The organism is Actinomycetospora sp. CA-053990 (assembly GCF_050948445.1).
Classification (GTDB): domain Bacteria; phylum Actinomycetota; class Actinomycetes; order Mycobacteriales; family Pseudonocardiaceae; genus Actinomycetospora; species Actinomycetospora callitridis.
Genome location: NZ_CP192043.1, coordinates 2,238,597 through 2,295,243 on the forward strand (window position 1 = coordinate 2,238,597; position 56,647 = coordinate 2,295,243).

Below are 56,647 nucleotides of genomic sequence, written 5' to 3' on the forward strand. Positions count from 1 at the left end.
ACTCGCTGTCCTCGAGCTTCGTCCAGGACTCGATGTCCGTGGAGAGGTCGATGGTGGTCTCGTCCCACTGCAGTGAGTCCGCGAGCTGGACGAAGTGGCCGTACCCGGTGATCATTGATCAGCATCCTCACATCCCCGGGAGGTGCTCTCCCGGTTCCAGCATGCGGAAGTCCGACTTCTCGGCTCCACAGATCGGGCACATCCAGTCGTCAGGGATGTCTTCGAAGGGCGTCCCGGGCGGGATGCCGCTGTCGGGGTCGCCCTCCTCGGGATCATAGATGAATCCACACAGTTCGCAGAGCCATCGTGGGGCCTCGGGAGGCGCCAGCGTCTCCTCGACGGTCATACCCTCTCTCCACGGTTCTCCTGCTCGGGCTGACCCGAAACACCGGAGAGGGGCGCCGGACCTGCGAGGTCCGGCGCCCCTCCCGGTGTCAGTCGATCAGTCGTCCATCTGGGCGACGTACATCGTCACCTCGGGAGCGACCCCGATCTCCTCGAACTGCGGGGCCTCCCACACGTGGAGCTCCATCTCGTGACCTCCTCTCACATGCTTCGCGATCCGCCGGAGCGGAAACTAGTTCTCGGGCAGGGCGAAGACGAACAGGGCGTCGCCCGCCGCCGCGCCGAGCAGCCCGGGCAGGAAGCCCTCGATCCAGCCGCCCCAACCGGTCGGCACGGCGATGTACTGCCGGCCGTCGATGCTGTACGAGCACGGGCTGCTGTGGTGCCCGCTGCCGCACTGGAACGACCAGAGCTTCTCGCCGGTGTTCTCGTCGAGGGCGACGAACTCACCGGTCGGCGTGCCCTGGAACACGAGACCACCCGCGGTGCTCAGGGTCGAGGCACACATCGGGTACTCGTTGCGCCAGCGCCACTTCTCCTCGCCCGTGAGCGGGTCGATGGCGGCCACGAATCCGTAGTGGTCGTCGAGGTCGACGGCCACACCGGCACCCCAGTAAGGGATGCTCTCCTTGAATTCGCGACGACGGCGGGTGGCCGTGGCGCCGACTTCCTGCACCGGCACGTAGATCAGCCCCGTGTTGGGGCTGTACGCCATGTGCGTCCATTCCTTGCCGCCGGCCGGGCCCGGCCAGAAGTGCACCGGAACACCTTCCTCGTCCGGGTACACCTTCGGCGTGACCTTGCCGTCGGGGCTGATGTCGCCCCAGGTGATGCGGTCGACGAACGGGAACACGCGGACGAGCTCGCCGTTCGTGCGGTCGAGGACGAAGAAGTAGCCGTTCTTGTCCGCGTGGGCGAGCAGCTTGCGCCCGTCCGGAGCGTCGAAGAGGACGTTCTCCATCGTCGAGTCGTAGTCCCACAGGTCGTGGGGCGTGAACTGGTAGTGCCAGCGGATCTCGCCGGTGTTCACGTCGATCGCGACCGTCGAGTCGGTGTAGAGGTTGTCGCCCTCGCGCACACCGCCGTCGAAGTCGGGCGCCGGGTTGCCCGTGCCCTGGAACAGGAGCTCGAGCTCCGGGTCGTAGGACGGGGTGATCCAGCAGTTGGCCCCGCCGCGCTGCCAGGCCTCACCGTCGTCCGGCCAGGTCTCCGAGCCGGGCTCACCGGGCTTCGGGACCGTGTAGCAGCGCCACTGGCGCTCGCCGGACATGGCGTCGAAGGCGTCCAGGTGGCCGCGGGTGCCGAACTCCCCGCCGGCGCTCCCGACGATGACCTTGTCCTTGACGATCAGAGGCGCGACGGACCCGCTCGCGCCGGCCCGCACGTCGTCGTTGGTGACGTCGAAGATCAGGTCACCGGTGGTCGCGTCGAGCGCGATCAGGTGGGCGTTGAGGGTGTACATGTACACCCGGCCGTGGCCCACGGCGACGCCACGGTTGACGTTGCCGCAGCACAGCGAGACGTCGTACGGGGAGGCGTGCTTGTAGCGCCACAGCTCCTCGCCGGTCTTGCCGTCGATGGCCCAGACCTTGCCGTCCGGGCCGGAGACGTACATGACGCCTTCCACGACCAGCGGCGATGCCTCGAAGGAGTACGTCGACGATCCCGAGTGCAGGCCCGCCATGCCGGCCTGGAACACCCAGGCGGGGCTCAGGCGCTTGACGTTCTCCTTGTTGATCTGGTCCAGACGGCTGTGACGCTGGGCGTCATAGGTGCCGTAGTAGGTGAGCCAGTTCTCAGGCTCCGAGGTGGCGTTCTGGATGCGCTCGTAGTTCACGTCGCCCGTCGGCGGCGCGTACCCCTTGGTGGCGCTGAGGGTCTTGTGGGGGACGGCCTCGCCGGCGTCCACATAGTCGGTCATGAAGGAGCTCCTCTGCGGATCTACGGGCGCGGCTGCGGGGGACGGTCGAGCTTGGCCGAATCCGGAACCTCGCCACCGAAGACGAGGGCACCGGTCAGGCCGCGACCCTCGTCGTTGCCGGTCGTGGAGCCGTAGTAGTAGGTGCCGGGCCCACCCAGGTTCAGCCTCGCGGTGCCCTTCGAGTGGTTGACCAGCCAAATGATCTTGGGGTCACCGTTGTTGGGCAGCACCGCGCAGTGGGTGTTCTTGTCGTCGTTGATGAGCGTGAGCTCGACGTCACCGCCCTCGGGGAACACGAGGATCGAGGGCTCCCAGACCAGCTCGTCCTCGGGGATGCGGACCGTGGCCCGCATGATCCCGTCGGAGCCCTTCTCGGCGTGCCCGATGGTTCCGGTGCCGAGCAGCCGGCCCAGGGCCGTCCTGTTCTGCCCGTCGAGACCGGCTGCGTGCAGCTCGCTCTCTCGATCTGTGGACGTCATCCGACGTACCTCCTCGTCACTAGCGGACTCCTTGCGCGCGGTGGCATGGCCACCACGTGAACCTGCCCGTCCCTTCCGTCGTCGACGGTCACGCCGGCTCGGCGCGGCCGGGAGCTGTGCGCTCTCCCGGCCGGACGAGCCGCATGAGATCGACGCGGCGGACGGCGGGATCGACGCGCGGGGAGGCGGAGTGCCTGGTGCCGGGGCTGTTGCCTCCCGGCGCGAGCGCGTCCACAGACGCGTGCTCGGGCACTCCCATGTGCTCCTCCTGGCTGTCGCCGTCCCGGGGACACCTCGGAGACGGCGTACAGCAGGTGCCGCCACGATCCAGGAGGACCGTCTGGCCGAGGGTGTCGACCGCTGGGCGGCAGGACACGACCTTGTCGGCGACGAGCGGAGCAAGTCAGCCGGTCGACGGTGTGTGCTGAGCCACAGGTGACCATAGGGATGCGGTCCGTGATCGGCAAGGGCCTGCTTGGTCCGTCCGCCATCTCGATCATGAGGATCGGGGACGTCGCGGCCCGGCTCGCCAGGGGAAACGGCGGCGTGCGGCGAATCTCCGAGGAATCTTCGAGGGACCTCCGAGCCGTTCCGATTTCCGGAAGCACACCGCAGGGACACGGCTCGCCGCGCACGCTCGCGGGGCACCTGGCCAACCCGCCAGGATCCGTGTCCCGAGGTGTCCCGGGTCACCGCACGGAGCTATGGTCGCGGCAGGGCGATGCCGGCGACGGGGACCGACATGAGGTCCGGCAGGAGGTCGATCGGTGGGTAGTTTTGCGGCGGCCGAGGCCCTCGCCCAGCTGCACGGCCCCGGGGACGACAGCGCGAGCGTCGAGATGAAGTCGCTGCTGACGCCCCCGGCAGGCGCGGCGGCCGAGGCGCTGACGGGACGTCCGTCCCCGACGTGGAGCGTGCGCGAGTCCTACCTCGTCGACACCCCGTCGCTGGACCTGATCCGGGCCGGCGTCGAGGTCCGCCTGCGCCGCCGGGCGCGCGGGCGCTTCGACCTCTGCGTGTCCACGCGCCGCAGCGGCACCACGCGACCCACCGCGATCCCCCGGGGTGCGCGCGTGGAGTACGACGTCGTGCCCGGGGGCGTGTGGCAGGACATCGAGGTGCGCCGCGAGATCGATCGCGCCGCGGCCGCCGCGGTGATCGCCGGCTCGGCCGAGTCGCGGCAGCTGCTCTCGCCCGCCCAGAAGGCGTGGGCGTGCGGCGGCGGGCGCGACGCCGTCGACGACGACCTGCTCAAGGAGCTCCTGGTCCACGGCCCCCTGGTGGTCCGGCGGGTCAAGGTCGCGGCGGCCGAGGGGCTGAGCCGGGCCGACCTCGAGCACTTCCGCTTCCCCAGCGGCCGGGAGCTCCTCGAGCTCTCCACCCGGTGCTGCCCGCCGGAGGTGGTCACGACCGCGGCGGCGTTCGAGCGGCTGATCTCCGAGCGCGACGTCACCTGCGCGGGGGAGTACGTGCAGAAGACCTCGGTGTGGGCCGACGAGGTCGGCTACCACGCCGGTCGCTGATTCCCCGGGCTGCTGATCCTCCGGCCCTCGAACGGGGACCGGCCGGGCCGTGGCGCGTGTGGCTACCGGGGCTCGTGGTGCCCCCGGGATACCGTGACGGCATGGCCGGGCGGACCGAGACACCAGACAAGCGCGCGTCCCGTAGCCGCCCGTTGACCGGCGGCCGGACGCCGCGCCGCAACGGGGCCGGCCCGGAGACCCCCACCCGGTCGCCGCAGCCGCGCCCGCCGTCGAAGGGCGGGCGGCGCCCCGCCGGCGGTGCGAAGGGCCGGACGACGAAGGGCGCGCGCCCGCACGCCGCGGCGGACCCGGGCCGATCGTGCGCACGCTGCGCGGCGGCTGGGTGCTCACCGCGCGGGGTCTCGGGTCCCTCGTCCGCACGCTGGGCCGCGCCCGGGACGTCGACGCCGCCCACCGCCGCGACGGTGTGGCCCTCGGGCTCGTGGTGCTCGCCGTCCTCACCGCCGCCGGCGTGTGGTGGGAGGCCGGCGGCCCGGTCGGCGCGGGCCTCGACATCGGCCTGCGCACGATCATCGGCGCGGCCGCCCTCGTCCTGCCCGTCGTCCTGCTGGGCGTCGCGGTCATCCTCCTGCGCACCGACCCGTCGCCCGAGACCCGCCCGCGCAGCGTGGTGGGCGCGCTCCTGCTGGGTGTCGCCGTGCTCGCGGTCTGGCACCTGGTCGCTGGCGCACCCCGCGACCTCGCCGGCCGGCGCGCCGCGGGGGCGTGATCGGTGCCGTGGTCGCCGACCCGCTGGCCCGCGGCGTCACCACCTGGATCGCCGGCATCGTGCTCGTGCTCGTCGGCCTCTACGGCCTGCTCGTGCTCACGGGCACCCCGGTGCGCGAGGTCGGCGAGCGCCTGCGCGCCCTCGTCACCGGCGAGTACCCCGACGACGAGTGGGGCGGCCCCGAGGACGTCGACGTCGACGGTCTCGCAGCCGACGACGACGGCACCCAGCCGACGACGCGCATCCGTCGTCGCAAGCGCGGGGAGGACGACACCTCGGGGGACGATCCGGACGCCGCGGCGCACCCGGCCCGCCACCGCGAGCGCACCCCGGGCGCCGTGCCCGACCTCACGACGCCCCCGAGGGCGCCGCGGCCGTCGTCGCCGAGCCCACGGCCGCCCCGCGCCGCCCGCGAAGAAGCGCAAGCCGGCCGCGGCGGCACCCGCCGTGGTGCCCGACGTGACCGCGCCGCCGGAGACCGAGCCCGACCCGCAGGCCGCGGCGTCGTTCAGCTCCCAGCGCGAGCCCGGCGAGGACGACGACTACCGCCTGCCTCCGCCCGACCTGCTGATCCCGGGCGACCCGCCCAAGGCCCGCAGCGCCGCGAACGACGCGATGATCGAGGCGATCACCGGGGTCCTCGAGCAGTTCAAGGTCGACGCGGAGGTCACCGGCTTCACCCGGGGTCCCACCGTCACCCGCTACGAGGTCGAGCTCGGGCACGGCGTGAAGGTCGAGAAGATCACCGCGCTGCACCGCAACCTGGCCTACGCCGCCGCGACCGACCGGATCCTGCTGCTCGCCCCCATCCCGGGGAAGTCCGCGGTGGGCATCGAGGTGCCCAACGCCGACCGCGAGATGGTGCGCCTGGCCGACGTCCTGAACTCGCCGACCGCCCGCGCCGAGACCCACCCGATGGTCATCGGGCTCGGCAAGGACATCGAGGGCCGGATGGTCACGGCCAACCTGGCGAAGATGCCCCACCTGCTGGTCGCCGGCTCCACCGGCTCCGGTAAGTCGAGCTTCGTCAACTCGATGCTGGTCTCGCTGCTCACGCGGTCGACGCCGGACGAGGTCCGGATGATCCTCATCGACCCGAAGATGGTCGAGCTGACGCCCTACGAGGGCATCCCGCACCTGATCACGCCGATCATCACCTCGCCGAAGAAGGCCGCGACCGCGCTGGCGTGGCTGGTCGAGGAGATGGAACAGCGCTACACGGACATGCAGGCCAACCGTGTGCGGCACATCGACGACTTCAACCGCAAGGTGCGCTCCGGGGAGATCACCGCGCCGCTCGGCTCCGAGCGCGTCTACCGGCCCTACCCGTACATCATGTGCATCGTCGACGAGCTCGCCGACCTCATGATGACCGCCCCGCGCGACGTCGAGGACGCGATCGTCCGGATCACGCAGAAGGCCCGCGCCGCCGGCATCCACCTGGTGCTCGCGACGCAGCGCCCGTCCGTCGACGTCGTCACCGGTCTGATCAAGACCAACGTGCCGTCGCGGCTGGCGTTCGCGACGTCGTCGCTGACGGACTCGCGGGTCATCCTCGACCAGCCCGGCGCCGAGAAGCTCATCGGCATGGGCGACGCCCTGTTCCTGCCCATGGGTGCGGGCAAGACCAACCGCCTGCAGGGCGCGTTCATCGCCGACGACGAGATCAGCGCCGTCGTCGAGCACTGCAAGGAACAGGCCGACCCGGACTACACCGAAGGCGTCACCACCGAGGCCGCAGGCGAGAAGAAGGAGATCGACGCCGACATCGGCGACGACCTCGAGCTGCTCGTGGCCGCGGCGGAGCTCATCGTCACCAGCCAGTTCGGGTCGACCTCGATGCTCCAGCGCAAGCTGCGCGTCGGCTTCGCGAAGGCCGGGCGGCTCATGGACCTGCTCGAGACCCGCGCCGTCGTCGGGCCGTCCGAGGGCTCGAAGGCACGCGACGTGCTGTTCAAGCCCGACGAGCTGCCCGACCTGCTCGCGTCGCTGCGGGGCGAGCCTGCGCCGTCGGCGGGTGGGGGCGAGGGCGAGGACCCGGACGACACCCGCGTGCCGGACGACGACATCTGAGCGCTCGCCCCACAGGTGTGCTGAGGGGCTTCCCGGTCCGGCCGGATGCTTCGGAAACCGAAGCGTCTGCAGGAGGACTCACCGCGAGCGGCCGTCCTGATGCTGGTCGAGCCGGGCGCTCACGACCCCCGTCTCGTAGGCCAGCACGACGGCCTGGACGCGGTCGCGGAGGTCGAGCTTGGTGAGGATGCGCCCGACGTGGGTCTTCACCGTCTGCTCGGCGAGGACGAGCTGCGCGGCGATCTCGCCGTTCGACAGGCCCCGCGCGACGAGGACGAGGACCTCGCGCTCGCGGGCGGTCAGCACGTCGATCCGCGCGGACACGGCGCGGGCGGGCACGGCGCGGCTGGCGAACTCCGCGATGAGCCGGCGGGTGACCGACGGCGCCAGCAGCGCCTCGCCGCCCGCGACCACCCGCACCGCGCGAACCAGCTCCTCGGCCGGCGCGTCCTTGAGGAGGAAGCCGCTGGCCCCGGCGCGCAGGGCCTCGTAGACGTAGTCGTCGACGTCGAACGTGGTGAGCATGAGGACCCGCACCGCGCCGTGACGGGCGACGATGCGCCGGGTGGCGGCGAGACCGTCGAGGCGCGGCATGCGGACATCCATCAGGACGACGTCGGGGGAGAGGCGGTCGACCGCCTCGACGGCCTCCTCGCCGTCCGCGGCGTGCCCGACGACCTCGAGGCCCTCCTGCGCGGCCAGGAGCGCGCCGAAGCCCTCGCGGACCATCGCCTGGTCGTCGACGACGAGCACGCGGGTCACGGGGCGACCCCGACGGCGCTGCCGACCGGCAGGCGAGCGTCCACCGCGAAGCCCCCGTCGTCGGTGGGGCCGGCGGTCAGCTCGCCGCCCACCGCCGCGGCCCGCTCGCGCATCCCGGGCAGCCCCAGGCCGGAGCCGGGACCCGTCGCGTCGCGGCCCGGGCCGTTGACGACGCGCACGCGGACGGCCTCGGGTCCGTGGTCGAGGGTGACGGCGACCGGGGCGCCCGCGGCGTGGCGGGACGCGTTGGCCAGGGCCTCGGCGAGGATCCGGTACGTCGACAGGGCGGCGGCGGGGCCCGTGGACGTGGGGTCGCCGGTGGTGGTCACCGCGAGGTCGACGCCGGCCTCGGAGGTCGCGGCGAGCAGGGTGTCGACGTCGGCGACCGTCGGCTGCGGGGCGAACCGGCGGCTCTCGTCGTCGGTGCGCAGGACCTCGAGGACACCGCGGAGCTCGGTGAGGGCCTGGCGCGCGACGTCGGCGACCGCGGAGAACTCGTCGGCGGACGCCTCGTCGACGGCGGGGAGGCGGTAGCGGGCGGTCTCGGCGCGCACCACCACCATCGACATCGAGTGCGCGACGACGTCGTGCAGGTCGCGGGCCACGCGGGCGCGCTCCTGGAGCACGGCGCGGCGGGACTCCTCGTCGGCGCGGAGCTCCTCGACCACGGCGATCTCGCGGCGCTGGGTGAGCACGCGGCGCAGGAGCAGCCCGACGGCGAGGACGACCGCCGTCCAGAAGACGGCGAGCCCGAACCCCTCGGGCGCCGCGCCGGTCGCCAGGACGAACACCCCGGCGAGACCGACCGCGGCGACGGCGGCGGCCCACGGCGCGCACCGGCCGACGACGAGCGCGGTCAGGCCGCAGAGGACCACCAGGTGCACCGCCTGGACCCCGCCGGCGTGTCCGGGAGCGGGACCCACGAGCAGCGCGATGAGCAGGGCGCCGAGCGCCGACGCCCCCCAGGCGCGCCACGGGTGCTCCGGCGCGGCGAGCACGGGGAGGGCCACGACGAGGGCGACGGGCAGGGCGGTCGCGGGCGTGACGGCGAGCTCGTTCAGCGACGTCGGCCAGGCGATCGCCAGCAGGACCAGCGCGAGGACGACACGCCCGGCCCACGACCAGCGACGCCGTCGCGCGACCCGGGTGCCGTCCATGGCCGGAGAGTAGGAGGACCGAACGGGCCGTGTCGTCACTCCCGGGTAGCGCCCGCGGCCTCACCCCTGGGTATGACCAGCACCCCTCCACGGACCCGGGGTGGCCCCGCGAGGACGGCTCCGTGGCACGACGCCCGGCGACGGCACCGACGATGATCGTTCCGGGTCATGACCAGCACCGATGCGGCCCGCGTCCGGCCGTCGGGGACCGCCGTCGTGCTCGCCGTCCTCGTCGCGCTCGGGGTGCTCCTGCTCTCCACCGGCACCGGGCGCGCCACGGTGACCCAGCACGGCCCCGAGGACGCCGCGTCGGCCCGCGCGGTCGCGGATCTCACCGGCCCCGACCGGGCCGCCGCCCGGTTGCCGGCGTCGTTCCTGGCCGCGGCGGACCGCCCGCCCGTCGTGACCGGCGGGATGCTCGTCGACCCGGACGGGTCGTGCTCCTCGCCGGTCGCGCTGCCGCTCGCGTTCGACGACGCCTGCCGGGCCCACGACCTCGGGTACGGCCTGCTGCGCCACGCCGCCGCCGTGGGCGGGGCGCTCGGGCCGTGGGCCCGCGAGGCGCTGGACGCGCAGCTCGCCCGGGACCTCGGCCGTGCCTGCGACACCAGCGGGGTCGATCCCGCCCGCTGCCACCTCCTCGCGGGCCTCGCCGACGTCGTCGTCACGGCGAACTCCTGGCGCCAGGGCTGGAGCGTCCCGGTCGTCGAGCACGGCCCGTTCGTCCGGGACACGACGTGATCGGCGCGCTCCTCCTGGCGGTGTCGACCTACCCGCCGCTGCTGCCGCGCGGGGTGCTCGTACAGGTCGTGGAGTCGGGGGTGCTGTGGTCGCTGGGCGCCTGGCTCGGTCGGGGGCGCGCACCGCTGGGTCCCGTCGGTGTCGTCGTGACCGCGGCCTGGGTGGCCGTCACCCTCGGGCTCCAGGACGTCCAGAGCGTGGACCTGGGCCTCGACCCGGTCGGCTGGGCGCCCGCGGTGGTGCTCGGGACGGTCGTGCTGCTCGCCGCCCGGGGCGGCATCGCGCGGGTGGCGGTCGTGCCCGCGGTCCTCCTGGTCGCCGTGGCCGTCGTCCCGCTCGCGCACACCCCGCGAGCGGTGGCGTCGCCGACGTCCGCCGTCGCACCCGCGCCCGGGACGAGGCCGGTGCACGTGGACCTCGCCCTCGGGCCGGGCGCTCCCGCGGACCGGGCGGAGACGGCGGTCCACCGGCTCGCCGCCGAGGGCGGCCTGGCGCGCCGGACGCTGGTGGTCGTGGTCCCGACGGGGTCGGGCTGGGTCGACGCCGCTGCCCTGGACACCCTCGCCGACGCCACGGACGGCGACGTCGCCTCGGTGACCGTCGCCTACGACGACGCCCCGAGCTGGCTCTCGTACCTGACCGCCCGCGACGAGGCCATCGCCACCACCGATGCCCTGCTGGCGGCCGTCGCCCGGCACCGGCCGGCGGGCACCCGCGTCCTGCTCTACGGCCAGAGCCTCGGGGCCCTGGCCGGGGCGCAGGCGTGGGCGCGCCACCCCGAGCGGGCCGAGAGGGCGTTCTGGGTCGGGCCACCGGCCGACACGCCGCCGTCTCCGGGCGCGGTCACGCTCGCGCACCCGACCGACCCCGCCGTCGTGTGGTCGCCGTGGCTCCTCGTGAGGCCGCCGGAGCGGCCCGTCGCCCGGCCCTGGCTGCCGGTCGTCTCGTTCGTGCAGACCTCCGTCGACCTCCTCGGGGCCGTCGGCGCGCCGGCCGGGTCGGGGCACCACTACGGCGCCGAGCAGCGCGCGGGCTGGGAGCGTGTGCTGGCACGATGATCGCCGTGGGGATCCGGGTGCTGCTCGTCGACGACCAGCCGATCGTCCGGACCGGCTTCCGCACGGTGCTCACGGCGTCGGGCGGGATCGACGTGGTCGGGGAGGCCGGGGACGGGCCCGCGGCCGTCCTGGCCGTCGCGTCCCTGCGCCCCGAGGTCGTCCTGATGGACGTGCAGATGCCCGGCGGGGACGGCCTGTCCGCCACCGAGGAGATCACCGCGGCGCACCCCGAGGTGCGGGTGCTCGTCGTGACCACCTTCGACGTCGACGACTACGTCCGGCGGGCCCTGCGGGGCGGGGCGAGCGGGTTCGTGCTCAAGGACTCCGACCCCGAGGACCTGGTCCGCGCGGTGCGCACCGTGCACGCGGGCGAGTCGCTGCTCGCGCCGTCGGTGACCACGCGCCTGGTGCGCGACTGGGTGTCCCAGGAGCCGGTCGCCCCCACTCCGTCCGGGCCGCCCGAGGGCCTCACCGCCCGCGAGCACGACGTGCTGGTGCTCGTGGCCCGCGGGCTGTCCAACGCCGAGATCGCCGCCGAGATGGTGGTGGCCGAGTCGACGGTGAAGACCCACGTCGCGCACCTGCTGCGCAAGCTGGAACGCCGCGACCGGGTGCAGCTCGTCGTCCACGCCTTCGAACAGGGCCTGGTGCCGGCCCGGCCGTCGTGAGCCGCCGGCTCCAGGCGTTCCTGCCCGAGCTGCGGCCGGTCGACGCGGTGGTGGCGGGTGTCCTGCTCGTCATGGTGGCGATCGCGGCGCTGTCGCTCGCGGCCCAGGACCCGGGCGAGGTCCCGATCGTCGCCGCCCTGGTGACCGGGGCGGTGCAGACGCTGCCGGTGCTGTGGCGCCGGGAGCGGCCGATCGCGGCCCTGCTCGTCTACGCGGCGAGCGTCGTCCCGGCGGCGTGGATCGTGGGCTCGGCGCTGACCCTCTACACCTGGGCGGTCCTCCTCTTCGCCGTGGTCCGCCGCTCCCGCCCGCTGCCCGGCGCCGTGGCGGTCGTGGGCACCTCCCTGGTCGTCCCGGTGCTCGTCGGCGTCGTCCTGCAGCCGGGGGAGGTCGACACGGCGCTCGGCGTCGCGGTCGGGCTCGCGGCGTCCCTGCTCCCGGTGCTCGCCGTCGCCGGGGCCCTCGGGATCGTGGCGCGCCTGCGGGCGGAGCGGCTCGGGGCCCAGCGGCGGCGCGACGAGCGCGACCGGCTCGCCGACGCCCTCGCCGAGCAGCGCGACCGGCTCGCCGGGGACCTGCGCGGCCTGGTCGCCGTCCGCGTCGAGCACGTCGTGGCACGGACCGGGGCGCTGGCCGCCGACCCCGCAGGCCCCGACCTCGCTGACCGGCTGACCGCCACCGCCGGCGAGGCGCGCGCGGCCCTCGCCGGGATGCGGCGGGCCCTGGGCCTGCTGCGCGACGAGCCGGCCGAGGCCGTGCCGGTGCCGGTCGCGACGCCCGCCGACGAGCACGGGACGTCGTGGCTCCCGAGCCGCGGCGGCCTCGTGCTCGCCGGGGTCCTCGGCGCCGTGGTGGCGCTGCTCGCGGTGCTGGCCGACGCCGCGGCGCCCCACCTCGAGCCCGGGGCCGCGGCCGACCTCGTCGGGATGCTCGACGTCGACCCCGGGCGGCCGCTCGCGCTGCTGCCGCTCGTGGTGCAGGTGCTGTCGGTGGCCTGGTGGCGCCGGGCCCCGCTGCCGGCGCTCGTGGTGGCGACGGCAGGGTCGTGCGCGGCGTCGGCGCTCGGCAGCACGCACCTGGTGACCGAGGGCGCGTGGAGCATCCTCGTCTACGGCGCGGGGCTCGGGGCGGGGCTCGTGCCGTCGGCGGTCACGGTGGCCGGCTGCACCGCCGTGGTCCTCGCGACGACCGTGACGATCGCCGACCTCCCGGCGTCGCTGACCGCCAGCCGCGCGAGCTGGGCCCTGTCCTACGTGCTCGTCCCGGCGATCTGGGGTCTCGGGGTGTTCCACCGCCGCCACGCCCAGGCCGAGGCCCGCCGCGCGGAGGCGCGGGAGGCGGCGAGCGCCGAACGCGCGGTCCGGTTGCAGCGGCTCGGCCTCGCCCGCGAGCTGCACGACGTCCTCGCCCACGAGCTGTCGGCGCTGGTGGTGACCCTGCACGCCGCGCGCGTGGCCCCGTCCGCGGAGGCCCTGACCGCCATCGGCGAGGCCGGCGAGCGGATCGCGTCGGCGCTGCCGCCATTGCTCGCGGGCACGGGCGCCGGGTCTGCTGACGACGCCGGCCTCGACGCCGTCGCGGTGGAGGCGCTCGCCGCCCCGGTGCGCGACGCCGGACTGCCCGTGACCGTCGAGGTCGTCGGGACCGCCCCTCCGGACCGCCCCGAGGCCGACGTGTTCGCCGCCCGGATCCTCACCGAGGCGCTCACCAACACCCTGCGGCACGCCGGCCCCACGCCGACGCGCGTCACGGTCCGCCACGACGAGGACGCGGTCGCCGTCGAGGTCGTCGACGCCGGGGCGCAGCCGGGCCACCGGGCGTCCCGGGAGGGCTCCGGGCTGGGGCTCGTGGGGATGCGGGAGCGGGCCGCGCTGGTCGGCGGATCGGTCGAGGCCGGGCCGGCGGGGAACGGGTGGCGCGTCGCGGCCCGGCTGCCGCGGCGGGCGGCGGGTCTCCTCCTCGAGGAGGAGGGCGAGGGCCGGGGATCCCCACCGCGACGGACGATCACCGCCCCCTCATCGCCCTAGCGTCGTCGGAGTCCCGCCCGAGGAGGAGACATCGTGTCGACGACATCCGCACCCGAGCCCCGCACCCCGTCCGGGGCTGTCCCGTCCGAGTCCGTGTCGGAGGACGAGGGGACGACGCGCCCCCGGCCGGGGTGGACCGAGATCGCGGTCGGCGCGCTCGGCTACGTCGCCCTCACCGTCCTCGCGCTGGTCGTCCTCGCCGGGACGGTGGTCCCGGGCTCGCCGCTGCTGGCCGTGGTCTCCGTCGGGGTGGCCGGGGCCGCGGCGCTCGGGGCCTTCGCGGTCGCCGCCGTCGTCCGCGTGCGCTCCTGGTCGGCCTTCGGCGTCCGCGCCACGACGTGGCGGTGGCTGCTGCTCGGCGCCGCCGGCGGGGTCCTCGGCTGGCTGGTCAACCGCGTCATCGTCGTCGGCTACGTCCTCGCCAGCGGCGACACGTCCAACCCGCAGGAGGGGTTCCTGCCCGGCGTCACCGGCGCGTTCGGCACCTTCGCGCTGATGATGCTGCTGGGCGCGGTCCTCGTCCCGATCGGCGAGGAGCTGCTCTTCCGCGGCGTCGTGACCACCGCCCTCGGCCGCTACGGCGCCTGGGTCGCGGTGCTCGGCAGCGCCCTGGTCTTCGCGCTCGCCCACGGCGTCTCGATCGTGCTGCCCGCCGCGTTCGTCCTCGGCGTGATCAACGCGGTGCTGCTGCGGCGCAGCGGGTCGGTCTGGCCGGGCGTCGTGGCCCACGGCGTCAACAACGCGCTGGTCTTCGGCCTGACCGCGATCCTGCTCTGACGCGCCCTACAGGTCGAGGAGCATCCGGCTGTTGCCGAGCGTGTTCGGTTTGACGTAGGCGAGGTCGAGGAACTCGGCCACGCCCTCGTCGGCCGAGTGCAGCATCTCCGCGTAGACCTCGGGGGCCACCGGCGAGCCCTCGATCTCGCGGAAACCGTGCTGCTGGAAGAAGGGGAGCTCGAAGGTGAGCACGAACAGGCTGCGCAGGCCGAGGGCCCGCGCCTGCGCCACCAGCTCCTCCACGAGCGCGTGGCCGATGCCCGCGCCCTGCATGCGCGGGTCGACGGCGATGGTGCGGATCTCGGCGAGGTCCTCCCAGAGCACGTGCAGCGCCCCGCAGCCGACGACCTCCCGCCCGCGCACCGCGACCCGGAACTCCTGGACCGTCTCGTACAGGGTGACCAGGGGCTTGCGCAGCAGGATGTTGTCGTCGGCGAACGAGTCGACCAGGGTCTTGATGCCGCGGACGTCGGCCGTGCGGGCCCGCCTCAGCAGGACCGGCGCGGCCGTCTCGGGCGAGGGGCTCACCGGACGCTCACACCGGCGGAGGGTAGGCCAGCCCCCGGGCCGATAGGCTGGGCAGGTGGTCGAGAGCTCCCCCGGTACCGATGAGCGTCCCCCACGGGTGTCGCTCGTGACCCTGGGGTGCGCCCGCAACGACGTCGACTCCGAAGAGCTGGCCGGGCGGCTGGCCGCGGAGGGGTGGGACGTCAGCGCCTCCGCCGACGGCTCGGACGGGGACGCGGACGTCGTCGTCGTCAACACCTGCACCTTCGTCGAGCAGGCGAAGAAGGACTCCGTCGACGCCGTCCTCGCCGCGGGCGGCGGCAACGCCCGGGTCGTCGCGGTCGGCTGCATGGCGGAGCGCTACGGGGCCGAGCTCGCCGAGGCGCTGCCCGAGGCGGCCGCGGTGCTCGGGTTCGACCACTACGGCGACCTGCCGTCGAGGCTCGACGACGTCCTCGCCGGGCGGCCCCTCGCGTCCCACACGCCCAGCGACCGCCGCACGCTGCTGCCGATCAGCCCGGTGAAGCGGCCCGAGGCGGTGCGCGACCAGAGCATCCCCGGCCACGAGTGGGTGCCGACGGTGCCGCGGCAGCGACTCGACGACGCCCCCGTGGCCCCGCTCAAGCTCGCCTCCGGATGCGACCGGCGCTGCAGCTTCTGCGCGATCCCGTCGTTCCGCGGCGCCTTCGTCTCCCGCGACCCGCGCGACGTCGTCGCCGAGGCCGCCTGGCTGGCCGACCACGGCGTCGCCGAGGTCCTGCTGGTCAGCGAGAACTCCACGTCGTACGGCAAGGACATCGACGCCCGCGGGGCTGCCGGGGGCGCGCTCGAGCGCCTGCTCGGCGAGCTGGCCGGCGTGCCCGGCCTGCGGCGCGTGCGCGTGTCGTACCTGCAGCCCGCCGAGGTGCGCCCGCCGCTGCTCGCCGCGATCGCCCGCACGCCCCGGGTCGCGCCCTACTTCGACCTCTCGTTCCAGCACGCCAGCGCCGCGGTGCTACGCCGGATGCGGCGATTCGGGTCGCGCGAGACGTTCCTCGCGCTCTGCCGCGAGATCCGCGCGCTCGATCCCGAGGCGGGCATCCGGTCGAACGTGATCGTCGGCTTCCCGGGCGAGACCGAGGAGGACGTCGCCGAGCTCGAGGCGTTCCTCGCCGAGGCCGAGCTCGACGCGGTCGGGGTGTTCGGCTACTCCGACGAGGACGGCACCGAGGCGCTCGGCCTGCCCGACAAGGTCGACCCGACGGAGGTCGCCGCCCGCGTCGAGCGGATCACCCAGCTCGCCGAGCACGTCGCGGAGGACCGGGCCGCGCGCCGGGTCGGCACCGCCGTGGAGGTCCTGGTCGAGCGGTTCGACGCCGACGACGAGTGCTGGGTGGGCCGCGCCCCGCACCAGGGCCCGGACGTCGACGGCGAGTGTCGGCTGGAGGGCGATCCCGAGCTGCTCGACGGGCTGGCCCCGGGCGTCGTGGTCCGGGGGCCGGTGACCGACGCGGAGGGGATCGACCTGGTGGTCGAGGCGCAGGCCGTCGTGACCGACGGCGCCGACGTGCCCGGCACCGAGCCGGCGTCCGACCCCGCCACCGGTGCGCCGGTCGGTGCCGGAGCGTGGTGACCGACGCCGGCCCGGGCGGACCGACCTCCCCGACGGGCGTGGTCGCCCCGGTGCCACTGGTCAACATCGCGAACGGGCTCACCGTGGTGCGCCTGCTCCTCGTGCCGGTCTTCCTCGTCGTGCTGTTCGTCGACCACGGCCAGAGCCCGGCCTGGCGGTGGGCGGCGTTCGCGGTGTTCGCCTTCGCGTCGCTGACCGACACCTTCGACGGTGACCTCGCCCGCCGGTGGGGCCTCGTCACCGACTTCGGCAAGATCGCCGATCCGATCGCCGACAAGGCGCTGACCGGCGCCGCGCTGGTCGGGCTCTCGATGCTCGGGGAGCTCGCGTGGTGGGTGACGATCACCATCGCCGTCCGCGAGCTGGGGGTGACGCTCCTGCGGTTCTGGGTGCTGCGCCACGGGGTGATCCCGGCGAGCCGCGGCGGGAAGATCAAGACGGTGGTGCAGACGCTCGCGCTGGGGCTCGCGATCATGCCGTTGCCGGCGGTGCTGGCCCCCGCGGTCGCGGTGCTGATGGTCGCCGCCGTGGTGGTCACGGTCGTCACCGGCTTCGACTACCTCGTCCGCGCGCTGCGCCTGCGCTCGCGGGCCCGCGCCGGCGCGGTCTGACGGCGGGGTCCGAGGGCGGGCCCGGCGGCGTTCGCCCTCGGCGAACGCGGCGGGGCTCGCGACGCGCTCCCTGATCGTCGCGCGTCGGTACGGTGGACGGACACGGTCGTCGACGGCCCTCCCTCCGAGGTGCCGTCAGGGGAACCCCGCGCGGCCGGTGGTGGGAGGTGTGGCATGTCGCTGCTGTTGCGGGAGGCCATCGGCGGGAGCATCCGTCGCGCCCGGACCGAGCGTCGTCGCACGTTGCGTGACGTCTCGAAGGAGGCGCGCGTGAGCCTGGGCTACCTCTCCGAGATCGAGCGCGGGCGCAAGGAGCCGTCGAGCGAGCTGCTCGCCGCGATCTGCGAGGCGCTCTCCCTGCCGCTGCCCGAGCTGCTCGACGAGGTGGCCGACGTCCTGCGTCCCGCGCCGCGCCCGGTCCCGGCCGGGGTCGGTGCCGGTGCTTCGCGGGGCTTCGGGGACGCGCCCGGTGTGGATGCCGCGCTGCGCTCCGCGGTCGAGGAGGCCTTCGAGCCCGCGACCTCCGGGGACGACGCCTCGGCCGGGATGTCGGCCCGCATGTCCGCCACCCTCCCCACCCCACCGGAGCCCGAGGAGCCCGCCGCGCCGCGCACGGTCGCGCTGCCCGAGCCCGAGGGCCTGCCGCAGCGTGACGCCGACGAGGAGGTCGTGGCGCCCGTGGAGGGGACGACGACGGTGCGTCTGGTGGGCCTCGCGGGCGGGGCGACCAGCGGTCCGCGGTCTCCTGTGGTGCGCGTCGCGGCCTGAGCCGTGTGATCGGTGTGAGCGTCCGGCCCGCGTGATCGTCGCCGATGGGCGGGTCGGTGGAAGCCTCCGCGAGGAGGTGAGACGATGGTCGCGAGACCAGGCGCGGCTGTCGCGGCCTGAGCCGTATCGACGTCACGAGTTGGGCGGGAGCAGATGGCCAACCCCTTCGTCAAGGCCTGGCGGTACTTCCTGGCCGCGTTCTCCTCGAAGATCGACGAGAACGCGGACCCGAAGGTCCAGATCCAGCAGGCCATCGAGGACGCACAGCGTCAGCACCAGACGCTGTCGCAGCAGGCCGCGTCGGTGATCGGCAACCAGCGGCAGCTGGAGATGAAGCTGAACCGTCAGCTGGCCGACATCGAGAAGCTGCAGGCCTCGGCGCGGCAGGCGCTGGTGATGTCCGACGACGCGCGCTCCAAGGGCGACGAGGAGTCGGCGCGCCGCTACGAGCAGAGCGCCGAGCAGTTCGCCTCGCAGCTGGTCACCGCGGAGCAGAACGTCGAGGACCTCAAGACGCTGCACGACCAGTCGATCGGTGCGGCGCAGCAGGCCAAGCAGGCCGTCGAGCGCAATGCCAACATGCTGCAGCAGAAGATCGCCGAGCGCACCAAGCTCCTCAGCCAGCTCGAGCAGGCCAAGATGCAGGAGCAGGTCTCCGCGTCGCTGCGCTCGATGAGCGAGGTCGCGGCGCCGGGCAACACGCCCTCGCTCGACGAGGTGCGCGACAAGATCGAGCGGCGGTACTCCACCGCCCTCGGTCAGGCCGAGCTGGCGCAGAACAGCGTGCAGGGCCGGATGCTCGAGGTGGAGGAGTCCACCCGCGACTTCGCGGGCAAGAGCCGCCTCGACCAGATCCGCGCCTCGATGGGCGGCGGCGCGCAGATCCCGGCCGGGCAGGCGGCCCAGCCGCAGGTCCAGCCGGCGCAGCCGACGCAGGCCCAGCCCGCCCCGGCGCAGCAGCCCACCCAGAACACGAACACGCAGGCGCCGCGCCAGTACTGAGCTCCGGTCCCGGAGGTCATCCGCGCCGGGCCGCTGTGAAGCGGCCCGGCGTGGTGCCGGTGACGCGGCGGAAATGCCTGGTCAGGTGCGGCTGGTCGTGGAACCCCGCGGCCGTCGCGACCTCGGCCGGCGGCATCCCGCCGAGCACGAGGCGGCGTGCGAGGTCCACCCGCCGTCCCGTGAGGTAGCGGTGCGGTGGGAGCCCGAACTCGGCGCCGAACGCCCGCACGAGGTGCGTCGGGTGGGCGTGGAGCACCCGCGCGGCCTCGTCGAGGCCGAGCCCCTCGGGGAAGCGGGCGTCGAGGAGATCCCGCAGGCGGTGGGCGAGGCCCGGGTCCCGGGGTGCTGTGGCGCGCTCGTCGCCGAGGTGCGCCGCGAGCCGCTCGGTGATGAACGCGAGCCGGCTCTGCGCCGCCAGCTCCTCACCGGGGTGGGCGAGCGCGCGGTGCAGCTGGTCGATCCGCCGGCGCAGCAGCGGGTCGTCGAACGCCGGCCGGTCCACGGCGCGGCCGGTGAGCGAGGGACCGTGCAGGGCGGTGTCGTCGAGGTAGACGACACGCTTGCGGAACCCGCCGGGCACGGCCGAGCGCCCGTCGTGGGCGACGTGGGGCGGGAGCAGCGTCACGGACGTCGGCAGCGGACCGTGCTCGTGGCGGTCGAGGTCGTAGCGGACGGCGCCGTCGTCGACGATCAGCAGGGTCCACGCGTCGTGGGTGTGCGACGGGTAGGCGTGCTCGGTGAACCGGGCGTGGAACACCTCGGTGACCCCCGGGACCGCCGGGCGCCAGGCGCGGACGTGCTCGGCCGGGCCGGCCATGCCAGGAACGTACAAGACCGGCGCGGGGTGCCCCGGTGACGCTGACCCGGTGAGCAGCGCATTCGACACCAAGATCGCCGTCGTCCTGCGGGACGACCTCGCCGGCTGGCAGGCCCTCAACGTCACCGCGTTCCTCGTCAGCGGGATCACCGCGGCGACCCCCGAGCTCGTCGGCGAGCCCGACGCCGACGCCGACGGCACCGCCTACCTGCCGATGCTCGGCCAGCCGGTGATGTCTTCGCCGGCGACGCCGCCGTGGTGCGCGCCGCCCACGGACGTGCCCTCGGGCGCGGGCTGCGCATCGCGGTGTTCACCGCCGGCCTCTTCGCGACGGGCAACGACGCCGACAACCACGCCGCGGTGGCCAAGGTCGGCCGCGACGACCTCGACCTCGTCGGCATCGCGGTGCACGGGCCCCGCAACGCGGTCGACAAGATCGTCAAGGGCGCGCGGATGCACCCGTGAGGTCGTCGTCGACGCCGTGGAGATGCTTCGGTTTCCGAAGCTTCCCTCGGGGGATGGGTCGGTCGTCGACGACGTGCTCGCTAGTAGCGGGCCTGGCGGCCCGACTGCTGCTGGGGCCGGCGGCCCCGCCGCCGCTCGAGCGGGGGGTGCGGGCCGGGCTGGCAGGTGGGGCAGAAGTAGGCGATGCGGTCCTCGCGGTCCGGCGACCCCCTCTCGGCGTGCTGTGTCTCTGCCTGGCCCGCGGTCCGCACGACGTCGCGGCACCGGCGGCACCCGCGCCCGCCGCGCTCGAACACCCAGTGCTGGGCGTTGCCGCCGAGGTCGCCGGTCGTGGACTGCTCAGGGCGCCAGGCGTTGCGTTCGAGCAGCTTGCGGGCCCAGGCGACGGCGTCGTGGACCTGCTGGTCGGACAGGTCGCCGACCGGCGTCCACGGCGAGACGCCGACGAGGAAGCAGATCTCGGCCTTGTAGAGGTTGCCGACCCCGCAGGCCACCCGCTGGTCGAGCAGGGCGGCGCCGAGCTCGCGGGCCGGGTCGGCGCGCAGGCGTCGTTCGATCTCGGCGGCCGCCTCGGGTCCCCAGTCGTCGCCGAGCAGGTCGGGCCCGAGGTGGCCGACCCACGTGTCCTCGTGCGCGGTGGGCAGCAGGTCGAGGTCGTGCAGCCGGTAACCGACGGCGACGCGCTCGGGGACCTCGAGGATCGCCCGGATCTGGTGGTCGCCGCCCCCGCGCCAGGGACGGCCCGGCCGGTAGAGGTGCCAGGTGCCGTCCATCCGGAAGTGGCTGTGGAGGCTCGTGGCGTCGTCGAAGCGGGTGAACAGGTGCTTGCCGACGCTGACCACCTCGAGCACGGTGCGCCCCGCGAGGTCGTGCTGCACGAGACGTGGGTGTCGCAGCTCCCCGCGCGTCAGCGTCGCGCCGGCCAGCGCGTCGTGCAGGCGCTTGCCGGCGAGGAAGACGGTGTCACCCTCGGGCACGTCGCCATCGTCCCACCGGGTCAGTCGTCGGGCCGACCGACGCTGACCTCAGCGTCCCCGACGAGGTCGCGCGGGTCGCCGGCCACGTCGACGGGGCGCAGGGCGCTCGCGAGCCGCTCGCGCAGCGAGCTCAGGTCGCGGGTGTGCGGGTCGCGCGGATCGATGGTCGCCCGATCGACGCTCTGCAGCACGTCGATCAGCTGCTCGACCAGGCCGCGGGCCTCCGCGCCCAGCAGCCCGAGGTCGTCGCTGTCGAGGGCACGCGTGACGGTGCCTGCTCGCAGCGCGGCGGTGGCCTGGCGGACCGCCACCACCGGGGTGTCGTCGCTCGACATGGGAGCCCTCCCGGACACGTCGTCGGGTCCTCGGGGGAGGAGTGCCACGCGTGGGGCGCGGCACAAACCCCGGGCTCAGCTCTCAGGTCGCGCCAGCACGAGCGGGCGGGCGAGGGTGTCCTGGCCCGGGACGACGTGGACGGCCGCGGGCCGGGCGCCGGCGAGGCCCGCGATGAGCAGGGCGGGGCGCTCCGTGCCGGGGTCCGCCGCGAACCCGCCGTCGGGGTCGACCGGGATGACCGCGAGCTGCCGGCCGTCGTGGCCCACGAGCGTCACGCGCGCCCCCGTCGCCGGGGCGCCGTGGTCGTGCAGGACCCGGCCACGGACCAGCGCCGGCGCGGCGGGCTCGTCCGCCACCGAGGCGTCGGGCGCGTCGTCCCCGAAGGACTCGACGCGCCGGGCCGGGTCGGGAAGTGACGGCACGGCGAGGCTGACGAGCAGGGCGAGGACGGCGCACCCCGCGGCGATGATCAGCGTGGTGCGCAGCGCCCCCAGCGAGGGCACGAGCGTGCCCTCGACCGGCACGGTCGACGCCGAGAGCACGACCGCCGCCACGGCCGAGGCCGTCGACGTGCCGATCGAGCGCATCAGGGTGTTGAGGCCGTTGGCCGCGGCGGTGCGGGTGGTGGGCACCGCCCGCATGATCAGCGCGGGGAGCGCGCCGTAGGCCAGCGCGACGCCCGCACCGATCACGGCGATGACCAGCGAGACCTGCCAGGCCGCCGAGAGCAGCAGGGTGCCGGCGCCGTAGGCCGCGGCGATGATGACCAGGCCGATCTGCAGCGACGTCCGGGGACCCCAGATCCTCGAGATGCGGGCGGTCACCGGCGACATCGCCATCATCACGATGCCGTTCGGGGCGAGGGTGAGCCCGGCGACGAGCAGGCTCAGCCCGAGGCCGTGGCCGGAGGCGACCGGCGCGGAGAGCAGCTGCGGGAAGACGACCATGCCCGTGAACATCGCGACGCCGACCGGGATCGAGATCAGGTTCGGCAGCAGGACCGCGCGCTGGACGTTGAGCCGGAGGTCCACCAGTGGGTCGCGCACGCGCAGCTCGTAGAGCGCCCACCCGACGAGGGCGACGACGGCGACACCCGCCGAGCCGAGGGTCGCGGCGCTGGCCCAGCCCCACTCGGCGCCCTTGGAGACGGCGAGCAGCAGGCCGATGAGGCCGATCGAGAGGCCGACCGCGCCGCCGGTGTCGAAGCGCCCGCCGGAGCGGGTGGTCGACTCGGGGATGACCATGGCGACGAGCGCGAGGCCCGCGAGCCCCAGGGCGCCCGCGACCCAGAACAGGGCGTGCCAGTCGGCGATCTCGACGATCACCGCGGCGAGCGGGAGGCCCAGGCCGCCGCCGATGCCCAGCGTCGCGCTCATCAGCGCGATCCCGGACCCGAGGCGCTCGGGCGGGAGCGTGTCGCGCATGAGGCTGATGCCGAGCGGCACCGCGCTCACCGCGACGCCCTGCAGGGCGCGGCCGACGAGGACGGGCACGAGGTCCGAGGTCACCGCGCACAGCACCGAGCCGACGACGAGCAGTCCGAGCGTGGCGAGCAGGACGCGGCGCTTGCCGATCATGTCGCCGAGCCGGCCGGCGATGGGCGTGGCCACCGCACCCGCGAGCAGCGTCGCGGTGATCACCCAGGAGGCGGTGGCGGACGTCGTCGAGAGCAGCTGGGGGAGCTGGGGCACCAGCGGCACGACCAGCGTCATGCACAGCGAGGCGACGAGCCCGACCGACGACAGGACCGTGACCACGAGCGCCGGGCGGGGTGCGTCGCTCCCCGGTACCGAGTCCACCGACTCCGGAGCGCCGGTGTTCGGCACGCATCCTCCCGGAGGACGTGAGGGGTAATTGGCTGTGCCAACCAACTGTAGACGGCGGGCATTCCTCCGGACACGTGTCTCTTGTCGCGCCCCGCGTCCGGTCCGGGCGGTTGCCGTCACCGCGTCCGCACCGATCCGCTACGGTCCGTGAGCATGATCGCGTCTCGACGGAGCGCCGCGGCGCTGGTCATCGTGGCCGCCCTCGCGCTCGGGGCCTGCGGCAACGGGGGGAGCGGGGGCGCGGGGACGACGGCCCCGCCCCAGCCCGCCCCGTCCGGGCCGAGCCCCGCCGCCGCACCCACCGGTGACCCCGGGCTGCCGCGCCGGCTCGCCGAGCAGAACACCGGGGACGGGGCGTTCGCGCGGCTCGAGGAGCTGCAGCGGATCGCGGACGCGAACGCCGGCAACCGCGCGGCCGGCTCGCCGGGCTACGACGCGAGCGTCGAGTACGTCGCGGGCGAGCTGCGCCGGGCGGGGTTCCGGGTGGAGACGCCGAGCTTCCCGTTCGACACCTTCGCCGTGGACGCCGAGACGCTCACCGTCGGCGGGACGCCCGGCCCGGCGGTCACCGCGCTGACCTACTCGCCCGCGACCCCGCCCGGCGGCGTCACCGCGCCGCTCGTGGTGGCGCCGGACGCGCCGGCCGACCCGACGCCGGGCTGCGAGGCGACCGACTACGCGAACCTCCCCGCCCGCGGCGCCGTGGTGCTCGTGCGGCGCGGGTCGTGCACGTTCACACAGAAGCAGCAGGTCGCGGCGGACGTCGGCGCGGCAGCCGTGCTCGTCGGCAACAACGCGCCGGGCCCCCTCGGCGGCACGCTCGGCTCCGTCGCGGAGGGCCGCCTGCCCACCGGCGGGCTCCTGCAGGCCGACTTCGACGGGCTCGTCGCCCGCGGCGGCACCCCCGTCGGCCTGACCCTGGCCACGCGCACGGCCACGGTGACCACCCGCAACGTGATCGCGCAGACCACCACCGGGCGCCCCGACGAGGTGGTCATGAGCGGCGCCCACCTCGACTCCGTCCCGCAGGGACCCGGGATCAACGACAACGGCTCCGGGTCGGCCGCCCAGCTCGAGCTGGCGATGCGGATGGGCGGCGCCCCGCCGGTCACCAACGCCGTGCGCTTCGGGTGGTGGGGCGCCGAGGAGAACGGCCTGCTCGGGTCGACGGCCTACGTGCAGGGGCTGACGCCCGAGGCGCGCCGCGACATCGCGGTGCTGCTCAACTCGGACATGCTCGCCTCGCCGAACCCCGCCTACCTGATCTACGACGGCGACGACTCCGACCGTGAGGGCGCGCCGCCCGGTCCGACGGGGTCCGACGGCATCGAGCGGACCCTCGCCGCGGCGCTCACCGCCACCGGCGTGCCGTCGCGCGGCACCGACTTCGACGGCCGCTCGGACTACGGGCCCTTCGTGGAGGCGGGCATCCCGTCAGGCGGGCTGTTCACGGGGGCCGAGGAGGTCAAGACCCCGGAGGACGCCGCGCTGTGGGGCGGCCAGGCCGGTGTTCCGTTCGACCGGTGCTACCACCAGGCCTGCGACACCGTTGCCAACATCGACCGCGTCGCCCTCGACCGGATGCTCGACGCCCTCGCGGTCTCGCTGGGCACCTACGCGGTCGACCTCGGCGGGCCGAACGGCGTCCCGTCGCGGGAGCAGCGGCAGACACGCTGACGACACGCTACGGTTGCGCATCCCGCAACCCGCGGTGGCTCCGCCGTCGCGCCGCACCCCGCCGCCCGGTCGCCTCCGTCCGGTCGGAGAGGATGTCCTTCGATGGCACGCACCGACGGCGACGGCGACGGCAAGGAGCCCGCGCTCGTCCGATCGGTCGATCGCGCGGTCACCGTGCTCGAGATCGTGGCGGCTCGTGGCGAGATCGGCATCACCGAGCTGGCCGAGGAGCTCGGGGTGCACAAGTCCACGGCCTCACGGCTCGTGGCCGCCCTGGCGCGTCGCGGGCTGCTCGAGCAGAAGGGCGACCGGGGGCGGATCGCCCTGGGCTTCGGGGTCGTCCGCCTCGCGGCCGCGGCCACCGGCAGCATGGACCTCGCCCGTCTCGGCCAGCCGACCTGCCAGCAGCTCGCCGAGGTGGTGGGGGAGACCGTCAACCTCGCGGTCCACGACGGCGAGGCGGCCATCAACGTCGCCCAGGAGTTCGGGACGTCGTCGGTGACCACCCGCAACTGGGTCGGTCGACGCACGCCGCTGCACGCGACCTCGGCGGGCAAGGTCCTGCTCGCGTACATGAGCGACGCCGAGCGCCGGGCGTTCCTGCGCCGTCGCCTGCCCCGCTACACCGACTCGACGATCACCGAGGCGGCCGCGCTGCGCACCGAGCTCGCCCGGGTGGTCGACGAGGGGAACGCGCGGTCCTTCGAGGAGCTCGAGGTGGGCCTGCACGCCGTGGCCGTGCCCGTGTGGGGTGCGGGCGACGTCGTCGTCGCCGCGCTGAGCGCCGCCGGCCCGGCCTACCGCCTGCCGCGCCGCCGTGCCCGCGCGATCGTCCCGGACCTCCGGGCGGCGGCCGAGGAGCTCTCGACCCGGCTGGGCTGGGTCGGCACCTCGTCCTGACGCGGTCCGGACGCCGGCCGGAGTGGCAGCGAACGCGCTGTTCGCTGCTTCTACGCGCGCGAAGTCCCCGTTGATCACCGCGAACGGGATCGGCCGCGTGAAATCCGTGTCTGGTCCGTCGCTCTCCGAGATCGCAAGATGGGCGGATGACGACCACGTCGCCCCGCGGGGGGATCGCGGCCCTGTTCCGTCGCAAGCCCGTCGAGGAGATCGAGACGGGTCCCGACGCGGGCTCGACGGGCCTGAGCAGAACGCTCACGCTGCGCCAGCTCACGGCGATCGGCGTCGGCGGGATCATCGGCGCCGGCATCTTCTCGCTGGCCGGGCAGGTGGCCAACGAGACGGCCGGTCCCGCGGTGCTCCTGTCGTTCCTGGTCGCCGGCGTCGCGAGCGCGGCCGCGGCGTTCTCGTACGCCGAGTTCGCCGGGCTCATCCCGCGCGCCGGGTCGGCCTACACCTACGGCTACGTGGTGCTCGGCGAGATCGTCGGCTGGCTGATCGGCTGGGATCTCCTGCTCGAGTACACCGCGATCGTCGCCGTGGTCGCGATCGGGATCTCCGGCTACTTCAACGACCTGCTCGGCTTCCTGGGCCTCTCGCTGCCCGAGTGGATGCTCGGGGCGCCGGGCACCGAGTCCGACGGTCTGGCGCCGGGCACGCACAAGGTCGACCTGTTCGCGATGCTGCTCTGCCTGCTCATCGCGTTCGTGCTCAACCGCGGGATGCGCAACGCCGCCCGCGCCGAGACCGCGCTCGTCTACCTCAAGGTCGGCGTCGTGCTGCTCGTCGTGGTCGTCGGCGCCTTCCACATCGACGCCGGCAACTACAGCCCGTTCGCGCCGTTCGGGCTCGCGGGCATCTTCACCGGCGCCGCGACGGTGTTCTTCGCGGTCTTCGGCTACGACGCGATGAGCACCGCCGCGGAGGAGTCGCAGGACTCCCAGAAGCACATGCCGAAGGCGATCCTCTACTCCCTGGCGATCTCGATGGTGCTCTACGTGCTCGCCTGCCTCGTGCTCACCGGCATGGTCGACTACACGCGCATTGACGGCGAGGCGGCGTTCTCGCAGGCGTTCGCCGACGTCGGGCTCCCGCTCGTGGGGCTCATCGTCGCCGTCGGCGCGATCCTCGGGATCCTCACCGTGCTGTTCACGTTCCTCATGGGCGCGACGCGCGTGGGCTACGCGATGAGCCGCGACGGCCTGCTGCCGCCGTGGTTCTCCAGGACCAGCGAGAAGCACCGCGTGCCGAACCGCATCACCTGGGTGCTCGGCGTCGCGTCCGCCCTCATCGCCGGGTTCCTCCCGATCGGCGAGGCCGCCGAGCTGACCAACATCGGCATCCTGCTGGCCTTCGTCGTCGTCTGCATCGCCGTGGTCGTGCTGCGCTACCGGCGTCCCGACCTGCCGCGCTCGTTCCGCTGCCCCGGCATGCCGGTGGTGCCGATCATCGGCGTCATCTTCTCGCTCTGGCTGATCACGTTCCTCGACCCGCAGACGTGGCTGCGCTTCGCGGTCTGGTTCGTGATCGGGCTCGTGATCTACCTCTTCTACGGCCGCCGTCGCTCGAAGCTCGCCCCGGGCAACGAGGTCAGCCCAGGTCCGGGTGGTCCTTGACCCACCAGAGGAACTGGCGGGCGTGGTCGAGGTCGACGAAGCGGTGGCCCACGAGCTCGACGAGCAGGTCGTTGCTCCAGTGCACGAGCCGCCCGATCGTCTGCCCCGTCGTCGCGGGGGCCGGGAGCTCGAGCCCGAACACCCGGCGGGCGATCTCGCGCTTGCCCCCGGCCGGGCTCGAGTAGACCAGGATCGGCAGGAACCGCTCGGGCTCGGCGATGCAGAGCACCCGGGTCAGCATCGACTCGCGGAAGCCGGGCATGGCCGGCGGCTCGTCCGAGGTGATCAGCGTCGTGAGCCGGTCCTCCTGGGAGGCCGGCTCCTCGCCGCGGAGCAGGTACTCGATCACGCCGCGGAAGGCCTCGGCGGCCTGCTGGTTGCCGAGGGTCTTCCACTCGTCGTTGAAGCGGCTCATGTTGCCGGGCCTCGCCACGACCTTGCTGTTGGCGAAGTCCTTGAGCGCCACGGGCGTCGTGTAGGGCAGGGCGTCGGCCTCGAACGCCTGCCGGTAGACGTCGCGGTAGAGCCCGGCCTCGGGGTCGGGGCGCGGGAAGTCGGCGAGGAACTCCTTGCGCAGGCTCTCCAGACGCACCAGGGCGCCGGGCGCCACGTCGTCGACGGTCGGGAAGCGGCGACGGGCCATGTCGACGCCCTCGACCGGGCGGGCCCCACGGGCCGGCCGCGAGCTGCCCGGCACCGACGTCCGGGCCCGGGGCGTGGTCGCGCCGGCGGTGGTCGAGCCGGGTGTCGTGGTGCGGGTCGTCGCGCTGCGGGTCGTGGTGCTGCGGGTCGTCGTGCTGCGGGACCGCGTCGTCTGGCTGATCGCCCGCGGGGAGACCGGCTTGGCGCCGAGCACCCACTCGTGCCCGCAGCTGGTGCAACGCATCATGTTGCGCCCGTCGTCGGCCATCCCGAGGTACTCGGCCGCGGACTGTTCGCACGTGGGGCACGCCAGCGCCATACCGCTCCCTGCTGTTCGCCTGATCGGTGTCGGCGCCCACCCTAGGCCCGCAGGCGCAGGCCCTTCGGGCTGTGCCGGAAGCCGGCGTCGGTGAGCACCTCGGCGAGGATCCCGTCGAGGGCTCCCGACCCGTCGGCCTTCTCCACGGCGATGCCGCCGAGCCAGCCCTCGTGCACGGCCGTGGCCAGCGCGGACGCGGCCGCGGCGAGGGCGTCGCGCTCGCTGGTGAAGCTCAGCAGCGACTTGCCGCCCCGCTCGACGTAGATCGCCGGCTCCCCGTTCGCGAGCACGACGAGGGCACCCGCCTTGCGCCCCGGCCGGTGGGAGTTGTCCCCGGTCGTCGGCGGCCACTCCAGCGCCGCACCCCACGGCTGGGCGGGGTCGGTGGCGGCGAGGACGAGGGCGCTCGGCGCGCTGCCGTCGTCCTCGAGGCGCGACTCGGCCCGCAGCCGGTCGATCGCGCCGGGCACCGCGAACTGCGCCGCGCCCAGGCCCTCGATGACGTAGCCGCGCCGCGCCCGGCCCGACTCCTCCATGGCCCGCAGCACCGGGTAGATGCCGGCGAACCCACCGGTGACGCGCTCGGTGTCGAGCGCCCCGCGGGTGAGCACGCCGTGGCGCTCGAGGAACGCCTCGGTGCGGGCCTGCGCCCGACGGGTCGGCTCCGCCTCGCGGACGGGCACGCCCGACCACCGGCCCTGGGCCGTCGGCGGGCCGGTGCGCGAGGGCATGGGTGCCCGCCCGAGCCGGGCGTAGCGGCCTCGCGACGGCGAGCGGCGCTGCTTGTGCGCCCGCCCCGCGAGCCCCGCTGCCGCGCGACCCGCCGCCGGACACGAGCGCCCGGACCGGCGCGAGCGTGTCGTTGGTGGCGAGACCGGCCCACACGAGGTCCCACAGCGCGGCGACGAGCGTCGCGTCGTCGGGGAGCGCCGTCTCGGCCTCGCCGCCCTCGCGCAGCACCGCCTGCGTGCGCTCGGTGAGCTGGCGGAAGAACAGCGCCCCGCCCGCGTCGAGCGTCTCGCGCAGCGCGCGGTGCAGGGGGGTGTCGACGTGCTCGTCCTCGGGGTCGGGCAGCAGCAGGTCGGCGAGGTCGGTCGGCGCCACCGCCAGCCACCCGTCGCCGCCGGCCAGCGACCCGCACCCGGTCCACGTGACCTCCCCGGCGCTGGTGAGCTCGTCGAGCAGCGCGGGGGAATAGCCGGGCAGCCGGGCCGGGAGCACGAGGCTCTCGAGCGCGCTGGCCGGGATCGGCGCGCCGGCGAGCTGCTCGACGACGCCCAGGACGTCGTCGGGACCGGGCGAGCGGCGCATCCGCTTGGGCCCGATCCCGTGCCACGACGGCAGGAAGCGACCCAGCGCCGCGGGCTCGACGGGCTCGACCTCGGCGCGCAGCCGGGCCAGCGAGCCGCGCCGCAGCCGGCGCAGCACCTCGGCGTCGCACACGTCCGGGCCGCTGGCGGGCAGGTCGGCCGGCACGCCGGGCAGCGGCGGCGCACCCTCGGGGCGCAGCTCGCCGCGCATGAGCCGGCCGGACGAGACCAGGCGGTCGACCACCCCGCCGACGACGGCGGTGCCGAGGGCGAAGCGGTGGGCCGCGGCGGCCACCGGGACGGCCCGCGGGTGCGGGCGAAGCGGGCGATGAGGTCGCCCAGCGGATCGGCCACCGGCTCGGTGAACGCCTCGGGCACCCCGACCGGCAGGCCGGCGCCCAGGGCGTCGCGGAAGCGCCCCGCGTCCTCGATCGCGATCCAGCGCTCCTCGCCGGCCACCCGGACCCGGATCACCCGGCGCGCGGACTCCAGCTCGGTGAGCCACGGCTCCTGCACGCCGCGGGCCGCCGCCTCGGCGGTGGTGAGGTCGCCGACGAAGCGCAGCAGGTCGGCCGTGCCCTCGGCGTCGCGGACGTGGCGCTCCGGGTCGGTGCGCTGCAGCTGCCCCTCGATCTCGGCGAGGACGTCGCCGTCGAGCAGCTCGCGGATGGCCTCCGAGCCCAGGAGCTCGGCGAGCAGCGTGGAGTCGAGCGAGAGGGCCGCGGCGCGGCGCTCGGCCAGCGGGGCGTCCAGCTCGTAGAGGAACATCCCGACGTAGCCGAACATCAGCGTGCGCGCGAACGGCGACGCGCTGGTGGTGGCCACGTCGACCACCTGCACCGCCCGCGAGCGCACGTCGCGCATGAGCTCGGCGAGCCCCGGGACGTCGTAGACGTCCTGCAGGACCTCGCGCATCGTCTCGAGCACCACCGGGAACTGCTCGAACCGGCTCGCGACGCTCAGCAGCTGGGCGGCCTTCTGGCGCTGCTGCCACAGCGGGGTGCGGCGGGTCGGGTCGCGCCGGGGCAGCAGCAGCGAGCGGGCCGCGCACTCCCGGAAGCGCGCGGCGAACAGCGCGGAGTTGCTGACCTCGGCCGTGACCACCTGCTCGACCTCGTCCGGGTCGAGCAGCACGTCCTCGGCCGTGGGCATGATCTCCTCGCCGGCGTCGTCGAGGGCCTCGGGCAGCCGCAGGACGATGCCGTCGTCCGCGCTCGCCGCGGACACCTCGAGACCCCGCGTCTCGCGGAACCGCGCGGCGATCGCCAGCGCCCACGGGGCGTTGACCTGCGCACCGAAGGGGGAGTGCACCACGAGCCGCCAGTCGCCCAGCTCGTCGCGGAAGCGCTCGACGACGATGGTGCGGTCGCTCGGGACGTGCCGCGTGGACTCCTTCTGCTCACGCAGGTAGGTCAGGAGGTTGGTCGAGGCGTTGGCGTCCAGCCCGGCGGCCTCGGTGCGGGCGTGGGCCGCCTTGTCGTCGGCCGCGGCGACCTCGCGCACGAACGCCCCGAGCGCGCGGCCCAGCTCGAGCGGGCGGCCCGGGGCGTCGCCCTTCCAGAACGGCATCCGCGCCGGCACGCCGGGCGCGGGCTCGGCGACGACGCGGTCGCGCGTGATGTCGAGGACGCGCCAGCTGGTGGACCCGAGCAGGAAGGTGTCGCCCACCCGGGACTCGTAGACCATCTCCTCGTCGAGCTCGCCGACGCGCGAGCCGCCGGTGCCGCCCTCGCCCGAGCCGGGCGTGACCACCGTGTAGAGCCCGCGGTCGGGGATCGTGCCGCCGCTGGTGACCGCGAGGCGCTGCGCGCCGGGGCGCCCGGCCAGCTGGTCGGTGACGCGGTCCCAGGTGATGCGCGGGCGCAGCTCGCCGAAGTCGTCGCTGGGATAGCGCCCGGCGAGCATGTCGAGCACGGCCTGCAGCGCGGAGTCGGGCAGCCCGGCGAAGGGCGCGGCGCGCCGGACCAGCGAGGTGAGGTCCTCGACCGACCACGGCTCCATCGCCGTCATCGCCACGACGTGCTGGGCGAGGACGTCGAGCGGGTTGCGCGGGTAGCGCATCGCCTCGATCTGGCCGCCGGCCATGCGCTCGGCCACGACGGCGCACGAGACGAGGTCGCCCCGGTACTTCGGGAACACCACGCCCTCGCTCACGGCGCCCACCTGGTGGCCCGCGCGCCCGACCCGCTGCAGCCCGCTGGCCACCGACGGCGGCGCCTCGACCTGGATCACGAGGTCCACCGCACCCATGTCGATGCCCAGCTCGAGGCTCGACGTGGCCACGACGCACGGGAGGTGCCCGGACTTCAGCGCCTCCTCGACCAGGGTGCGCTGGGTGCGGCTCATCGAGCCGTGGTGGGCGCGGGCGACGATCACCTCGGCGGGCTCGGCCGTCCCCGACTGCCCGACGGCCTCGGCGGGGAACACGCTCCCGACGACCGGCGCGACCTCGTCCGCCTCGTCGTCGGTGTCGAGCTCCACGGGCGGCCGCTCGTCCTCCGCGGCGTGGGCCCGTTCGGTGGCGAGCTCGTTGATCCGGGCGGTGAGCCGCTCGGCGAGCCGGCGGGAGTTGGCGAACACGATGGTCGAACGGTGCTCGCCGACGAGGTCGAGCACGCGCTCCTGCACCGCGGGCCAGATCGAGGCCTTCTGCGCCGCGCCGGCGGCCGAGCCCTCGACCTCCTCCTCGACGCCCGGCCCCGACGCGTTCCCGCCGCCGTCGAGCGCGGCCATGTCCTCGACCGGCACCTCGACGCGGACCTGGACGGTCTTCGCCGTCTCCGGGTTGACGATCCGCACCGGGCGCCCGCCGCCGAGGAAGGACGCGACCTCGTCGACCGGGCGCACGGTGGCCGAGAGCCCGATGCGCTGGGCCGGGGCGTCGAGCAGGGCGTCGAGGCGCTCGAGGCTGAGCGCGAGGTGCGCCCCGCGCTTGGAGGCGAGCACGGCGTGCACCTCGTCGACGATCACCGTGTCGACCCCGCGCAACGACTCGCGCGCCGCCGAGGTGAGCAGCAGGAACAGCGACTCGGGCGTCGTGACGAGGATGTCCGGCGGCGTGCGGTTGAAGCTGCGCCGTTCGTCGGCGGGGGTGTCGCCGGTGCGCGAGCCGACCGTGACGTCGGGCTCGGTCATCCCGAGGCGGTGCGCGGCCTGGCGCAACCCGGCCAGCGGGGAGCGCAGGTTGCGCTGCACGTCGACGGTGAGCGCCTTCATCGGCGAGACGTAGAGGACCCGGCAGCGGCGCGTGGCCTCCTCGGGCGGCGGCGTGGTGGCCAGCCGGTCGAGCGCCCAGAGGAACGCCGCCAGCGTCTTGCCCGAGCCGGTGGGCGCCACGACCAGCGCGTGCTGCCCGTCGGCGACCGCGTCCCAGGCACCCTCCTGCGCGGCGGTGGCTCCCTCGAACGCGCCCGTGAACCAGTCGCGGGTGGCGGGGGAGAAGCGGTCGAGGACGGCCGCGGAGCGCCGCGGGGCCGGACCGTCGGAAGGGGGCACGGCTCCATGGTGCCCCGCACCCCCGACACCGACGCTGTGAACGCACGCCGGGAGCACTAGCGTGGCCCGGTGAGAATCGCGCTGGCCTTCCAGGGCGGCGGCAGCCACACCGCCTTCACCGCGGGCGTGGTGTCCCGGCTCGTCGAGCGCGGGGCGTTCGACGGCCACGAGGTCGTCGCCGTCAGCGGCACCTCGGGCGGGGCGATCAACGCGCTGCTGACGTTCGCGGCGCTGCGCGACGGCCGGCGCGACCGCATCCCGGCCGACCTCGAGGGCTTCTGGGAGGACAACGCCGCGAGCAACCCGTTCGAGCGCCTCGGCAACGCCGTGGCCGTGGGCGCGGGCGTCGCCCAGAGCCTCGGGCTCGCGCCGCCGCTGAACCCCTACCTCGTGCCGCCGGCGTTCGACGGCCGCGAGGAGTTCCGCCGGCTGCTCCGCCGCCACGTCGACTTCGACGCGCTGGACGTCCCGGACACCGACGCCCGCCACCCGCGCCTCGTCCTCGGCGCCGTCGACGTCCGCAGCGGCGCGTTCCGCGCGTTCGACAGCCGCCGCGACCGCATCACCCCGGACACCGTGCTCGCCTCCGCGGCGATACCGACCCTCTTCCGGGCGATCCACGTCGACGGCGGCAGCTACTGGGACGGGCTGTTCTCGCAGAACCCGCCGGTGGCCCCGCTGCTCGACGACGACCCCGACGAGCTCTGGGTCGTCCAGATCAACCCGACGCGGCGCGACGACGAGCCCCGCACGACCCTCGACATCGCCGACCGCCGCAACGAGCTCGCCGGCAACCTCTCGCTCTACCAGGAGCTCGCGTCGATCGAGAAGATCGACCAGCTCCTCGCCGCCGGCACGCTCACCGCGGCCAGCGGGTACCGCCAGGTCGCCGTGCGCGTGCTGGAGCTCGACCGCTCGATCGTCTCCGGGCTCCTCGGCGCCGCGTCGAAGGTCAACCGCGACGTGGTGTTCCTGCGCGACCTGCGCCGGCGCGGCGCCGAGCAGGCCGACGTCTTCCTGACCTCGCTGCGCTTCGAGGAGGCCTGGACCGGGGGTGACGTCGAGCGTCTCCGGACGCTGCTGGCCGGCGCCCGCCTCGAGGTCGAGGCCCCGTTCGGGCGCGCCACCGACGACGTCGCGGTCCTGCTCGCCACCGCCGTCACCCGCGACGTCACGCGCAAGGAGCTCGTCGGCGAGGAGGTCGTGTGGCGGGTGGCGGCGTCCGGGACGCCCGGCGTGCTCACCGTGTCCTTCGCCGGCGAGCGGCTGGTCTCGCTGCACCTCGGCCCGGTGCCGGAGGACGAGCGGTGAGCGTCCCGTGAGCCCCGAGGCCCTGGTCCTCGGTCTCGTCAGCGCCGTGCGCGCCGTGCCCCTGGCGATCGTCTACGCGGTGCTGCTCACCGAGAGCCCCCGGCGTCTGCTGACCGCGTACCTGGTGGCCGGTGCCGCGATCAGCGTCGTGGTCGGCGTCCTGGTCGTCACGGCGTTCGGCGCGAGCACGCAGAGCTCGGAGAACACCGCCGGGCGCCTGATCGTCGACGTCGTCCTCGGCGTCGTGGCGATCGTCTGGGCCGCCGCCCGCGGGACGGGACGCCTCCCGCGACCGCGCCGGCGCCCCGACCGGGAGCGCTCGTCGGTGCTCCCCGACGCGCTCGCGATGCGCCTGAAGTCCCCGACGCCGGCCGCGATGGCCGGGGCGGGCCTCGTGACCAACCTCCCCGGGCTCTACTACATCGCGGCACTGGTGGCGGTGCTGCAGACCCACCCGAGCCCCGTGGGCGGGATCGCGCAGGTGCTGGTCTACAACCTCCTGCGCTTCGCGGTGCCGGTCGCGGTGCTCGTGCTGGTGATCCTGCGCCCGGACCGGACCCTCGAGCTCGTCCGCGCGGTGCACGCCTGGGGACGTCGGCACGCCACGGTCCTGCTGGTGCTCGCCGTCGGCGGGGTCGGGATCTACCTCACCGGCAAGGGCGTCCTCGGGTTGATCGGTTAGTCCTCCGCCGACAGCCCGGCGTCGTGGGCGAGCAGCGCGAGCTGGGTGCGGTTGTCCAGGTCGAGCTTGGCCAGGGCGCTCGACAGGTAGGTCTTGACCGTCGAGAGCGAGAGCAGCAGCTCGCGGCTGATGCGTGCGTTGCTCCAGCCCCGCCCGACGGCCGCCGCGACGGAGCGCTCCTGGTCGGAGAGGGCGGCCAGCCGGGCCCCGGCGTCCGGGCGCCCCGAGCCCCGCCCGGTGGCTGCCGCGATCAGGCGGCGGGTCACCGACGGCGACAACGACGTGCCGCCGGCCGCGACCCGGCGGATGGCGTCCTCGATGTCGGCGGGCGGGGTGTCCTTGACCAGGTAGCCCGTGGCGCCCGCGCGCAGGGCGGCGAGGACGTCCTGGTCGGAGTCGAAGGTGGTGAGGACGAGGACGGCGGGCGCCTCGGGCCGCGCGAGGAGCTCGGTGGTCGCCCGGACGCCGTCGACCCGCGGCATGCGGAGATCCATCAGGACGACGTCGGGACGGTGCTCGGCGACCGCAGCGGGCACCTCGTCCCCGTCGGCGGCCTCCCCGACGATCGCGATGTCGTCGGCCTCGCCGAGCATCAGCCGCAGGCCGGAGCGCACGAGCGCGTCGTCGTCGACGAGGAGCACGCGGACCGGGGTCGGGTCGGTCATCGCGGCTCCATCACCGGCCAGGGCACCCGCACCGCGACACGGAAGCGGTCGTGATCGGGGCCGCGGGCGAGCACGTGACCGCCCGCGAGGTCGACGCGCTCGGTGATGCCGAGCAGCCCGTTGCCGGGCGGCCGGACGGGGCCGGCGGCGGGCAGCGGGTTGGACACCTCGAGCTCGGCCTCGCCGCCCGGCGCGCCCCGCAGCACGATCTCGACGGGCCGGCCCGGGGCGTGGCGGGCGGCGTTGGTGAGCGCCTCCTGGGTGATGCGGTAGAGCGTGCGCCCGCACTCGTCGGGCAGGGCACCCTCGGCCAGCTCGTCGCGCAGCGTCACCGGCGTGCCCGCGGCGCGCACGCCGTCGAGGAGGCGCTCCAGGTCGGCCAGCGTCGGCTGCGGCGGCCGCTGGGCGGGATCGACCCCGGCGTCGGCCTCGTCGTCGGTGTCCGGGTCGCGCAGGACGCCGAGGATCGCCCGGAGGTCGACCAGCGCGTCGCGGGCGCCCGCCCGGATGACCTCGAGCGCGTCACGGATCTCCTCGGGCGAGGCGGACCGGCGGTGGGCCAGCGCCCCGGCGTGCAGGGAGACCATCGACAGGCGGTGGGCGAGGACGTCGTGCATCTCGCGGGCGATCCGGGTGCGCTCGGCCGTCCGGGCCGCCTCGGCCCGCAGCGCCGCCTCGGTCTCCGCCCGCTCGGCCCGCTCGACCAGCGAGTCGAGCAGCTCGTGGCGGGCGCGGACGGCGGCGCCGACGGCCACGACGGCGGCGGTGATGATGACGGCGTACCCGAAGGTCTCCCAGGACGCGGCCTCGTCGGACTGCGCGCGGAACAGCCCCTGCAGGGGACCGATCGCCAGCGAGAGGGCCGCGAGCGCCACCGCCGTCGGCCACGGGCGGCGCACGGCGAGGGAGAACGTCGCCACCGCACCCGCGAGCCAGGCCGACGTGCACAGCACCGTGAGGGCGAAGACGACCAGCGCCGAGCCGACCGGGGCGCGGCGGCGGGCGAGCAGCACGAGGGCGGACAGGACGCCGCCGACCAGGTCGATCCACCACCACGCCGGCGCCTCGCCGGCCAGCACCGGGCGCTCGGGCCACTGCGCGAGGTAGACCCCGAGCAGGGCGACGGCGAGCGCGCCGGCGTCGTAGAGGCGCGCGACGAACGCGGTGGGCGGCACGGCGATCACGCTAGCGTCGCCGTCCGACACGCCGCCCCGGCCGAAGGTCGACCGGGAGCGGTCCCTTCGACGGTGATCTCCGGCCGGTGCGCCGTGGTCGCCGGCCCGGCCCCGCCGCGACGCTCGTCGACATGACGCTCACGGCTCCGCTCACGACCGCAGGCCCGTCCGCACCCGCCTCGGTGCCGCGTCTCGCGCGGTGGCCCGTCGGCGCCGTCGCCGCCGCGGTCGCCGTCGCGCACCTGGCCGTCGCGTGGATCCCCGGCTGGTGGTTCGACGAGGCCCTCATGCTGGCGATCGGGCGCCACCACCTCGACTGGGGCTCGGTCGACCAGCCACCGATGGCTCCGCTGATCGCGGCCCTGATGGACCTGATCGCGCCCGGCGACGTGCTGGTGCTGCGGCTGCCGGCCGTCGCCGCCACGGCCGCGACCGTGGTGCTCGCCGCGATGATCGCGCGCGAGCTCGGCGGGGACACGCGGGCGCAGACGCTCACCGCGATCGCCCAGGGCACCGGGCTGTGGCTCACGCTCAGCGGGCACTGGCTCACGCCCTACACGCTGGAGCCGCTGACCTGGCTGGTGATCGGGTGGCTGCTCGTGCGGTGGTGGCGGGTGCGGGACGACCGCCTGCTGCTCGCCCTCGGCGTCGCCGTCGGCGTGGCGGCCCAGACGAAGTTCCAGGTGCTGCTCCTGGCCGCGGTGATGCTCGTGTCGGTCGCGGTGCTCGGACCGCGGGCGTTGCTGCGCCGCCCGAGGCTGTGGGCCGGGGCCGGGATCGCGGCGGCGATCGCCGCGCCCACGCTGGTCTGGCAGGCCCTCCACGGGTGGCCGCAGCTGCGGATGGGCCCGATCGTGGCCTCGGAGGCCGCCTCCCTCTACCAGGGACGCCCCGGGATCATGATCTTCCTGCTCGCGGCGGCCGGGGTGATGGGCGTGCCGCTGGTGCTGTTCGGGCTGTGGCGCCTGGCCCGCGACCCGGCGCTGCGCGACCTCCGCTACCTCGCGCTCACGACCCTGGTCCTCTACGTGTTCTTCTCGGTCACCCTCGGCCGCCCGTACTACCTGGCGGGGCTCTACGGGCTGCTCGCGGCGGTGGGCGCGGTCGGCCTGCAGCGCCGCCGCGAGGCCGGGCACCGCCGCCTGCGCTGGGTGGCCTGGCCGGCGACCGTCCTGAGCGTCGCGGCGGCGGGCGCGGTGCTGCCGGGGTCGGTGGCGGCGGCCGCGCCCACGGTCGGCGACCAGGTCACGCAGGCGACGACTCGGGCGTACGACGCGCTCCCGCCCGAACGGCGGGCGCACACCGGGGTGATGGCCGAGTCCTACATCTACGCCGCCCTCCTCGACGCCCGGGCCCCGGAGGGGACGCTCCCGCCCGCGATGAGCAGCAACCGCAGCTACGGGTGGTTCCCGCCGCCGGGCGACGACGTCGACTCGGTCCTCTACGTCGGGTCGACCGCCGACGAGCTGCGGCCGTGGTTCGCCGAGGTCCGCCCGGTCGGGGAGGTGGGGAGCCCCACCGACCCGGGGGCGCAGGTGTGGCTGGCCACCGGCCGGCTCGCCCCGTGGGACGCCGTCTGGCCGAGCCTGCGTCACCTCGACGTGCAGTGAGGAGGTCCTGGTCAGCGCCCGCGGTTCTGGAACCACCAGCGCAGCAGGACGACCAGCGCCGCGAGCATCCCGAGCAGCGCCACCACCGCGCCGACGGTGCCCCCGAGGGAGTCGAACGCCGTGGTGGTGAGCAGGAGGTCCACGCCCCCGAGGTTATCGTGGGGCCCGTGCGGCTGACCCATTTCCGCCGGCTCATGGACGACGAGTTCGGGGCCGTGCGTGCCGGCTCCATCGCTCGCGACCACGTCTTCGGTGCGCTCCGCGGGCGCACCGTCGAGCAGGCCCTCGAGGACGGCGACGAGCCCCGCGACGTGTGGCGGGCGGTGTGCGCCGAGTTCGAGGTGCCGGCCGAGAGGCGCTGAGCAGACCCGAGGCAGACGCGAGGCGGACCCGGGCCCGGCCCGACACGCCGGTCGGCGACCGGGGCTCGGTATCGAACACGTGTTCGTCTACCCTCCTCCGTACGGCCGCCGTGCGGCGTCAGCGTCGCCGTCGTCCGTCCACAACCGTTCCGTTCCTCCACAGGGCGGCCGGTCCGGCTCCACCGTTGTCGGACCCCCCGCCTAGCGTCGGCGCCAGAGAGTCGACCCCTGACCCTGACACCCCGACCTTCGACGCAAGGTGGCATTCCATGGCACAGGCACCGGATCGCGACAAGGCGCTCGAGCTCGCCCTCGCCCAGATCGACAAGCAGTTCGGCAAGGGCTCGATCATGCGTCTGGGCGACGACGGCCGGGCGCCGGTCAACGTCATCCCGACCGGATCGATCGCCCTCGACGTGGCGCTCGGCGTCGGCGGGCTGCCCCGCGGGCGCGTGGTGGAGATCTACGGCCCGGAGTCCTCGGGCAAGACGACGGTCACGCTGCACGCGGTGGCCAACGCGCAGGCCCAGGGCGGCATCGCGGCGTTCATCGACGCCGAGCACGCGCTCGACCCGGAGTACGCCAAGGCCCTCGGGGTCGACACCGACGCGCTGCTGGTCTCGCAGCCCGACACCGGTGAGCAGGCGCTCGAGATCATGGACATGCTGATCCGGTCGAACGCGCTCGATGTCATCGTCGTCGACTCGGTGGCCGCGCTCGTGCCGCGCGCCGAGATCGAGGGCGACATGGGCGACAGCCACGTCGGCCTCCAGGCCCGGCTCATGAGCCAGGCGCTGCGCAAGATCACCGGTGCGCTGCACGCCTCGGGCACCACGGCGATCTTCATCAACCAGCTGCGCGAGAAGGTCGGCGTCATGTTCGGCTCCCCGGAGACCACCACGGGTGGCAAGGCGCTGAAGTTCTACGCGTCGGTCCGGCTCGACATCCGCCGCATCGAGACGCTCAAGGACGGCGCCGACGCGGTCGGCAACCGCACGCGGGTCAAGGTCGTGAAGAACAAGGTGGCCCCGCCGTTCAAGCAGGCCGAGTTCGACATGATCTACGGCAGCGGCATCTCCAAGGAGGGCTCGCTGATCGACATGGGGGTCGAGCAGGCGATCGTCCGCAAGTCGGGCGCCTGGTACACCTACGAGGGCGACCAGCTGGGGCAGGGCAAGGAGAACGCCCGCAAGTTCCTGCGCGACAACCCCGACGTCGCCGACGAGATCGAGAAGCGCATCAAGGAGAAGCTCGGCATCGGCGCGAAGCTCGACGCCGAGGCGCCCGCCGCCGCGCCCGTGGACTTCTGAGTCGGATGGGTCTCGGCCAGAGGGCCGGGCGGCGGGGGTCGTCGCGCGGGTCCTCGCGGGGGCGTGCGCCGGAACCACCCGACGCCGACCGTCCCGACCACGCGGCCGATCCGCCCGCCGACCCCGAGTCGGTGGCGCGCACGATCTGCCTGAACCTGCTCACCACCCGCGCCCGCTCGCGCGCCGAGCTGGCCGACGCCCTCGCCCGCAAGGACGTGGACGACGACGTCGCCCGCCGGGTACTCGACCGCCTGGGCGCCGCCGGGCTGGTCGACGACGCCGCGTTCGCCGAGCAGTGGGTGTCCTCGCGGCACCGGCACCAGGGCCTCGGCAAGCGGGCGCTGGCCGGGGAGCTGCACCGCAAGGGCGTCGACCGCGAGACCGCGACGACGGCGGTCGAGGAGATCGACCGCGACGACGAGCGCGCCCGTGCGCGGGCGCTCGTCGACCGGCGGCTGCCCTCGCTCGCGCGCTACGAGCACGCGGTGGCGGCCCGCCGGCTGGTCGGGATGCTCGCGCGCAAGGGCTACGACGCGGGCATGGCGTACGGGGTCGTCCGCGAGGCGCTCGCCGAGCGGCCGTCCCCGGACGCGACGGGGGACGAGGCGCTCGACGACCTGCTGTCCGATCCGGACGCCGACCACCGCTGACGCGCGCCGGCGGTCCCCGACGGTCTCGATCACCCGACGTGGCCATCGTCACGCCCCGAGAGGGGGGTGACCCGGGCGACACCGGGGTTTGACGCGTCGTAGTGTGCGGCCCACCACAGAGCGTCGCCGCGCCGTGGTCTTCCAGCGGTTCACCGCCCCCTACCGCGGCGGTTCCCGGCGACGCGGAACGTCATCGAAGACGAGGACCGGGGTGCCGTGACCACCACACACGACTCCGGGACGTACCGGCCGCCGGCGCCGGGACGACCCGACATCCGACAGCGAACCCTGCGCACCGACCGCTGGTGGCTGCCGCCGCTGGCGAACGCGCTGGGCCTGGCCACGTTCGTCGTCTACGCGACGATCCGGTCGCTGTGGGGTTCCGCGTACTACGTGGAGCAGTACCACTACCTCTCGCCGTTCTACTCGCCGTGCGTGAGCGCCTCGTGCATCCCCGAGGCGAGCCACCTGGGCCAGTGGTTCGGCGAGATGCCGTGGTTCCTGCCCTACGCGCTCGTGTCGCTGCCGTTCCTGCTCGGCTTCCGGCTGACCTGCTACTACTACCGGAAGTCGTACTACCGGGCGTTCTGGTCGTCGCCGCCGGCGTGCGCGGTCGCCGAGCCGCACGCGAAGTACTCCGGTGAGACGCGGTTCCCGCTGATCCTGCAGAACGCGCACCGCTACTTCTTCTACGTCGCGTTCGCGATCTCGATCCTCAACACCTACGACATGGTGCTCGCGTTCCAGAGCACCGACCTGGCCACCGGGGAGACGTCGTTCGGGCTGGGGCTGGGCACGCTCCTCCTGCTGATCAACGTGATCGGGCTCTGGCTCTACACGCTGTCGTGCCACTCCTGCCGCCACATCACCGGCGGACGGCTCAAGCACTTCTCCAAGCACCCGGTGCGCTACAAGCTGTGGACCGGGCTCTCGAAGCTCAACACCCGCCACATGCTGTTCGCCTGGCTGACGATCGGGACGCTGATCCTGGCCGACTTCTACGTGATGCTCGTGGCGAGCGGCACCATCTCCGACCTGCGGATCGTGAACTGATGACCGACCCGGGAACCACCACCGCGTTCGAGGCGGCCGGCGCGCCCATCACTGGCGAGGCCCCCGTCACCCACCACACCTACGACGTCGTCGTCATCGGCGCCGGCGGCGCCGGCCTGCGGGCCGCGATCGAGGCCCGCCTGCGCGGCAAGCGGGTCGCGATCATCTCGAAGTCGCTGTTCGGCAAGGCCCACACGGTCATGGCCGAGGGCGGGATCGCCGCGTCGATGGGCAACGCGAACCCCCGCGACAACTGGGAGGTCCACTTCCGCGACACCATGCGCGGGGGCAAGTTCCTCAACAACTGGCGCATGGCCGAGCTGCACGCCAAGGAGGCGCCGCAGCGGGTGTGGGAGCTCGAGACCTACGGGGCCCTGTTCGACCGCACGCCCGAGGGCAAGATCAGCCAGCGGAACTTCGGCGGGCACCAGTTCCCGCGGCTCGCCCACGTCGGCGACCGCACGGGGCTCGAGCTGATCCGCACCCTGCAGCAGAAGATCGTGTCGCTGCAGCAGGAGGACTTCGCCCGCACCGGCGACTACGAGTCCGACCTCGCGGTTTACCACGAGTACACGGTCACCGAGCTGCTCAAGGACGGCGACCGGATCGCCGGCGCCTTCGGCTACCGGCGGCCCACCGGCGAGCTGGTCTGCTTCCACTCCGCCGCGGTCGTGCTGGCCACCGGCGGTGTCGGCAAGTCGTTCAAGGTCACCAGCAACTCCTGGGAGTACACCGGCGACGGGCACGCGCTCGCGATGCGCGCCGGCGCGAAGCTGCTGAACATGGAGTTCGTCCAGTTCCACCCCACGGGGATGGTCTGGCCGCCCAGCGTCAAGGGCATCCTCGTCACCGAGTCGGTGCGGGGAGACGGCGGCGTCCTCAAGAACTCCGAGGGCGAGCGCTTCATGTTCAACTACATCCCCGAGGTGTTCCGCGAGCAGTACGCCACGAGCGAGGACGAGGGCGACCGCTGGTACACCGACGCGGACAACAACCGTCGCCCGCCGGAGCTGCTCCCGCGTGACGAGGTGGCCCGCGCGATCAACAACGAGGTCAAGGAGGGCCGCGGCTCCCCGGCCGGCGGCGTCTACCTCGACGTCTCCAGCCGCATGCCGGCCGCGGAGATCACCCGGCGCCTGCCGTCGATGTACCACCAGTTCAAGGAGCTGGCGGACGTCGACATCACCGCGGGGCCGATGGAGGTCGGGCCGACCTGCCACTACGTCATGGGTGGCGTCGAGGTCGACCCCGACACGGCCGCCTCGGCGGTGCCGGGACTCTTCGCCGCGGGCGAGGTCGCAGGCGGGATGCACGGCTCGAACCGCCTCGGCGGCAACTCGCTGTCCGACCTGCTCGTGTTCGGCTGCCGCGCCGGTGCCGGTGCCGCGGCCTACCTCGACGGGCTCGGCGAGGTGCCGTCGGTCAGCGAGCAGTCGATCACCACGGCCCGCGAGGACGTCGAGCGCCCGATCCACAACTCGGGTGGCGAGAACGCCTACACGGTCCACCAGGAACTGCAGCAGACGATGAACGACCTCGTCGGCATCATCCGCAAGGCCGACGAGATGGAGCTGGCGCTCAAGAAGCTCCACGAGCTCAAGGACCGGATCCCGCGGGTCGCGGTCGACGGCCGCCGTGCCTACAACCCGGGGTGGCACCTCGCGCTCGACCTGCGCAACATGCTCATGGTCAGCGAGTGCATCGCGAAGGCCGCGCTCGAGCGGCAGGAGAGCCGTGGCGGTCACACCCGCGACGACTACCCGACGATGGACGAGAACTGGCGCCAGGAGCTGCTCGTCTGCTCGTTGCGCGATGACGAGGTGCACCTCGAGCACCAGGGCCAGCCGGCGATGCGCCACGACCTGTTCGACCTCTTCGAGCTCGACGAGCTGAAGAAGTACTACACCGGCGACGAGCTGGGCGGACACCGCTCGGACGCGCCGCCGCGGCAGTCGCGGGGCACCGAGGACGCCGGAGACGAAGCGGAGCGGAGCTCGACCACCGTGGAGACCGGCGGCGATCCGGGCGGCGAGCTCACCGGAGGGGGAGCGTAGGCATGGGCTACCAGGCACAGTTCAAGGTCTGGCGGGGCGACGCCGAGGGCGGCGACTTCGTCGACTACGCCGTGGACGTCGAGGAGGGCGAGGTCGTCCTCGACATCATGCACCGCATCCAGGCCACCCAGGCCGGGGACATGGCGGTGCGGTGGAACTGCAAGGCCGGCAAGTGCGGGTCGTGCAGCGCCGAGGTCAACGGCCGCCCGCGGCTGATGTGCATGACGCGGATGTCGACGTTCGAGGAGAACGAGGAGATCAGCGTCGCGCCGATCCGGACCTTCCCGGTGATCCGCGACCTCGTCACCGACGTCGACTTCAACTACGTCAAGGCGCGCGAGGTGCCGGCGTTCGCGCCGCCCGAGGGGGTCGCGCCGGGTGAGTACCGGATGGCGCAGACCGACGTCGAGCGCTCGCAGGAGTTCCGCAAGTGCATCGAGTGCTTCCTGTGCCAGAACGTCTGTCACGTGGTGCGCGATCACGAGGAGAACAAGCAGGAGTTCTCCGGCCCGCGCTACCTCATGCGGATCGCCGAGCTCGACATGCACCCGCTCGACGTGCGCAACCGCAAGGAGGACGCGCAGGAGGAGCACGGCCTCGGGTACTGCAACATCACCAAGTGCTGCACCGAGGTCTGCCCCGAGCACATCAAGATCACCGACAACGCGCTGATCCCCATGAAGGAGCGCGTGGTCGACCGCAAGTACGACCCTCTGGTGTGGCTCGGTAAAAAGATCTTCAAGCGTCAGGAGCTCGAGCAGCGCGGCGCCACGGGCGCCCGTTCGCTGGACGACCCGGGGCCCGACAACGGCTCCGCGCTCGACGCCGACCACATCGCGCACATCGAGCAGCGCGGGGGCGCGCAGGCCTGACGCCCCTCCGGTCGCCCGTCGGCCCGGGTCCGCTGCGGCGGGCCCGGGCCGCGGTGCGTCATGGGCCGACCGTGTCCTCGGGACACGGTCGCGCCGTGGGTCAGGACCCTCGGAGCTCGCGGCGCATCGCCGTCCGGGGCCAGCGGTCGAGCCCCCGGGCGATCTCGGCGTTGCGCACGGCCCGCAGGCCCGGGCCGATCTCGTCGTCGGCGAGTGGCCGGAAGCCCAGCCGCGCGTAGTAGGGCCCGTTCCACGGCACGTCGACGAACGTCGTCAGCGTGACCGCGCGGTGCCCGTCCGCGCGAGCCCGGGCGACGAGGTCCTCGACGAGCCGTGCCCCGAGACCCCGGCGCGCGTGGTCCGGGTGCACCGAGACCTGCTCGAGGTGGGGCTCGCCGTCGACGACGTCGTCCATCAGGTAGCCGGCCACGGCGCCGGCGTCCTCGATCACCCACAGCCCGCCGCGCTCCAGCGCGCTCTGCAGGACGACCGTCGAGGGCGGGGCGTCGTCGGCGATCGGGTCCATCCCGAGGTCGCGGAACGGCGCGCCCGCCGCGACCTCCACGGCACGGAGGTGCTCCAGCTCCTGCGGCTGCGCCGGCCGGATCGTCGCGTCCACGTCTGCGAGGTTACGACGCCGCGGAGAACGAGAACGAAACCGATACTTCACGCCAGAGGGGTGCGAGTCGGGCGAGATCGGGCAGGATGCCGGGCGTGACCGACGACACCGCCACCACCCGGGACGACGCCCCGAAGGAACAGGGGCTCGTGCGGGCGATCGGGCCCAAGCTGCTCGTGTTCTTCATCATCGGGGACATCCTCGGCACGACGATCTACGCCCTCACCGGCACCGTGTCGGAACGGGTCGGCGGGGCGTTGTGGCTGCCGTTCCTGCTGGCCTTCGTCGTCGCCTTCATGACGGCGTTCAGCTACCTCGAGCTGGTGGGCAAGTACCCCCGCGCCGCGGGCGCCGCCCTCTACACGCAGCTGGCCTTCAAGCGACCCTTCATCACGTTCCTCGTCGCCTTCACGGTGATGTGCTCGGGGATCACCTCCGCGGCCTCCGCGGCCCAGGCCTTCGGCGGGCGGAACCTCGAGACGATCGTCGGCGAGCTGCCGAGCTGGGTCACGCCGCTGGTGGTCGTCGCCTTCCTCGTCATGCTCGCGGTGATCAACTTCCGCGGCGTGGGCGAGTCGGTGAAGGTCAACGTCGTGCTCACCTCGATCGAGCTGCTCGGCCTGCTCATCGTGATCGCGCTCGGTGGCTACGCGGTGCTGAACGGGCTGGGCGACCCGTCGCGGCTCACCGAGTTCGCGGCGTCGGCCCCGGAGAGCTCGATCTTCTCCGAGCCCGCCGTCCTGCTCGCGATCTCCTCGGCCACCGCGCTGGCGTTCTTCGCCATGGTCGGCTTCGAGGACTCGGTGAACATGGCCGAGGAGACCGTCGACCCGCCGAAGACGTTCCCCCGCGCGATGCTGCTGGCCATGGGGATCACCGCGACGATCTACCTGATCGTGGCCGTGATCGCCTCGACGCTCGTGCCCACCGAGCAGCTCGCGGAGGCCGAGAGCGGGGCGCTGCTGAAGGTGGTGCAGACCGCCTCGCCGGCCTTCCCGGCGATCGTGTTCGCCGCCATCACGCTGTTCGCCGTCACCAACACCGCGCTGATCAACATGATGATGGCCAGCCGGCTGCTCTACGGCATGGCGAACGAGCGGATCATCCCGAACGCGTTCGCGAAGGTGCACCCGGGACGTCGCACCCCGTGGTTCGCGATCGTCGTCACCAGCGGACTCGCGATCATCCTGGTCCTGCTGCTCGACATCTCCGAGCTCGGCAGCATGACGTCCCTGCTCCTGCTCGTCGTCTTCACCATCGTCAACATCGCGGTGCTCGTGCTGCGCCGCGACCCGTCGGACCACAAGCACTTCCGGACCCCGACGGCGATCCCGATCGTCGCCGCGGTGCTGTGCGCGTTCCTCGCCAGCCCCTTCTCCGGGCGCCCGCCGAAGGAGTACCTGTTCGGCGGCATCCTGATCCTCCTCGGCGTCGTGCTGTGGGCCGTCAACCGCGCGACGGTGGGCAAGGTCGACGACTTCGACGCGGAGCGGCTCGGCAAGTGACGGGCGCCTACCCTGGGCGGTGATGACCGCAGGCATGAGCGCCGGAACCCGGCCCCGCTTCCACATCCGGACCCACGGGTGCCAGATGAACGTGCACGACTCCGAGCGCCTGGCCGGGGTGCTCGAGGAGGCGGGCTACGAGCACACGCCCGACGCCGACGGCGCCGACCTCGTCGTGTTCAACACCTGCGCGGTGCGCGAGAACGCCGACAACAAGCTCTACGGCCAGCTCGGCAACCTCGCGCCCGAGAAGGCCCGCCGGCCCGGGATGCAGATCGCCGTGGGTGGCTGCCTGGCGCAGAAGGACCGCGACACCGTGGTCCGCAAGGCCCCCTGGGTCGACGTCGTCTTCGGCACGCACAACACCGGGTCCCTGCCCGCCCTGCTCGAGCGGGCCCGCCACAACGGCGAGGCGCAGGTCGAGATCCTCGAGGCGCTCGAGACCTTCCCGTCGCACCTGCCGGCGCGCCGCGACTCCGCCTACGCGGGCTGGGTCTCGATCTCGGTGGGCTGCAACAACACCTGCACGTTCTGCATCGTGCCCTCGCTGCGCGGCAAGGAGGTCGACCGCCGGCCGGGGGAGATCCTCGCCGAGGTCGAGGCGCTGGTCGCCGAGGGCGTGCTCGAGGTGACGTTGCTCGGCCAGAACGTCAACGCCTACGGGGTCGGCTTCGAGGACCGCGCGACGGGACGGACGGCGTTCGCCGACCTGCTGCGCGCGTGCGGGGGGATCGAGGGGCTCGAGCGGGTGCGCTTCACCAGCCCGCACCCGCGCGACTTCACCTCGGACGTCATCACGACGATGGCCGAGACCCCGAACGTCTGCCCCCAGCTGCACATGCCCCTGCAGTCCGGCTCGGACCGCGTGCTCAAGGCGATGCGCCGCTCCTACCGGGCGAAGCGCTACCTCGACATCGTCGCCGAGGTCCGCGAGGCGATGCCCGACGCGGCGCTGACCACCGACATCATCGTCGGCTTCCCGGGCGAGACCGAGGAGGACTTCGCGGAGACGCTGCGCGTGGTGGAGGAGTCGCGGTTCTCGCAGGCCTTCACGTTCCAGTACTCGCCGCGTCCCGGCACGCCCGCGGCGACGCTGCCCGACCAGGTGCCCAAGGCCGTCGTCCAGGAGCGCTACGACCGCCTGGTCGACCTCCAGGAGCGGATCTCCCTCGAGCTGCACCGCGAGCAGGTCGGCCGGGAGCTCGAGCTCGTCGTCTCGACCGGTGAGGGCCGCAAGGACGGGGTAACCCACCGGATGAGCGGACGCGCCCGCGACGGGCGGCTCGTGCACTTCACCCCCGCCGGCCCCGCCGTCGACGGCGAGGTGCGCCCCGGCGACGTCGTCACCGTGCGGGCCACCTACGGCGCGCCGCACCACATCGTCGCCGACGGTGACGTCCGCACCCACCGGCGCACGCGCGCCGGCGACGCCCACGCCGCCGGGCAGCGGCCGACGACCCCGCGCACCACGGGTCTCGGTCTGCCGACGCTCGGGCCGCCGCCCGCTCCGACCGCGCCCGCCCCCGGTTGCGGGGCGGGTCCGGACGCGTCGGGCTCGGCCGCGCTGCGTGCCCCGGCCACCCTCACGGAGGTCTGACGGTGACCGATCCCCGCACCACCGATCCCCGCACCACCGATCCCCACACCACCGATCCCCACACCGGCCGGCCCCGTACCGACGGACCGCCGCCGCGGGACGCGCGGGTCGACTTCGGCGCCGGCGCCCTGGTCGCCGCCGTCGCCGTGCTCGTCCTGCTGCTCGCCGCCGTGCTGCCGTGGACCGGGCTGGGCGCCTCGGGCTGGGAGGTCGTGCTCGGACGCCCGGGGGTCACCGTCCTGCCCCGGCTCTTCGGCACGCTCGCCGTGGTGTTCGGCGTGGTCGGCACCGCGCTCACGCTGCTGACCGCCCGCTGGCCGCTGGTCTTCGTCACGGCCGCCGGGTGCGCGATCACCTCGGTCACGGGCCTGTGGGCCATCTGGTCGCAGAACACCTCGGCCGGCACGGGACCGGGCGGCGGGCTCTGGCTCGCCCTGCTGGCGATGATCGTGCTCGCCGCCCGCTGGGCGGGGTACGCCTTCTCGCGACGGTAGCCCTGGCCCCTACCGGGTGGCCTGCTCCGCGGCGGCGAGCCACTCGCGCCACTGCGCGGCCTGGCGCTCCGCCTCCTTCGCGCGGCGGTGGTCGCCCGCGGCGTGGGCCTTGGCCGCCTGCGCCTCGTACCCCTCGACGCGCGAACGGAACTGCGCGACCCGGGCCTCGGTCTCGGGGTCGACGGCCTGCCAGCGGCGGTCGACCGCGGCGCGCACCCGGTCCTCGACCTCCTTGAGACGCCCGGCGAACTCGCGCACCCGCTCGCGGGGCACCTTGCCGATCGCGTCCCACCGCTCCTGGACGTCGCGCAGCGCCGCCCGGGCGGCGTCGACGTCGGACAGGTCGATCCTCGCGGCCTCGGCGAGCAGCGCCTCCTTGGCCGTCGCGTTGCCGGTGAACTCCGCGTCGCGGGCGGAGAACGTCTCCGACCGGCGGGCGAAGAACGTGTCCTGCGCGCCGCGGAACCGCGCCCACAGCGCGTCGTCGGCGTCCTTGCTGGTGCGCCCGGCGGCCTTCCACTCCGCCATGAGCTCCTTGTAGCGCCCGGCGGTGGGGCCCCAGTCCTCGGAGTCGGTGAGCGCCTCCGCCTCGGCGACCAGCTCCTCCTTGCGCGCCTTCGCCGCGGTGCGCGCCCGGTCCAGCTCCGCGAAGTGCGCGCCGCGGCGGCGGGCGAAGGTCTCCCGGGCCCGGGAGAAGCGCTTCCAGAGCGCGTCGTCGGTGCGCCGGTCGATGCCCGTGACGGCCTTCCACTCGTCGACCATGCTCGCGAAGCGGTCGCCGGCGTGCTTCCAGCGCGTGGTCTCCTCCGCCAGCGCCTCCGCCTCGGCGATCAGCGCCTCCTTGCGGGCCACCGCCTCCTCGCGGGCCCCGGCGCGGGCCGCGCGCTCGATCTCGTCGGCCTGCTCGGCGGCGGCCACGACGGCGTCGAGCCGGGCGGCGAGCCCCGTGACGTCGCCGACCACCGCCGCGTCGGTGAGGCGCTCGCGCAGGGTGGTGGCGCTGCGCAGCGTCGCGCGCGCCTCGCCGCGCCCGGAGGTCAGGCGGCGCACGAGCAGGTCGGCCTCGGTGCGCAGGTCGTCGAAGCGCAGCGCGAAGTGGGCCAGACCCTCCGTGGCGTCGCCGGCCTGCCAGGAGCCGACGGCCCGCTCGGTCACGGCGCCGTCGGGGCCCTCGATCCGCAGCCAGACCGTGCCCTCGTCGTCCACGCGCCCCCATCGGCCCGGGTCGGCGGCCGCCGCCGGGACGGACGGGAACGTGGGCGGTGTCGCGTCCGGGGTGGGGGTGGCCGCGGGGGCAGCCGGGGGCGTCACCGTGGGCGGCGTCACCGTGGGCGGGGCCGCGCTGCCGGGAGCCGCGGTGTCCACGGCGCCCCGAGCCTGCTCGTGGGTCATCTCCGGCCGACACCTCCCGCTCCTCGCCGTCCGGGCATTCAAGCAGGTCCGGCGGCCGCGCAGGAACTCCCTCGCCCGGTCCGGCGGGGTGCCGCGGGCCCCGGTCCGTCCGGGATCCCCGTGTGGCATCCCCTCTCTGGGACCATCCGCGGGATGATCCGCCCGATCGCCCTGGTCGGCCCCACGGCGACCGGCAAGTCCGACCTCGCGCTGGACCTCGCCGCCGCCCTCGACCGCCGGGGGACCGGGGCGGAGGTCGTCAACGCCGACGCCATGCAGCTCTACCGCGGCATGGACGTCGGCACCGCCAAGCTGCCGCCCGCGCACCGCCGCGGCGTGCCCCACCACCTGCTCGACGTCCTCGACGTCACCGACACCGCCACGGTCGCCGCCTACCAGCGCGACGCCCGGGCGGCCGTCGACGCGATCCGTGAGCGTGGCCGGGTCCCGGTGGTCGTGGGCGGGTCGGGTCTCTACGTCCAGGCGGTGCTCGACGACCTGCGCTTCCCGGGCACCGACCCCGCGGTGCGCGCGCGGCTCGACGCCGAGCTCGCCACGGCCGGGCCGGCGGCGATGCACGCCCGGCTCGCCGACCGCGACCCCGACGCCGCCCGCGGGATCCTCGCGAGCAACGGGCGCCGGATCGTCCGCGCCCTCGAGGTCGTCGAGCTCACCGGCCTCCCGTTCGCGGCGAGCCTGCCCCACCCGGGCGCGCCCCGCCACGACGCCCTGCTCGTCGGGCTCGACCGCGACACCGCCGTCCTGGACGAGCGGATCGAGGCCCGCGTGGACGGGATGCTCGCGGCCGGGCTCGTCGACGAGGTCCGCGCGCTGGCCGGCCGCGGGCTGCGCGACGGGCCCACCGCCTCGCGGGCCGTCGGCTACCGCGAGGTGCTCGAGCACCTCGACGGGACGATCGATCTCGACGAGGCCCGCCGCCGCACGATCGTCGCCACCCGGCGGCTCGTGCGGCGCCAGCGGTCGTGGTTCCGGCGCGACGAGCGGATCACCTGGCTCGACGCCGGCGAGGCGGACGCCGACGCCGTCCTGGCCCTCCACCGGGCCACCGGGACCTCGTAGACCACGTACGACCCGTCGTCAGGTGCGGCTGAGGGCGTGCCGCCCGGAGGCGCCGGGGAGCGCGACGTCGCGGTACTGGGGCCCGGTGGCGCCGCCGAGGGCCTCGACGTGCGGGGTGCCGTGCCACTGGACGACGAGCAGGTGCGGGCGGCCCGCGTCCCGGGTGTCGACCGTGTAGGACCCGTCACCGCCGGAGACCGCCCGTCCGAGCTGCTGCCCGTCGGCGTCGACGACGGTGAGGACGGCGCCCGGGCCGGCTCCTCGCCCCGGCGGACCACGCCGGCGAGCGCCGGGCGGTGCAGCGGCGCGGGCGCGGTGTCCGGGTCGTGCACGGCGGGCCCGGCCGCCGGCACCTCCTCGACGTCGATCGTGGTGCGCAGCGGGACCTCGCGCAGGAACAGCACCGCGACGAGGGCGACGAGCGCCAGCGGGGAGGCCGCGAGGAACACGTGCGCGATGGCGTCGCCGTACGCATTCTCGATCACGCCCCGGACCGGCTCGGGCAGGGTCGCGAGGTTCGGGATCTGGCCGGAGGCGCCGGTGGCCGAGGCGGGGAGCCCGAGGGCACCGAGGCCCTGGGTGATCGAGGTCGTCACCTGGGTGCTCAGCAGCGCGCCGAGCGCGGCCACGCCGGCGGCGCCGCCGAGCGAGCGGAAGAACGCGACGGTGGAGCTGGCCGCGCCCATCTCGCTCATGGCCACCTGGTTCTGCACGGCGAGCACGAGGTTCTGCTGGGTGGCACCGACGCCGATGCCGACCATCGCCATGAACACCGCGAGCACCGGGTAGGACACCGTCGCGCTGACGAGGAGTCCCTCGCCGAGGAGCCCCACGGTGAGCAGGACGCCGCCGCCGACGAGGTAGGGCTTCCAGCGTCCGTAGCGGGTGATCAGCTGGCCGACGATCGTCGAGGCGAGGAAGAGCCCGCCGATCATGGGCAGGGTCAGCAGGCCGGCCTCGGTGGCGGACGCGCCGCGGGCGAGCTGGAAGAACTGGCTGAGGTAGACCGTCGAGCCGAACATGGCGACGCCGACGCACAGGCCGGCGACCGTGGCCAGGGCGACGGTCGGGTTGCGGAACAGGTGCAGCGGCACGATCGGCTCGCGGACCCTCGACTCGACGACCACGGCGAGCACGAGGGCGAGGACGCCGCCGCCGACCCAGGCCACCGACGCCCACGAGCCCCACGCGAACTGCTTGCCGGCGAGCGAGGTCCAGACCAGCAGGGCCGAGACGCCGGCGGCGATGAGGACCGCACCGAGGTAGTCGATGTGCACCTCGCGCCGGACCGTCGGCACCGTCAGCGTGCGCTGCAGGACGACGAGGGCGACCACGGCGATCGGGACGGTGACGTAGAAGCACCAGCGCCAGCCGATGCTGTCGACGATGACGCCGCCGATGAGCGGGCCACCGACCGTCGCCACGGCCATGATCGCGCCGAGGTAGCCGGAGTACCGGCCCCGCTCGCGCGGCGGGATGATCGCCGCGATCACGACCTGGGCCAGGGCCATGAGCCCGCCCATGCCGAGCCCCTGCAGGACGCGGAAGCCGATGAGCGCCTCGGTGTTCGTGGTGAGCCCGCAGAGCATCGAGCCGACGATGAAGACCGTGATCGCGATCTGGACCAGCAGCTTCTTCGAGAACAGGTCGGCGAGCTTGCCCCAGATCGGCGTCGAGGCGGTCATCGCCAGCAGCGAGGCGGTGACCACCCACGTGTACTGCGCCTGCGACCCGCCGAGGTCCGCGAGGATCCGGGGCAGCGCATTGGACACGATCGTGGAGGACAGGATCGCGACGAACAGGGCCATGAGCAGGCCCGACAGCGCCACGAGCACGTGACGGGTGCCCGGCGCGGCCGGGGCGGGGGCGGGGGCTGGGGCCGGGGCGGAGCTGGACACCGCGGACGGCGACGTCGCGGGTGCGGGCATGGGGGTCTCCGGAGGGGAGCGGGGGTGGGTGGGCGCGGCGCGGGCGGTGGACCGCGTCAGGGCGCCCGGGAGGGGTGGCGCAGGCCGGTCGCCAGCAGGTCGAGGGCGTCGTCGATGACGTCGCCGAGGTCGTCGTGCTCGTCGGAGGTGAGCCAGCGGTCGGTCGCGACCCGGATGGCCGCCATCACCGCGGCGGCGGTCAGCGCCGGGTGGAGGTCGTCCGGGGCGAGGCCGGTGCGCTCGGCGAGCACGACCCGCAGGCTGTGCTCGATCTGGGCGTGGGCCGCGAGCTGGTGGGGCAGCAGCGCGGGGTTGGCGCGCACGAGCCGGACCTGGGCGACCCACTCCTTGGGCGGGGTGGTCTCGCCGAGCAGTTCGCGCATGACGACCCGCAGCGACGCCATCACCGGCTCGTCGGCCGGGCGCGCGGCGAGGCGGTCGGCCAGCTCCCGGGCGTGCTCGACGCCCGCGGCGACGACCGCCTCCTCCTTGGACGAGAAGTAGTTGAAGAACGTCCGCGGCGAGACCTCGGCGGCCTCGGCGATCTGCTCGACGGTGAGCTCGGCGAGCCCGTGCCGGACGGCGAGGTCCAGCGCGGCCGCGCCGAGCTCGCGGCGGGTCCGGAGCTTCTTGCGCTCGCGCAGTCCCGTGGTCACGAGGACGACCTTACGCCGAACTTGCACTCTGTGCAGATTTGCACGATGCGTTGTCTTGCACGTCACGCAAGGGTCGGGACGCCGATAGTCTGGGGCGCGTGGAGTTCGTCAAAGGGCACGGCACCGAGAACGACTTCGTCGTGCTCCCCGACCCCGACGGCGCGATCGACCTGGACGCGGGCGACGGCGCGCTGGTGCGCGCCCTGTGCCACCGCCGGCGGGGCATCGGCGCCGACGGGGTCCTGCGGGTCGCGCGCACGGACTCGCCCGCCGCGGCCGTGGCCGGGATCGACGCCGGCGCGGCGACGTGGTTCATGGACTACCGCAACGCCGACGGCTCGCTCGCCGAGATGTGCGGCAACGGGGTGCGGGTGTTCGCCCGCCACCTCGTCGACGCGGGCCTCGTCGCCCCCGGCACCCACCCCGTCGCGACCCGTGCCGGCACCCGCTGGGTGACCGTCGACCACACCGGCCCCGTCACCGTCGACATGGGACCCGCCCTGGTCGGGCCCGGGTCCTCGACGGTCGTCGACGGGGTCGAGCTCTCCGGCGTCGCGGTCGACGTCGGCAACCCGCACCTGGCCTGCGTGACGTCCACCGATCTCGATGCGCTCGACCTGGCCCGCGCGCCGCGGTTCGACACCTCGCTCTTCCCGCACGGCGTGAACGTCGAGGTGCTCACCCCGCTGACGCACGGGGCGGTGCGGCTGCGGGTGCACGAGCGCGGCTCGGGCGAGACCCGATCGTGTGGCACCGGCACCGTCGCGGGGGCCGTCGCCGCCCTGCACGCGGCCGGTCGGGGCACCGGAGCGGTCACCGTCCACACCCCGGGCGGCACGCTCGTCGTCGGCGTCGACGGGGCCACCACGACCCTCACCGGCCCCGCCGAGCTCGTCGCCCACGGCACCTGGGGTGCCCCCGTCCCCGCCACGGCCTGAACGCGCGGTGGTTTTCGCGTTGCCGGTCGTGGAACCATGGGTCGCAACATGACAGAACCCGCACCGCAGGACCCCCGCGCATCGACGTCGCCCCTCGTCCGGGGCGCCCGTCGCGACCGCGCCAGCGACATCCGGCTCGACCCCCTGGCCCCGGACCCGGGCTCCGACGGGTCTCCCGAGGAGCCCACCGGGGGTGCGCTCGACCTCGAGGAGCGCTCGTCCCTCCGGCGCGTCCCGGGGCTCACGGGGTCGTCCACCGAGCTCACCGACGTCACCGAGGTCGAGTACCGGCAGCTGCGCCTCGAGCGCGTCGTGCTCATCGGCGTGTGGACCGAGGGCACCTCGCGCGAGGCCGAGGCCTCGCTCGTGGAGCTGGCCCGCCTGGCCGAGACCGCAGGGTCCGAGGTCCTCGACGGCCTCATCCAGCGCCGCAAGAACCCCGACCCGGGCACGTTCGTGGGCTCCGGCAAGGTCGCCGAGCTCCGTGAGGCCGTGCAGGCCACCGGCGCCGACACCGTCATCGCCGACGGCGAGCTCTCGCCCGGGCAGCTGCGCCAGCTCGAGGAGAAGCTCAAGGTCAAGGTCGTCGACCGGACCGCGCTGATCCTCGACATCTTCGCCCAGCACGCCCGCTCCAAGGAGGGCAAGGCGCAGGTCGAGCTGGCCCAGCTGCGCTACTTCCTGCCCCGCCTGCGCGGCTGGGGCGAGTCGCTGTCCCGTCAGGGCGGCGGTGCCGGTGGTGGCGGCGGCGCGGGTGGTGGCGGCGTCGGCACCCGTGGTCCCGGTGAGACCAAGCTCGAGACCGACCGCCGGCGCATCCACCGCCGGATCTCCAAGCTGCGCCGCGAGATCGAGGACATGTCCACGGTCCGCGAGACCAAGCGCGGACGCCGCCAGGCGCGCGCCGTGCCCGCCGTGGCCATCGCCGGCTACACCAACGCCGGCAAGTCCAGCCTGCTCAACGCGATCACCGACGCGGGCGTGCTGGTCGAGGACGCGCTGTTCGCGACCCTCGACCCCACCACCCGGCGCTGGGAGACCGCGGACGGCCGCGAGGTCACGCTCACCGACACCGTCGGCTTCGTGCGCCACCTGCCCCACCAGCTCGTCGACGCCTTCCGCTCGACGCTGGAGGAGGTCGTCGGGGCGGACCTGCTCCTGCACGTGGTCGACGGGTCCGACCCGTCGGCCCAGGACCAGATCGCGGCCGTGCGCGAGGTGATCGGGGAGCTCGAGGGCCCGAAGCCGCCCGAGCTGCTCGTGGTGAACAAGGTCGACGCCGCCGAGCCGATGGCGCTCGCGCAGCTGCGGGCGGCGCTGCCCGGCGCGGTGTTCGTCTCGGCGACCACCGGCGAGGGCCTCGACCGCCTGCGCGCCCGGCTCACCGAGGAGCTCCCGCACCCGGACGTCGAGCTCGAGGTGGTGCTCCCGTACACCGAGGGCGCGCTGGTCGCGCGGGCCCACGGCGAGGGGGAGGTGCTCGGCGAGCGCCACACCGCCGACGGCACGGTGCTGCACGCGCGGGTCTCCGAGGAGCTCGCGTCGTCCATGCG

Annotated in this window: 48 protein-coding genes and 4 pseudogenes (2 of these 52 only partly in view); 31 read left to right on the plus strand and 21 right to left on the minus strand. The window is 74.3% G+C overall.

What is annotated here, in order from left to right:
• The 5 genes from ACQPYN_RS11420 to ACQPYN_RS11440 all read right to left on the minus strand — a co-directional run.
• Positions 1-115: the beginning of a ribonucleotide-diphosphate reductase subunit beta gene (locus ACQPYN_RS11420; RefSeq protein WP_433036870.1), read on the minus strand. Its footprint begins 650 nt before the window's first position; only the first 115 of its 765 coding nucleotides appear in the window; its start codon is at positions 113-115; its stop codon lies beyond the left edge, outside the window.
• Between the two features lie 12 nt (positions 116-127).
• Positions 128-346, minus strand: coding sequence for a rubredoxin (gene rd / locus ACQPYN_RS11425; protein ID WP_274193502.1), 219 nt, complete (start codon positions 344-346; stop codon positions 128-130).
• A gap of 96 nt (positions 347-442) precedes the next feature.
• On the minus strand, positions 443-532 hold the full coding sequence (gene pqqA, locus ACQPYN_RS11430; RefSeq protein ID WP_274189170.1) for a pyrroloquinoline quinone precursor peptide PqqA: 90 nt from the start codon (positions 530-532) through the stop codon (positions 443-445).
• 45 nt (positions 533-577) lie between these two features.
• Positions 578-2,266, minus strand: coding sequence for a pyrroloquinoline quinone-dependent dehydrogenase (locus ACQPYN_RS11435; protein WP_433036873.1), 1,689 nt, complete (start codon positions 2,264-2,266; stop codon positions 578-580).
• Positions 2,267-2,286: 20 nt separating this feature from the next.
• Complete coding sequence (locus tag ACQPYN_RS11440) at positions 2,287-2,745, minus strand: MSMEG_3727 family PQQ-associated protein (RefSeq protein ID WP_433036875.1); 459 nt, start codon at positions 2,743-2,745, stop codon at positions 2,287-2,289.
• Between the two features lie 767 nt (positions 2,746-3,512).
• Between ACQPYN_RS11440 and ACQPYN_RS11445 the strand changes: the two genes are divergently transcribed.
• The 3 genes and pseudogenes from ACQPYN_RS11445 to ACQPYN_RS11455 all read left to right on the plus strand — a co-directional run.
• Positions 3,513-4,268, plus strand: coding sequence for a hypothetical protein (locus ACQPYN_RS11445; RefSeq protein WP_433036877.1), 756 nt, complete (start codon positions 3,513-3,515; stop codon positions 4,266-4,268).
• 319 nt (positions 4,269-4,587) lie between these two features.
• The gene (locus tag ACQPYN_RS11450; RefSeq protein ID WP_433036879.1) at positions 4,588-4,998 is read left to right on the plus strand and encodes a hypothetical protein; all 411 of its coding nucleotides are present in this window, start codon (positions 4,588-4,590) and stop codon (positions 4,996-4,998) included.
• A 540-nt stretch (positions 4,999-5,538) separates the two neighbouring features.
• Positions 5,539-7,071: pseudogene (locus tag ACQPYN_RS11455) on the plus strand (DNA translocase FtsK); the annotation flags it as partial.
• 78 nt (positions 7,072-7,149) lie between these two features.
• On the opposite strand, the gene ACQPYN_RS11460 reads toward ACQPYN_RS11455, so the two are convergent.
• On the minus strand, positions 7,150-7,833 hold the full coding sequence (locus ACQPYN_RS11460) for a response regulator (protein WP_433036881.1): 684 nt from the start codon (positions 7,831-7,833) through the stop codon (positions 7,150-7,152).
• Positions 7,830-8,990 carry a sensor histidine kinase gene (locus tag ACQPYN_RS11465; RefSeq protein ID WP_433036883.1) on the minus strand — a complete coding sequence of 387 codons (1,161 nt, stop codon included), beginning with the start codon at positions 8,988-8,990 and terminating at the stop codon, positions 7,830-7,832. Before ACQPYN_RS11465 ends, ACQPYN_RS11460 begins: the two co-directional genes overlap by 4 nt.
• 168 nt (positions 8,991-9,158) lie before the next feature.
• On the opposite strand from ACQPYN_RS11465, the gene ACQPYN_RS11470 reads away from it, so the two are divergent.
• The 5 genes from ACQPYN_RS11470 to ACQPYN_RS11490 all read left to right on the plus strand — a co-directional run bounded on the left by ACQPYN_RS11470 (position 9,159) and on the right by ACQPYN_RS11490 (position 14,261).
• On the plus strand, positions 9,159-9,731 hold the full coding sequence (locus ACQPYN_RS11470; protein WP_433036885.1) for a hypothetical protein: 573 nt from the start codon (positions 9,159-9,161) through the stop codon (positions 9,729-9,731).
• Positions 9,728-10,789: an alpha/beta-hydrolase family protein gene (locus ACQPYN_RS11475; RefSeq protein WP_433036887.1), complete on the plus strand. Its 1,062-nt coding sequence runs from the start codon at positions 9,728-9,730 to the stop codon at positions 10,787-10,789. Before ACQPYN_RS11470 ends, ACQPYN_RS11475 begins: the two co-directional genes overlap by 4 nt.
• Positions 10,786-11,457 (plus strand): response regulator, encoded by a 672-nt coding sequence (locus ACQPYN_RS11480; RefSeq protein WP_433036889.1) that lies wholly within the window; start codon positions 10,786-10,788, stop codon positions 11,455-11,457. Before ACQPYN_RS11475 ends, ACQPYN_RS11480 begins: the two co-directional genes overlap by 4 nt.
• Complete coding sequence (locus ACQPYN_RS11485) at positions 11,454-13,484, plus strand: ATP-binding protein (RefSeq protein ID WP_433036891.1); 2,031 nt, start codon at positions 11,454-11,456, stop codon at positions 13,482-13,484. The genes ACQPYN_RS11480 and ACQPYN_RS11485 overlap by 4 nt, the downstream gene beginning before the upstream one ends.
• A gap of 93 nt (positions 13,485-13,577) precedes the next feature.
• Positions 13,578-14,261, plus strand: a complete 684-nt coding sequence (locus tag ACQPYN_RS11490; RefSeq protein WP_433036893.1) for a lysostaphin resistance A-like protein — start codon at positions 13,578-13,580, stop codon at positions 14,259-14,261.
• A 6-nt stretch (positions 14,262-14,267) separates the two neighbouring features.
• On the opposite strand, the gene ACQPYN_RS11495 is transcribed toward ACQPYN_RS11490, so the two are convergent.
• Positions 14,268-14,789: an amino-acid N-acetyltransferase gene (locus tag ACQPYN_RS11495; protein ID WP_274189175.1), complete on the minus strand. Its 522-nt coding sequence runs from the start codon at positions 14,787-14,789 to the stop codon at positions 14,268-14,270.
• A 97-nt stretch (positions 14,790-14,886) separates the two neighbouring features.
• Here ACQPYN_RS11495 and rimO point away from each other — a divergent pair, with 97 nt between their 5' ends.
• From rimO to ACQPYN_RS11515, 4 genes are all read left to right on the plus strand, one after another.
• Entirely contained in the window at positions 14,887-16,380 is a 1,494-nt protein-coding gene (rimO, locus tag ACQPYN_RS11500; RefSeq protein WP_433036895.1) for a 30S ribosomal protein S12 methylthiotransferase RimO, read from the plus strand.
• Positions 16,374-16,991 (plus strand): CDP-diacylglycerol--glycerol-3-phosphate 3-phosphatidyltransferase, encoded by a 618-nt coding sequence (gene pgsA, locus ACQPYN_RS11505; RefSeq protein ID WP_433036897.1) that lies wholly within the window; start codon positions 16,374-16,376, stop codon positions 16,989-16,991. The genes rimO and pgsA overlap by 7 nt, the downstream gene beginning before the upstream one ends.
• Positions 16,992-17,165: 174 nt before the next feature.
• Entirely contained in the window at positions 17,166-17,759 is a 594-nt protein-coding gene (locus tag ACQPYN_RS11510; protein ID WP_433036899.1) for a helix-turn-helix domain-containing protein, read from the plus strand.
• A 153-nt stretch (positions 17,760-17,912) separates the two neighbouring features.
• The gene (locus tag ACQPYN_RS11515) at positions 17,913-18,761 is read left to right on the plus strand and encodes a PspA/IM30 family protein (protein ID WP_433036901.1); all 849 of its coding nucleotides are present in this window, start codon (positions 17,913-17,915) and stop codon (positions 18,759-18,761) included.
• 16 nt (positions 18,762-18,777) lie between these two features.
• Here the strand turns inward: ACQPYN_RS11515 and ACQPYN_RS11520 are convergent, their stop codons facing one another.
• Positions 18,778-19,578 (minus strand): AraC family transcriptional regulator, encoded by an 801-nt coding sequence (locus ACQPYN_RS11520; RefSeq protein WP_433036903.1) that lies wholly within the window; start codon positions 19,576-19,578, stop codon positions 18,778-18,780.
• Between ACQPYN_RS11520 and ACQPYN_RS11525 the strand changes: the two are divergent.
• Positions 19,577-20,043, plus strand: a pseudogene (locus tag ACQPYN_RS11525) (DUF2000 family protein). The gene ACQPYN_RS11520 and the pseudogene ACQPYN_RS11525 overlap by 2 nt on opposite strands.
• Before the next feature lie 80 nt (positions 20,044-20,123).
• Here the strand turns inward: ACQPYN_RS11525 and ACQPYN_RS11530 are convergent.
• From ACQPYN_RS11530 to ACQPYN_RS11540, 3 genes are all read right to left on the minus strand, one after another.
• On the minus strand, positions 20,124-21,020 hold the full coding sequence (locus tag ACQPYN_RS11530) for a DNA-formamidopyrimidine glycosylase family protein (protein WP_433036905.1): 897 nt from the start codon (positions 21,018-21,020) through the stop codon (positions 20,124-20,126).
• Between the two features lie 20 nt (positions 21,021-21,040).
• The gene (locus ACQPYN_RS11535; RefSeq protein ID WP_433036907.1) at positions 21,041-21,355 is read right to left on the minus strand and encodes a hypothetical protein; all 315 of its coding nucleotides are present in this window, start codon (positions 21,353-21,355) and stop codon (positions 21,041-21,043) included.
• Positions 21,356-21,430: 75 nt separating this feature from the next.
• Positions 21,431-23,182, minus strand: coding sequence for an MFS transporter (locus ACQPYN_RS11540; RefSeq protein WP_433036909.1), 1,752 nt, complete (start codon positions 23,180-23,182; stop codon positions 21,431-21,433).
• Between the two features lie 153 nt (positions 23,183-23,335).
• Between ACQPYN_RS11540 and ACQPYN_RS11545 the strand changes: the two genes are divergently transcribed.
• The 3 genes from ACQPYN_RS11545 (at position 23,336) to ACQPYN_RS11555 (ending at position 27,375) form a co-directional block, all read left to right on the plus strand.
• The gene (locus ACQPYN_RS11545; protein WP_433036911.1) at positions 23,336-24,859 is read left to right on the plus strand and encodes a M28 family metallopeptidase; all 1,524 of its coding nucleotides are present in this window, start codon (positions 23,336-23,338) and stop codon (positions 24,857-24,859) included.
• A gap of 102 nt (positions 24,860-24,961) precedes the next feature.
• Positions 24,962-25,759 carry an IclR family transcriptional regulator gene (locus ACQPYN_RS11550; protein ID WP_433036913.1) on the plus strand — a complete coding sequence of 266 codons (798 nt, stop codon included), beginning with the start codon at positions 24,962-24,964 and terminating at the stop codon, positions 25,757-25,759.
• A gap of 146 nt (positions 25,760-25,905) precedes the next feature.
• Positions 25,906-27,375: an amino acid permease gene (locus ACQPYN_RS11555; protein WP_433036915.1), complete on the plus strand. Its 1,470-nt coding sequence runs from the start codon at positions 25,906-25,908 to the stop codon at positions 27,373-27,375.
• Here ACQPYN_RS11555 and ACQPYN_RS11560 read toward each other — a convergent pair.
• On the minus strand, positions 27,350-28,336 hold the full coding sequence (locus tag ACQPYN_RS11560; protein ID WP_433036917.1) for a hypothetical protein: 987 nt from the start codon (positions 28,334-28,336) through the stop codon (positions 27,350-27,352). The two genes, ACQPYN_RS11555 and ACQPYN_RS11560, sit on opposite strands and share 26 nt — an antisense overlap.
• 41 nt (positions 28,337-28,377) lie before the next feature.
• Positions 28,378-33,141: pseudogene (locus tag ACQPYN_RS11565) on the minus strand (ATP-dependent helicase).
• 69 nt (positions 33,142-33,210) lie between these two features.
• Between ACQPYN_RS11565 and ACQPYN_RS11570 the strand changes: the two are divergent.
• A complete protein-coding gene (locus ACQPYN_RS11570; protein WP_433036919.1) occupies positions 33,211-34,452 on the plus strand; it encodes a patatin-like phospholipase family protein in 1,242 nt (413 codons plus the stop codon).
• A gap of 7 nt (positions 34,453-34,459) precedes the next feature.
• Complete coding sequence (locus ACQPYN_RS11575) at positions 34,460-35,134, plus strand: GAP family protein (RefSeq protein WP_433036921.1); 675 nt, start codon at positions 34,460-34,462, stop codon at positions 35,132-35,134.
• Here the strand turns inward: ACQPYN_RS11575 and ACQPYN_RS11580 are convergent.
• Together ACQPYN_RS11580 and ACQPYN_RS11585 are read right to left on the minus strand one after the other, a co-directional pair.
• A complete protein-coding gene (locus ACQPYN_RS11580; RefSeq protein ID WP_433036923.1) occupies positions 35,131-35,799 on the minus strand; it encodes a response regulator transcription factor in 669 nt (222 codons plus the stop codon). The genes ACQPYN_RS11575 and ACQPYN_RS11580 overlap by 4 nt on opposite strands.
• Entirely contained in the window at positions 35,796-36,974 is a 1,179-nt protein-coding gene (locus tag ACQPYN_RS11585) for a sensor histidine kinase (protein WP_433036925.1), read from the minus strand. Before ACQPYN_RS11585 ends, ACQPYN_RS11580 begins: the two co-directional genes overlap by 4 nt.
• 131 nt (positions 36,975-37,105) lie before the next feature.
• Here ACQPYN_RS11585 and ACQPYN_RS11590 point away from each other — a divergent pair, with 131 nt between their 5' ends.
• Positions 37,106-38,584: a glycosyltransferase family 39 protein gene (locus tag ACQPYN_RS11590; protein WP_433036927.1), complete on the plus strand. Its 1,479-nt coding sequence runs from the start codon at positions 37,106-37,108 to the stop codon at positions 38,582-38,584.
• Positions 38,585-38,595: 11 nt separating this feature from the next.
• Here ACQPYN_RS11590 and ACQPYN_RS11595 read toward each other — a convergent pair whose 3' ends face one another.
• Complete coding sequence (locus tag ACQPYN_RS11595) at positions 38,596-38,727, minus strand: hypothetical protein (RefSeq protein WP_274193530.1); 132 nt, start codon at positions 38,725-38,727, stop codon at positions 38,596-38,598.
• 24 nt (positions 38,728-38,751) lie between these two features.
• Between ACQPYN_RS11595 and ACQPYN_RS11600 the strand changes: the two genes are divergently transcribed.
• The 6 genes from ACQPYN_RS11600 to ACQPYN_RS11625 all read left to right on the plus strand — a co-directional run bounded on the left by ACQPYN_RS11600 (position 38,752) and on the right by ACQPYN_RS11625 (position 44,885).
• Entirely contained in the window at positions 38,752-38,946 is a 195-nt protein-coding gene (locus ACQPYN_RS11600) for a DUF3046 domain-containing protein (protein ID WP_274189193.1), read from the plus strand.
• 269 nt (positions 38,947-39,215) lie between these two features.
• A complete protein-coding gene (recA, locus tag ACQPYN_RS11605) occupies positions 39,216-40,256 on the plus strand; it encodes a recombinase RecA (protein ID WP_274189194.1) in 1,041 nt (346 codons plus the stop codon).
• A 131-nt stretch (positions 40,257-40,387) separates the two neighbouring features.
• The gene (locus tag ACQPYN_RS11610; RefSeq protein ID WP_433036930.1) at positions 40,388-40,906 is read left to right on the plus strand and encodes a regulatory protein RecX; all 519 of its coding nucleotides are present in this window, start codon (positions 40,388-40,390) and stop codon (positions 40,904-40,906) included.
• A gap of 216 nt (positions 40,907-41,122) precedes the next feature.
• Positions 41,123-41,959: a hypothetical protein gene (locus tag ACQPYN_RS11615; protein WP_433036932.1), complete on the plus strand. Its 837-nt coding sequence runs from the start codon at positions 41,123-41,125 to the stop codon at positions 41,957-41,959.
• Entirely contained in the window at positions 41,959-44,013 is a 2,055-nt protein-coding gene (locus tag ACQPYN_RS11620) for a fumarate reductase/succinate dehydrogenase flavoprotein subunit (RefSeq protein ID WP_433036934.1), read from the plus strand. The genes ACQPYN_RS11615 and ACQPYN_RS11620 overlap by 1 nt, the downstream gene beginning before the upstream one ends.
• Before the next feature lie 2 nt (positions 44,014-44,015).
• Positions 44,016-44,885, plus strand: coding sequence for a succinate dehydrogenase/fumarate reductase iron-sulfur subunit (locus ACQPYN_RS11625; RefSeq protein WP_433036936.1), 870 nt, complete (start codon positions 44,016-44,018; stop codon positions 44,883-44,885).
• A gap of 100 nt (positions 44,886-44,985) precedes the next feature.
• Here ACQPYN_RS11625 and ACQPYN_RS11630 read toward each other — a convergent pair whose 3' ends face one another.
• Positions 44,986-45,504 carry a GNAT family N-acetyltransferase gene (locus ACQPYN_RS11630; RefSeq protein WP_433036938.1) on the minus strand — a complete coding sequence of 173 codons (519 nt, stop codon included), beginning with the start codon at positions 45,502-45,504 and terminating at the stop codon, positions 44,986-44,988.
• A 95-nt stretch (positions 45,505-45,599) separates the two neighbouring features.
• On the opposite strand from ACQPYN_RS11630, the gene ACQPYN_RS11635 reads away from it, so the two are divergent.
• The 3 genes from ACQPYN_RS11635 to ACQPYN_RS11645 are packed head-to-tail and all read left to right on the plus strand — an operon-like array spanning position 45,600 to position 49,100.
• Positions 45,600-47,009 (plus strand): APC family permease, encoded by a 1,410-nt coding sequence (locus ACQPYN_RS11635; protein WP_433036940.1) that lies wholly within the window; start codon positions 45,600-45,602, stop codon positions 47,007-47,009.
• A gap of 34 nt (positions 47,010-47,043) precedes the next feature.
• Positions 47,044-48,606 carry a tRNA (N6-isopentenyl adenosine(37)-C2)-methylthiotransferase MiaB gene (gene miaB / locus ACQPYN_RS11640; protein ID WP_433036942.1) on the plus strand — a complete coding sequence of 521 codons (1,563 nt, stop codon included), beginning with the start codon at positions 47,044-47,046 and terminating at the stop codon, positions 48,604-48,606.
• 2 nt (positions 48,607-48,608) lie between these two features.
• Positions 48,609-49,100 carry an Rv2732c family membrane protein gene (locus ACQPYN_RS11645; protein ID WP_433036944.1) on the plus strand — a complete coding sequence of 164 codons (492 nt, stop codon included), beginning with the start codon at positions 48,609-48,611 and terminating at the stop codon, positions 49,098-49,100.
• Positions 49,101-49,109: 9 nt separating this feature from the next.
• On the opposite strand, the gene ACQPYN_RS11650 is transcribed toward ACQPYN_RS11645, so the two are convergent.
• On the minus strand, positions 49,110-50,492 hold the full coding sequence (locus tag ACQPYN_RS11650; RefSeq protein ID WP_433036946.1) for a DUF349 domain-containing protein: 1,383 nt from the start codon (positions 50,490-50,492) through the stop codon (positions 49,110-49,112).
• Between the two features lie 153 nt (positions 50,493-50,645).
• Here ACQPYN_RS11650 and miaA point away from each other — a divergent pair, with 153 nt between their 5' ends.
• Positions 50,646-51,572: a tRNA (adenosine(37)-N6)-dimethylallyltransferase MiaA gene (gene miaA, locus ACQPYN_RS11655; protein ID WP_433036948.1), complete on the plus strand. Its 927-nt coding sequence runs from the start codon at positions 50,646-50,648 to the stop codon at positions 51,570-51,572.
• A gap of 689 nt (positions 51,573-52,261) precedes the next feature.
• Here miaA and ACQPYN_RS11660 read toward each other — a convergent pair.
• Positions 52,262-53,500: pseudogene (locus ACQPYN_RS11660) on the minus strand (MDR family MFS transporter); the annotation flags it as partial.
• Between the two features lie 56 nt (positions 53,501-53,556).
• Positions 53,557-54,156 carry a TetR/AcrR family transcriptional regulator gene (locus ACQPYN_RS11665; RefSeq protein ID WP_433036950.1) on the minus strand — a complete coding sequence of 200 codons (600 nt, stop codon included), beginning with the start codon at positions 54,154-54,156 and terminating at the stop codon, positions 53,557-53,559.
• An 89-nt stretch (positions 54,157-54,245) separates the two neighbouring features.
• Here ACQPYN_RS11665 and dapF point away from each other — a divergent pair, with 89 nt between their 5' ends.
• The gene (dapF, locus tag ACQPYN_RS11670; protein ID WP_433038845.1) at positions 54,246-55,094 is read left to right on the plus strand and encodes a diaminopimelate epimerase; all 849 of its coding nucleotides are present in this window, start codon (positions 54,246-54,248) and stop codon (positions 55,092-55,094) included.
• A gap of 48 nt (positions 55,095-55,142) precedes the next feature.
• Positions 55,143-56,647: the 5' portion of a GTPase HflX gene (gene hflX, locus ACQPYN_RS11675; protein ID WP_433036952.1), read on the plus strand. The gene runs 34 nt beyond the window's last position; the window shows 1,505 of its 1,539 coding nt (coding positions 1-1,505); it begins with the start codon at positions 55,143-55,145; its stop codon lies off the right edge, out of view.

Coding starts and splice junctions, on each gene's coding strand:
- rd (WP_274193502.1), bottom strand. CDS start 346: ATGACCGTCGAGGAGACGCTGGCGCCTCCCGAGGCCCCACGATGGCTC.
- pqqA (WP_274189170.1), bottom strand. CDS start 532: ATGGAGCTCCACGTGTGGGAGGCCCCGCAGTTCGAGGAGATCGGGGTC.
- ACQPYN_RS11435 (WP_433036873.1), bottom strand. CDS start 2,266: ATGACCGACTATGTGGACGCCGGCGAGGCCGTCCCCCACAAGACCCTC.
- ACQPYN_RS11440 (WP_433036875.1), bottom strand. CDS start 2,745: ATGACGTCCACAGATCGAGAGAGCGAGCTGCACGCAGCCGGTCTCGAC.
- ACQPYN_RS11465 (WP_433036883.1), bottom strand. CDS start 8,990: ATGGACGGCACCCGGGTCGCGCGACGGCGTCGCTGGTCGTGGGCCGGG.
- ACQPYN_RS11470 (WP_433036885.1), top strand. CDS start 9,159: ATGACCAGCACCGATGCGGCCCGCGTCCGGCCGTCGGGGACCGCCGTC.
- ACQPYN_RS11480 (WP_433036889.1), top strand. CDS start 10,786: ATGATCGCCGTGGGGATCCGGGTGCTGCTCGTCGACGACCAGCCGATC.
- ACQPYN_RS11510 (WP_433036899.1), top strand. CDS start 17,166: ATGTCGCTGCTGTTGCGGGAGGCCATCGGCGGGAGCATCCGTCGCGCC.
- ACQPYN_RS11515 (WP_433036901.1), top strand. CDS start 17,913: ATGGCCAACCCCTTCGTCAAGGCCTGGCGGTACTTCCTGGCCGCGTTC.
- ACQPYN_RS11520 (WP_433036903.1), bottom strand. CDS start 19,578: ATGGCCGGCCCGGCCGAGCACGTCCGCGCCTGGCGCCCGGCGGTCCCG.
- ACQPYN_RS11535 (WP_433036907.1), bottom strand. CDS start 21,355: ATGTCGAGCGACGACACCCCGGTGGTGGCGGTCCGCCAGGCCACCGCC.
- ACQPYN_RS11545 (WP_433036911.1), top strand. CDS start 23,336: ATGATCGCGTCTCGACGGAGCGCCGCGGCGCTGGTCATCGTGGCCGCC.
- ACQPYN_RS11550 (WP_433036913.1), top strand. CDS start 24,962: ATGGCACGCACCGACGGCGACGGCGACGGCAAGGAGCCCGCGCTCGTC.
- ACQPYN_RS11555 (WP_433036915.1), top strand. CDS start 25,906: ATGACGACCACGTCGCCCCGCGGGGGGATCGCGGCCCTGTTCCGTCGC.
- ACQPYN_RS11560 (WP_433036917.1), bottom strand. CDS start 28,336: ATGGCGCTGGCGTGCCCCACGTGCGAACAGTCCGCGGCCGAGTACCTC.
- ACQPYN_RS11580 (WP_433036923.1), bottom strand. CDS start 35,799: ATGACCGACCCGACCCCGGTCCGCGTGCTCCTCGTCGACGACGACGCG.
- ACQPYN_RS11590 (WP_433036927.1), top strand. CDS start 37,106: ATGACGCTCACGGCTCCGCTCACGACCGCAGGCCCGTCCGCACCCGCC.
- recA (WP_274189194.1), top strand. CDS start 39,216: ATGGCACAGGCACCGGATCGCGACAAGGCGCTCGAGCTCGCCCTCGCC.
- ACQPYN_RS11620 (WP_433036934.1), top strand. CDS start 41,959: ATGACCGACCCGGGAACCACCACCGCGTTCGAGGCGGCCGGCGCGCCC.
- ACQPYN_RS11625 (WP_433036936.1), top strand. CDS start 44,016: ATGGGCTACCAGGCACAGTTCAAGGTCTGGCGGGGCGACGCCGAGGGC.
- miaB (WP_433036942.1), top strand. CDS start 47,044: ATGAGCGCCGGAACCCGGCCCCGCTTCCACATCCGGACCCACGGGTGC.
- ACQPYN_RS11650 (WP_433036946.1), bottom strand. CDS start 50,492: ATGACCCACGAGCAGGCTCGGGGCGCCGTGGACACCGCGGCTCCCGGC.
- miaA (WP_433036948.1), top strand. CDS start 50,646: ATGATCCGCCCGATCGCCCTGGTCGGCCCCACGGCGACCGGCAAGTCC.